General features: G+C 51.1%; 50 protein-coding genes (1 of these 50 running past the window's edge). 24 read left to right on the top strand and 26 right to left on the bottom strand.

Translation table 11 applies throughout. The features are described 5' to 3' along the window. Window positions 1–860: the 3' portion of an ABC-F family ATP-binding cassette domain-containing protein gene (locus ACY0JR_RS13755; RefSeq protein WP_462634676.1), read on the top strand. Its footprint begins 787 nt before the window's first position; only the last 860 of its 1647 coding nucleotides appear in the window; its start codon lies beyond the left edge, outside the window; its stop codon occupies window positions 858–860. A 169-nt stretch (window positions 861–1029) separates the two neighbouring features. On the opposite strand, the gene ACY0JR_RS13750 is transcribed toward ACY0JR_RS13755, so the two are convergent. After that, window positions 1030–4335, bottom strand: coding sequence for a VPS10 domain-containing protein (locus ACY0JR_RS13750; protein WP_462634675.1), 3306 nt, complete (start codon window positions 4333–4335; stop codon window positions 1030–1032). Window positions 4336–4604: 269 nt separating this feature from the next. Between ACY0JR_RS13750 and ACY0JR_RS13745 the strand changes: the two genes are divergently transcribed. The 5 genes from ACY0JR_RS13745 (at window position 4605) to ACY0JR_RS13725 (ending at window position 9333) form a co-directional block, all read left to right on the top strand. Further along, window positions 4605–5600 carry a DUF1028 domain-containing protein gene (locus ACY0JR_RS13745; protein ID WP_462634674.1) on the top strand — a complete coding sequence of 332 codons (996 nt, stop codon included), beginning with the start codon at window positions 4605–4607 and terminating at the stop codon, window positions 5598–5600. Between the two features lie 109 nt (window positions 5601–5709). After that, entirely contained in the window at window positions 5710–7095 is a 1386-nt protein-coding gene (locus ACY0JR_RS13740) for a M28 family peptidase (protein ID WP_462634673.1), read from the top strand. A gap of 223 nt (window positions 7096–7318) precedes the next feature. Further along, a complete protein-coding gene (locus ACY0JR_RS13735; RefSeq protein WP_462634672.1) occupies window positions 7319–7918 on the top strand; it encodes a hypothetical protein in 600 nt (199 codons plus the stop codon). Between the two features lie 74 nt (window positions 7919–7992). Next, window positions 7993–9012 (top strand): glycosyltransferase family 9 protein, encoded by a 1020-nt coding sequence (locus tag ACY0JR_RS13730; RefSeq protein ID WP_462634671.1) that lies wholly within the window; start codon window positions 7993–7995, stop codon window positions 9010–9012. A gap of 75 nt (window positions 9013–9087) precedes the next feature. After that, entirely contained in the window at window positions 9088–9333 is a 246-nt protein-coding gene (locus tag ACY0JR_RS13725; protein ID WP_462634670.1) for a glutaredoxin family protein, read from the top strand. A gap of 591 nt (window positions 9334–9924) precedes the next feature. On the opposite strand, the gene serS is transcribed toward ACY0JR_RS13725, so the two are convergent. Further along, entirely contained in the window at window positions 9925–11202 is a 1278-nt protein-coding gene (serS, locus tag ACY0JR_RS13720) for a serine--tRNA ligase (protein ID WP_462634669.1), read from the bottom strand. 278 nt (window positions 11203–11480) lie between these two features. On the opposite strand from serS, the gene rho reads away from it, so the two are divergent. Both rho and ACY0JR_RS13710 read left to right on the top strand, forming a co-directional pair. Then, window positions 11481–13469 carry a transcription termination factor Rho gene (rho, locus tag ACY0JR_RS13715; protein ID WP_462634668.1) on the top strand — a complete coding sequence of 663 codons (1989 nt, stop codon included), beginning with the start codon at window positions 11481–11483 and terminating at the stop codon, window positions 13467–13469. Between the two features lie 173 nt (window positions 13470–13642). After that, window positions 13643–14455 carry a hypothetical protein gene (locus ACY0JR_RS13710; RefSeq protein ID WP_462634667.1) on the top strand — a complete coding sequence of 271 codons (813 nt, stop codon included), beginning with the start codon at window positions 13643–13645 and terminating at the stop codon, window positions 14453–14455. Window positions 14456–14585: 130 nt separating this feature from the next. Here ACY0JR_RS13710 and ACY0JR_RS13705 read toward each other — a convergent pair whose 3' ends face one another. The 4 genes from ACY0JR_RS13705 to ACY0JR_RS13690 form a co-directional block, all read right to left on the bottom strand. Further along, window positions 14586–15197, bottom strand: a complete 612-nt coding sequence (locus tag ACY0JR_RS13705; protein WP_462634666.1) for a hypothetical protein — start codon at window positions 15195–15197, stop codon at window positions 14586–14588. Window positions 15198–15256: 59 nt separating this feature from the next. After that, entirely contained in the window at window positions 15257–16138 is an 882-nt protein-coding gene (locus ACY0JR_RS13700) for a UbiA family prenyltransferase (protein WP_462634665.1), read from the bottom strand. Between the two features lie 9 nt (window positions 16139–16147). Beyond that, window positions 16148–16930: a class I SAM-dependent methyltransferase gene (locus ACY0JR_RS13695; protein WP_462634664.1), complete on the bottom strand. Its 783-nt coding sequence runs from the start codon at window positions 16928–16930 to the stop codon at window positions 16148–16150. A 167-nt stretch (window positions 16931–17097) separates the two neighbouring features. Continuing rightward, window positions 17098–17523 (bottom strand): lipocalin family protein, encoded by a 426-nt coding sequence (locus ACY0JR_RS13690; protein WP_462634663.1) that lies wholly within the window; start codon window positions 17521–17523, stop codon window positions 17098–17100. Between the two features lie 184 nt (window positions 17524–17707). On the opposite strand from ACY0JR_RS13690, the gene ACY0JR_RS13685 reads away from it, so the two are divergent. After that, on the top strand, window positions 17708–18010 hold the full coding sequence (locus ACY0JR_RS13685; RefSeq protein ID WP_462634662.1) for a LysM peptidoglycan-binding domain-containing protein: 303 nt from the start codon (window positions 17708–17710) through the stop codon (window positions 18008–18010). Between the two features lie 691 nt (window positions 18011–18701). Here ACY0JR_RS13685 and ACY0JR_RS13680 read toward each other — a convergent pair. The 4 genes from ACY0JR_RS13680 to ACY0JR_RS13665 form a co-directional block, all read right to left on the bottom strand. Next, entirely contained in the window at window positions 18702–18965 is a 264-nt protein-coding gene (locus tag ACY0JR_RS13680) for a GNAT family N-acetyltransferase (RefSeq protein ID WP_462634661.1), read from the bottom strand. A gap of 170 nt (window positions 18966–19135) precedes the next feature. Continuing rightward, the gene (acs, locus tag ACY0JR_RS13675; protein ID WP_462634660.1) at window positions 19136–21034 is read right to left on the bottom strand and encodes an acetate--CoA ligase; all 1899 of its coding nucleotides are present in this window, start codon (window positions 21032–21034) and stop codon (window positions 19136–19138) included. A gap of 711 nt (window positions 21035–21745) precedes the next feature. Beyond that, complete coding sequence (locus ACY0JR_RS13670; protein ID WP_462634659.1) at window positions 21746–23314, bottom strand: sodium:solute symporter family transporter; 1569 nt, start codon at window positions 23312–23314, stop codon at window positions 21746–21748. 37 nt (window positions 23315–23351) lie between these two features. Beyond that, entirely contained in the window at window positions 23352–23660 is a 309-nt protein-coding gene (locus tag ACY0JR_RS13665) for a DUF485 domain-containing protein (protein WP_462634658.1), read from the bottom strand. 187 nt (window positions 23661–23847) lie between these two features. Here ACY0JR_RS13665 and ACY0JR_RS13660 point away from each other — a divergent pair, with 187 nt between their 5' ends. Next, entirely contained in the window at window positions 23848–24459 is a 612-nt protein-coding gene (locus tag ACY0JR_RS13660; protein WP_462634657.1) for a ribonuclease HII, read from the top strand. A gap of 557 nt (window positions 24460–25016) precedes the next feature. On the opposite strand, the gene ACY0JR_RS13655 is transcribed toward ACY0JR_RS13660, so the two are convergent. Next, on the bottom strand, window positions 25017–25460 hold the full coding sequence (locus tag ACY0JR_RS13655; protein WP_462634656.1) for a response regulator: 444 nt from the start codon (window positions 25458–25460) through the stop codon (window positions 25017–25019). 44 nt (window positions 25461–25504) lie between these two features. Then, the gene (locus ACY0JR_RS13650) at window positions 25505–26998 is read right to left on the bottom strand and encodes a sensor histidine kinase (RefSeq protein ID WP_462634655.1); all 1494 of its coding nucleotides are present in this window, start codon (window positions 26996–26998) and stop codon (window positions 25505–25507) included. 379 nt (window positions 26999–27377) lie between these two features. On the opposite strand from ACY0JR_RS13650, the gene gcvT reads away from it, so the two are divergent. Beyond that, complete coding sequence (gcvT, locus tag ACY0JR_RS13645; RefSeq protein ID WP_462634654.1) at window positions 27378–28472, top strand: glycine cleavage system aminomethyltransferase GcvT; 1095 nt, start codon at window positions 27378–27380, stop codon at window positions 28470–28472. 167 nt (window positions 28473–28639) lie between these two features. Continuing rightward, window positions 28640–29347, top strand: coding sequence for a 2-phosphosulfolactate phosphatase (locus ACY0JR_RS13640; protein ID WP_462634653.1), 708 nt, complete (start codon window positions 28640–28642; stop codon window positions 29345–29347). Between the two features lie 307 nt (window positions 29348–29654). On the opposite strand, the gene ACY0JR_RS13635 is transcribed toward ACY0JR_RS13640, so the two are convergent. Genes ACY0JR_RS13635 through dtd form a run of 3 tightly spaced genes read right to left on the bottom strand, consistent with a single transcriptional unit; the run spans window position 29655 to window position 31563 of the window. Further along, the gene (locus ACY0JR_RS13635; RefSeq protein ID WP_462634652.1) at window positions 29655–29981 is read right to left on the bottom strand and encodes a nucleotide pyrophosphohydrolase; all 327 of its coding nucleotides are present in this window, start codon (window positions 29979–29981) and stop codon (window positions 29655–29657) included. Between the two features lie 10 nt (window positions 29982–29991). After that, complete coding sequence (locus ACY0JR_RS13630; protein ID WP_462634651.1) at window positions 29992–31065, bottom strand: acyltransferase family protein; 1074 nt, start codon at window positions 31063–31065, stop codon at window positions 29992–29994. Window positions 31066–31110: 45 nt separating this feature from the next. Next, window positions 31111–31563, bottom strand: coding sequence for a D-aminoacyl-tRNA deacylase (gene dtd, locus ACY0JR_RS13625; RefSeq protein WP_462634650.1), 453 nt, complete (start codon window positions 31561–31563; stop codon window positions 31111–31113). 227 nt (window positions 31564–31790) lie between these two features. Here dtd and ACY0JR_RS13620 point away from each other — a divergent pair, with 227 nt between their 5' ends. Further along, complete coding sequence (locus ACY0JR_RS13620; protein WP_462634649.1) at window positions 31791–34493, top strand: hypothetical protein; 2703 nt, start codon at window positions 31791–31793, stop codon at window positions 34491–34493. A 278-nt stretch (window positions 34494–34771) separates the two neighbouring features. Continuing rightward, window positions 34772–35365: a YceI family protein gene (locus ACY0JR_RS13615; RefSeq protein WP_462634648.1), complete on the top strand. Its 594-nt coding sequence runs from the start codon at window positions 34772–34774 to the stop codon at window positions 35363–35365. A gap of 915 nt (window positions 35366–36280) precedes the next feature. Here the strand turns inward: ACY0JR_RS13615 and corA are convergent. Both corA and ACY0JR_RS13605 read right to left on the bottom strand, forming a co-directional pair. Next, entirely contained in the window at window positions 36281–37420 is a 1140-nt protein-coding gene (gene corA, locus ACY0JR_RS13610) for a magnesium/cobalt transporter CorA (protein WP_462634647.1), read from the bottom strand. Window positions 37421–37556: 136 nt separating this feature from the next. Then, window positions 37557–38150 (bottom strand): IMPACT family protein, encoded by a 594-nt coding sequence (locus tag ACY0JR_RS13605; RefSeq protein ID WP_462634646.1) that lies wholly within the window; start codon window positions 38148–38150, stop codon window positions 37557–37559. Here ACY0JR_RS13605 and ACY0JR_RS13600 point away from each other — a divergent pair. From ACY0JR_RS13600 to ACY0JR_RS13580, 5 genes are all read left to right on the top strand, one after another. Continuing rightward, window positions 38149–38352 (top strand): hypothetical protein, encoded by a 204-nt coding sequence (locus tag ACY0JR_RS13600; protein ID WP_462634645.1) that lies wholly within the window; start codon window positions 38149–38151, stop codon window positions 38350–38352. The two genes, ACY0JR_RS13605 and ACY0JR_RS13600, sit on opposite strands and share 2 nt — an antisense overlap. 182 nt (window positions 38353–38534) lie before the next feature. Continuing rightward, on the top strand, window positions 38535–39455 hold the full coding sequence (locus ACY0JR_RS13595; protein ID WP_462634644.1) for a GNAT family N-acetyltransferase: 921 nt from the start codon (window positions 38535–38537) through the stop codon (window positions 39453–39455). 21 nt (window positions 39456–39476) lie between these two features. Beyond that, complete coding sequence (locus tag ACY0JR_RS13590) at window positions 39477–40583, top strand: DegT/DnrJ/EryC1/StrS family aminotransferase (protein ID WP_462634643.1); 1107 nt, start codon at window positions 39477–39479, stop codon at window positions 40581–40583. A gap of 120 nt (window positions 40584–40703) precedes the next feature. After that, window positions 40704–41981, top strand: a complete 1278-nt coding sequence (locus tag ACY0JR_RS13585) for an MATE family efflux transporter (protein ID WP_462634642.1) — start codon at window positions 40704–40706, stop codon at window positions 41979–41981. Further along, window positions 41978–42946 carry a glycosyltransferase family 2 protein gene (locus ACY0JR_RS13580; protein ID WP_462634641.1) on the top strand — a complete coding sequence of 323 codons (969 nt, stop codon included), beginning with the start codon at window positions 41978–41980 and terminating at the stop codon, window positions 42944–42946. The genes ACY0JR_RS13585 and ACY0JR_RS13580 overlap by 4 nt, the downstream gene beginning before the upstream one ends. On the opposite strand, the gene ACY0JR_RS13575 is transcribed toward ACY0JR_RS13580, so the two are convergent. Together ACY0JR_RS13575 and ACY0JR_RS13570 are read right to left on the bottom strand one after the other, a co-directional pair. Beyond that, window positions 42870–44333, bottom strand: a complete 1464-nt coding sequence (locus ACY0JR_RS13575) for a N,N-dimethylformamidase beta subunit family domain-containing protein (RefSeq protein ID WP_462634640.1) — start codon at window positions 44331–44333, stop codon at window positions 42870–42872. The two genes, ACY0JR_RS13580 and ACY0JR_RS13575, sit on opposite strands and share 77 nt — an antisense overlap. Next, a complete protein-coding gene (locus ACY0JR_RS13570; protein ID WP_462634639.1) occupies window positions 44320–45114 on the bottom strand; it encodes a class I SAM-dependent methyltransferase in 795 nt (264 codons plus the stop codon). Before ACY0JR_RS13570 ends, ACY0JR_RS13575 begins: the two co-directional genes overlap by 14 nt. Window positions 45115–45298: 184 nt before the next feature. On the opposite strand from ACY0JR_RS13570, the gene ACY0JR_RS13565 reads away from it, so the two are divergent. Then, the gene (locus ACY0JR_RS13565; RefSeq protein ID WP_462634638.1) at window positions 45299–46282 is read left to right on the top strand and encodes an acyl-ACP desaturase; all 984 of its coding nucleotides are present in this window, start codon (window positions 45299–45301) and stop codon (window positions 46280–46282) included. Between the two features lie 138 nt (window positions 46283–46420). Here the strand turns inward: ACY0JR_RS13565 and ACY0JR_RS13560 are convergent, their stop codons facing one another. Then, on the bottom strand, window positions 46421–46711 hold the full coding sequence (locus ACY0JR_RS13560; protein WP_462634637.1) for a DUF427 domain-containing protein: 291 nt from the start codon (window positions 46709–46711) through the stop codon (window positions 46421–46423). 273 nt (window positions 46712–46984) lie between these two features. Between ACY0JR_RS13560 and ACY0JR_RS13555 the strand changes: the two genes are divergently transcribed. Continuing rightward, window positions 46985–48085: a vWA domain-containing protein gene (locus ACY0JR_RS13555; RefSeq protein WP_462634636.1), complete on the top strand. Its 1101-nt coding sequence runs from the start codon at window positions 46985–46987 to the stop codon at window positions 48083–48085. Window positions 48086–48134: 49 nt separating this feature from the next. Here the strand turns inward: ACY0JR_RS13555 and ACY0JR_RS13550 are convergent, their stop codons facing one another. Continuing rightward, complete coding sequence (locus ACY0JR_RS13550; protein ID WP_462634635.1) at window positions 48135–48314, bottom strand: hypothetical protein; 180 nt, start codon at window positions 48312–48314, stop codon at window positions 48135–48137. Window positions 48315–48648: 334 nt separating this feature from the next. Between ACY0JR_RS13550 and ACY0JR_RS13545 the strand changes: the two genes are divergently transcribed. Together ACY0JR_RS13545 and ACY0JR_RS13540 are read left to right on the top strand one after the other, a co-directional pair. Next, complete coding sequence (locus ACY0JR_RS13545) at window positions 48649–50190, top strand: sigma 54-interacting transcriptional regulator (protein WP_462634634.1); 1542 nt, start codon at window positions 48649–48651, stop codon at window positions 50188–50190. A 194-nt stretch (window positions 50191–50384) separates the two neighbouring features. After that, window positions 50385–51143, top strand: coding sequence for a ZIP family metal transporter (locus tag ACY0JR_RS13540; RefSeq protein WP_462634633.1), 759 nt, complete (start codon window positions 50385–50387; stop codon window positions 51141–51143). A gap of 109 nt (window positions 51144–51252) precedes the next feature. Here the strand turns inward: ACY0JR_RS13540 and ACY0JR_RS13535 are convergent, their stop codons facing one another. The 5 genes from ACY0JR_RS13535 to ACY0JR_RS13515 form a co-directional block, all read right to left on the bottom strand. Beyond that, on the bottom strand, window positions 51253–51711 hold the full coding sequence (locus ACY0JR_RS13535) for a peptidylprolyl isomerase (protein ID WP_462634632.1): 459 nt from the start codon (window positions 51709–51711) through the stop codon (window positions 51253–51255). A 197-nt stretch (window positions 51712–51908) separates the two neighbouring features. Further along, window positions 51909–52832, bottom strand: coding sequence for a ribosome small subunit-dependent GTPase A (gene rsgA, locus ACY0JR_RS13530; RefSeq protein ID WP_462634631.1), 924 nt, complete (start codon window positions 52830–52832; stop codon window positions 51909–51911). After that, window positions 52829–54085 (bottom strand): 3-deoxy-D-manno-octulosonic acid transferase, encoded by a 1257-nt coding sequence (locus ACY0JR_RS13525; RefSeq protein WP_462634630.1) that lies wholly within the window; start codon window positions 54083–54085, stop codon window positions 52829–52831. The genes rsgA and ACY0JR_RS13525 overlap by 4 nt, the downstream gene beginning before the upstream one ends. 250 nt (window positions 54086–54335) lie before the next feature. After that, window positions 54336–54965, bottom strand: a complete 630-nt coding sequence (locus tag ACY0JR_RS13520) for a peroxiredoxin (protein WP_462634629.1) — start codon at window positions 54963–54965, stop codon at window positions 54336–54338. Window positions 54966–55225: 260 nt separating this feature from the next. After that, window positions 55226–56503, bottom strand: coding sequence for an aspartate kinase (locus tag ACY0JR_RS13515; protein WP_462634628.1), 1278 nt, complete (start codon window positions 56501–56503; stop codon window positions 55226–55228). Between the two features lie 122 nt (window positions 56504–56625). On the opposite strand from ACY0JR_RS13515, the gene fbp reads away from it, so the two are divergent. Continuing rightward, window positions 56626–57657, top strand: a complete 1032-nt coding sequence (fbp, locus tag ACY0JR_RS13510) for a class 1 fructose-bisphosphatase (RefSeq protein WP_462634627.1) — start codon at window positions 56626–56628, stop codon at window positions 57655–57657. Window positions 57658–57671 lie beyond the last annotated feature (14 nt).

Here is a 57671-nt window from a genome sequence, read left to right as displayed (position 1 = left end):
TTGACGACCAGCAGAAAGAGATTGCGGACATACAGGCGTTTATTGACCGTTTCAAGGGGACCTACTCCAAAACGCTTCAGGTGCAGTCACGCGTGAAGATGCTGGAGAAGATTGAAATTATTCAGGTAGATGAAGTAGATACCTCGGCGCTGAACCTTAAATTCCCACCTGCCCCTCGTTCCGGTAACTACCCCGTGATAGTGGAGGAACTCACCAAAAAGTACGGTGACCACACCGTGTTCAAAGATGCGTCTTTGACCATTGAGCGCGGCCAGAAAGTAGCCTTTGTAGGCAAGAACGGTGAGGGTAAGTCCACGCTCATCAAAGCCATTATGGGCGAGATTGACTACGACGGAAAACTCCAACTGGGGCATAACTCCATGATTGGGTACTTCGCGCAGAACCAGGCTTCGCTGTTAGACGAGGAATTGACCGTGTTCCAGACCATAGACCAGATTGCCGTAGGCGACATGCGCACCCGCATCAAAGACATTCTGGGGGCCTTCATGTTCAGCGGCGACACCGTAGAGAAGAAAGTGAAAATGCTCTCAGGCGGGGAGAAAACCCGTCTGGCCATGATCAAACTGCTGCTGCAACCGGTGAACTTGCTTATTCTGGATGAGCCTACCAACCACCTAGACATCAAAACCAAGGACATCCTGAAAGACGCCCTCAAAGCCTTTGACGGAACGCTCATCCTGGTTTCCCACGACCGTGACTTCCTAGACGGCCTGGCCGAAAAAGTATTCGAGTTCGGGAACAAACGCATCAGAGAGCACTTTGAAGATATCAACGGCTTCTTGCGCAACAAAAAGATGGAGAACCTGCGCGAGATTGAGCGTAAGGTAGTTGCCAGCTAAGTTCTGCTTTGAATAGATATCAAAACTCCCCATCTGCCAATTGGCGGATGGGGAGTTTTGTTTTTTCAATGCTGTAGCGGCGTTACGGTGTAACGCCGCTACAGCATTGAAAAGCCCCGATGCACGTACTGCATCGGGGCTTTTTAAACTCAATTTTCTGAAAGTAGCCTTAAAGCACCACCTTGTTTTTGTCGTCTTTAAACACACTCAACGCGGCAGACTGCACTTTCTGGCGGAATCCTGCCCAGGAGGTGGAGAAGAAGGAATTTATCTTGCCAACGGCTTCCTGCGTGAGTGTTTCAGCCTGTTCAACCAGTTGCGTCTCTGTTTGTGTAACGGGTTCTGAACGGCCAGAGACGTACGAGCGGGCTTCCTGCAGTTTGGAAAGGGCAGTGAGTTGGTTCAGACGGCCGTAGCCTTGGCGGGAAAGCTGCTGGCCTTGAATCATTTCCCGATAGGTTTTGATGGAATCCTGCATGGCTTTGGTGCTGCGCTGCAAGTCGGCTTTCTCTTTGCCGCTGGCCAGTTTCAGTTGGGCATTGATGGCTTCGGTGGCATCAGACGCTTCCTGCAGGCGGTCTAAGACTTGGGTTAATTGCTGGGTGTTTTGGTTTAAACGCTCCTGAAGCGCCCGTCGGGCAATCACGTTCCCTTGCTGGAATGGAAAACGTGGGTCTGGTTTTACGGTCACAAACGTGGAGTCTTTGCTTCCGGCGTACTGTAAAACCAGTTTATAAGTGCCCGGTAACACAGGACCTCCGGCTGGTTCACCGCCGCCACGTTGACCTCGGTTACCACCACCGCTACCACCGCTGCTGGGCTGGCGAACGCCACGCTCGGTTAGGTTCCAGGTCATCCGCTGGAAACCAAGGGTAGAATCCGGAAGTTGGCGCAAAGTTCTAATCAGTTTATTCTGGGCATCAAACACCCGCAATTGCAAAGAGTCTGCTTTTACGCGGGCAACCGCCGGAACTGCAGCCGTGTCTCGGGCCGGTAAAGAAGTAGCCATTCTTTCACCTGTTTCTTTGTTTACTTCCGTGGCGGGCTTTTTCTTTTTAGGAGCAGGCTTCTTGCCAGAAACTGGGGCTGGAGTGGAGGCTTTGGGTTTCTGGTAATAAGTGATGGTAGCTCCTGTAGGCTTATTAGCGGCTTGGTACAGGTTATCAGCTTCAGAGCCGTAGCCAGGTGCTGGGGCATAGGATGCAAGGTACGCCTCAGATGGTTCAAACACTGCCAAAGGTTTTTGCAGAGCTTTGCCACCGTTGGAAGCCAACTGGCGCAACGGCCTAATGTTATCCAGTACGTACACGGCACGGCCGAATGTGGCTATTACTAAGTCCGCCTCGCGTTCCTGAATGGCCAAATCCAACACCGGAACGGAAGGCAAGCCTTGCGTCCATTGCGTCCAGTCTTTGCCCTCGTTGATGCTCACCCAGAGACCATGCTCGGTACCGGTGAACATCAGGTTGGGCTGAACAGGGTCTTGCAGAAAAGAGTGGGAGTAACCCCGTACTTTCTTGCTATCCACCAGTCTGGTCCAGGTTTTTCCGAAATCAGTGGTGCGGTACACATAGGCGCTGAAATCTTTCCCGAAGCGGTAATGGTTGGCCACTACGAAGGCTTCACCCGCCCGATGACGAGAAGCGGTAATCTGCGGAATCCAGGCCTCGGCAGGCAAGCCGGGCAGGCGGTCGCGCAGGTTTGTCCAGGTCTTTCCGCCATCGCGGGTGAGTTGCACGTGTCCGTCATCGGTTCCTACCCAGATGACGCCTTTCTCCAGCGTACTGGGCGCAATGGTGAGGATGGTGTTGTGGTTCTCGGCGGAGGTGATGTCTAAGCTTAACCCGCCGCTTTCCATTTGTTTCTGCTGGGCTGGGTTGTTACGAGTCAAATCAGGCGAAATGGTATTCCAAGTCAGGCCTTTGTCTGCAGATTGGTGCAGAAACTGGCTCGCGTAGAAGATGCAGCCTTTGTTGAACGGGTCCAGCGCAATGGCCGCGTTCCAGTTGAAACGCAGTTTCGTTTTAAGGTCCGGCGACGTAGGTTTCGCAATGTAGGAGTTTCCAGTTTCTTTGTCGTAGCGGGCCAAACTTCCACCTTGTGACATGGCATAGCCAAAGCGGGCATCTTCGGGATCTGGCACTACGTCAAAGCCATCGCCGCCCTGTACGGTTTGCCAGTAGTAATTGCGAAGGCCGCCGCGGGTGAAGGTGTATGCCGGACCAGTCCAGGAGCCGTTGTCCTGCAAGCCGCCGTACACATTGTAGGGAACTTGGTTGTCTACGTTGATGTGATAGAACTGTCCAAAGGGAAGCGCCTCCGGGAAGCTCCAGGTTTTACCACGATCCCGGCTGATGGCCAAGCCGCCATCGTTTCCGTCAATTATCAGATTCGGGTTTTCCGGGTGAATCCAGAAGGCCTGGTGATCGGCGTGTACCGCATCCATGGAGGCCGTTACGTTGAAGGTTTTGCCGCCGTCTTCACTCACCGCTACCGGCTGGTACAGCATGTAAATGCGGTTCTCGTTCTTGGGATCCACGTAGATTTCGTTGAAGTAGAACGCGCGGTTGGTCACGATGGACGGATCTTCGGTGACCTTAGTCCATTTCTCGCCACCATCGTCTGAGCGGTACAGGCCGTTTTTGGTCGCTTCAACCAAGGCATAAATTCGATTGGGCATGCTACGGCTCTGCGCTAATCCTAACCGCCCAAAATCTCCGGCCGGAAGTCCATCAGCCGCGCCTTTCTTGCGCCAAGTCTTGCCTCCGTCATACGTGATGTAGAGCCCTGAGCCGGGACCACCAGAGGTGAAATCCCAGCCGGTGCGGCGGTGTTCCCACATGGCTACTACTAATTTGTTAGGGTTGCTAGCATCCATGAACATCTCGGCCACGCCCGATTTCTCATTGGTGAACAACACGCGTTCCCAGCTCTGCCCGCCATTGGTGGTTTTGTACAAGCCTCGCTCCGGGTGCTCACCAAAAGGCAACCCGATCACGCCCGCGTACACCACGTCTGGATTGGTGGGGTCAATGGCGATGCGGTGGATGTTGAAGGTCTTGTCCAGCCCCATGTGTTTCCAGGTGCGGCCGCCGTCAATGCTTTTATAAATGCCGTTGCCCATATTCACCGAGTTGCGCGGATTTCCCTCACCGGTTCCTACCCACACTACGCTGGGGTTGCTCTGCTGCACCGCAATAGCGCCAATGTTGATATTGGGCTGCTCGTCGAAAACAGGGGAGAAGGTAGTGCCGCCGTTCTCGCTTTTCCAGACGCCACCCGAGGCCGCGCCCACGTACATGATGTCTGGGTTGCTCACTACGGCGTCAATGGCGGTCACCCGGCCACTCATCACGCCGGGGCCAATGCTTCGGGCTTTCATTTGGTTGAACTGCGTCATGGGCAGCATTTGCGCCTGCGCTTGCCCCAAAGCCAGCAAAGACAGACAGAAGAGCTTGGGTAGATGTTTAATCATAGGAGAGGTGGGTTGTATGCGAATGTTCGTTTGTTTCCTAAATGTAAGCAGGAAACGGCAGCTTTGGAAGCCTGAAAATTGGAGGCTTGTTTTTGCCTTGTTTTGCCTAAATCTGCCCTTTAACCCGTCGGACAATGGAAACGAACATCGTGTAAGATTTTTCTTCAGGAGACAGGGCAAACTAATGTTCGTCCTGTGCAACCAGGCAAAATGTAAATCCACAGTTGAATTTCTGTATCTTACACATCCATTTACTTAGAAAGTACTTCATGAAAAAGCTTCTTATTCTGTTAGGGCTTGGCGCTTTGTTCGTTACCCGTCCGGCGGCGGCGCAGGTCTATAAACCACAGGAGCCCTTGGCCCATACCTATTCCATTGTGGCCCGGGACCCTAAAACCGGCGAAATGGCCGTGGCCGTGCAAAGCCATTGGTTTTCGGTGGGGACATCGGTGAGTTGGGGCGAGGCCGGCGTTGGCGTGGTGGCTACTCAATCGTTTACCAATAAATCCTTCGGGCTGCGCGGATTGGCACTGATGAAGCAGGGGAAAACGGCGGAGGAAACGTTGAAAATTTTGCTTTCCAACGACCCTGGTCGTGAGGTGCGCCAGGTGGCAATTCTGGATGCCAAAGGCGGAGTAGCCACGCACACCGGTAAAAAGTGCGTTACCTACGCCGGGCACATCACAGGCAAAAACTTCTCGGTGCAAGCCAACATGATGCTGAACGAGAGCGTGTGGCCTGCCATGGCGAAGGCGTTCGAACAGAATGCCCACCTGCCTTTGGCCGAGCGGATGCTGGACGTGTTAGACGCCGCCGAGGCCCAGGGCGGAGACATCCGGGGGAAGCAATCTGCCGCTTTGCTGGTGGTGCCGGGTAAAAGCAACAAAAAGCCATGGGACGAGCGCTCAGTTGACTTACGCGTAGATGATCACGAGGTGCCTTTGCAGGAACTTCGTCGTTTACTCACCGTGCAACGCGCCTACGAGCACATGAACAACGGAGACCTGGCCGTTGAGAAAAACGACATGGCCTTGGCCATGAAAGAATACAGTGCCGCCGAACGCCTCCAACCCGACAACCTGGAGATGCAATATTGGCACGGCATTACGCTAGCGAACACCGGCAAAGTAGACGAGGCCATCAAAATTCTGGAACCTGTTTTCAAAGCCGATAAGAACTGGCGAACCCTCACCGAACGCCTCCCGCCGGTAGGTTTGTTGACCGTTTCTGCTGCAGATTTGAAAAGAATCCTCGGAACGAAATAACAGATTTCTCCCGCAAAACTACTGCTGAAATCTCAGCGCATTATTTCAATTCTGAGCTGTGGGTTGTAACTCGCAGCTCAGAAAAACACCAACCCTACAAACAACCCACATGCTTCGCACCCTTAAACGAATTACCCTGGCGGCTGCTCTCAGTCTCCCCTTGGCAGCTAGTGCCCAGAACCAGGACTCCCTGCACATCCGCAAGATTTATGACATGGCGCTTACCCAAGGGCAGGGCTATGAACAACTGCGTTACCTCACCAGCCATATTGGGGCCCGGTTAAGCGGTTCTCCACAGGCGGCCGCTGCCGTGGAATGGGCCCGGCAAGAGATGAATAAAATGGGACTGGACCGCGTGTATCTACAGGAAGTAATGGTGCCGCATTGGGTACGGGGCGAGAAAGAATACGCCGCCATCGTGAACTCTAAAATTACCCCCACCCGCGAAGTGAACGTACTGGCTTTGGGAGGCTCAGTTGCTACTCCGGCCAACGGACTCACCGCCGAGGTGCTGGAAGTAAACGGCCTGGATGAACTGAAGAAATTGGGCAAGCGGAAAGTACAAGGAAAAATTGTGTTCTTCAACAGAGGTTTCGACCAAACCTTAATCAACACCAGCCGAGCCTATGGTGGTGCCGTAGACCAACGTTCCAGCGGACCCTCAGAAGCGGGGCGCTTAGGGGCAGTGGGCGTAGTGGTACGTTCCATGGCCTCCAACAATGATGATTTTCCGCACACCGGAGGCTTACGCTATGCCGAAGATGCCCCCAAGATTCCGGCCGTAGCCATCAGCACCAAAGGTGCTGATTTATTGAGCAAATTGCTGAAAGAAGACGAAAAACTGCAATTCCACCTGCGCATGAACCCGCAGTGGTTGCCAGATGTGCTCAGCTACAACGTGATTGGCGAAATCAAAGGCTCTGAGAAACCAGAGGAGATTATTGTAGTGGGCGGTCACCTGGACAGTTGGGATATTGGCGAAGGGGCACACGATGACGGTACCGGTTGCGTGCAGTCCATGGAAGTGCTGCGTTTGATGCGGTCCATGGGCTACAAACCCAAGCGCACCATTAGAGCGGTGCTGTACATGAACGAGGAGAACGGCACGCGGGGCGGAACCAAATACGCTGAAATCGCCAAAAAGCAGGGCGAGAAACACATTGCCGCCATTGAGTCAGATGCCGGGGGATTCACGCCGCGCGGCTTCGGGATTGCTACAACTACCGAGGCCGCCTACCAGAAAGCCTTCGCTTGGAAACCACTGCTGGCCCCGTACGGCCTCCACGACATTGACCGCAACGGAGGCGGCGCCGATATAGGCCCGCTGAAAGATGACCGGGTGGCCCTCATCGGTTTCCGACCAGACTCCCAGCGCTACTTTGACATCCACCACACCGCCAACGACACCTTTGACAAAGTAAACCGCCGCGAACTGGAATTAGGCGGCGCGTCTATGGCCGCGTTGGTGTATTTGTTGGACAAGTACGGGTTGTAGGTATTGTATCCTCACTTTTGTCATCTTAGTAAGACTTTGTAGGCGAACTAGTAACGCGTTGTCTTAAAAGCAATTACCGTTCGCTCTCTAGAGCCTTTTAGAATGAGAGGACGTGGCTACTGAATTGAGTATTTGATGGAACGCCTGCAGTGGGAGCTGCATTTGATTTAATTTTTAGGAAAATTAAATCAAATTGTCATCCTAGATTCTGATTGCATAAACAATGAATATCGTACGCAGAATTTCTCTCCTATTATCCTTTATACTTCTTGGCTCCCAGGCTTTTCCTTGTGGCTGCCCCATGCTTGATTTGGAAAACTGGACACCATTGGTGAAGAAGTACATTCATAAGTCCGAAATAATTTTCATTGGTGAGGTGGTGGAGTCGGATGAAAATGGGTTTTCGATTAGGGTAATTGATGTTTTTAAAGGTGATGTCAAACCTGATGTAATATTATCAGGCAGAAATTATAATTGTACAATCTTTTTTAAAGGCTTGAATATCTTTTATGGTCATATTTATGATAAAACATTAGGTTATGATCAATGCGGAGGTTTATCCAGGAGCCTTTATAATCTTTCAACTACACCTCCGATTCTACATTCTCTCGATAATGGTAAATTGGATGAAAGGAAAATATTGGAAGATGAGAGGCTACGGATTAGAAACTGGGTCAATGAATACGCTCTTTTAAACGCTTACCGCAACAACCATAAAAAAGTAGTAGAGCCTCAAACCACCAAGTCAGACTATCTTTCATACCTTGCAGTGGTGCTTTCGTTGGTTGCTGTTTTGGTGGCCTTTGCAAGAAAACAGCGTTAGAACAGGAGTCCTACCTTCCGCAGGAAATCTGCTCTACAAGCCGTATCTTTGCCGATGGTATAAACGGTGATTCCTTGAAAAAAATCCTCATCATCCGGTTCTCGTCTATTGGTGATATAGTGCTTACTACACCGGTCATTCGGTGCGTGAAGCAGCAGGTGCCGGGGGCGGAAGTACATTTCTGCACGAAGGCCGCTTTCCGTAATATCATTGCCAGCAACCCGTACGTGGACAAGGTATTTTGCTTGGAAAACTCCCTGAAAGACCTCCTCGCGCAGCTTAAAGCCGAGAACTATGATTTGGTGTTGGACCTGCACAACAACCTGCGTACCCGTATCTTGAAGACCCGCTTAGGGCGGCCCAGCCGAAGCTTTGATAAACTGAATTACCGCAAGTGGCTGTTGGTTAAATTCAAGATGAACCGCATGCCTGACGTGCACATCGTGGACCGTTACCTGGCTACTGCAGCCTCCTTAGGGGTAAAAAATGATGGGCAAGGTTTAGACTATTTCATACCAGAAAAAGACGAAGTAGACCTGTCCACTTTGCCAGCATCGCACCAGAACGGCTACTATGCCATCGCCATCGGAGCCCAGCATTACACCAAACGGCTCCCGATTGACCGTCTCATTGAACTCTGCGATAAGATAAACGGACCCATCATTTTACTGGGCGGAAAAGAAGACACAGAGGTAGGAAAGATGATAGAGATGTACTTTACGTCAGAGCCTTACAAAGGGCAAATTCCTTTCAATCCGACTGAAAGAACCATTATCTACAACGCCTGCGGGAAATACAACCTGAATGGTTCTGCCTCCCTGGTGCGACAAGCCCGGGCGGTATTTAGCCATGATACCGGTCTGATGCACATTGCCGCCGCCTTCCAGAAGAAGATCTACAGCATTTGGGGGAACACCGTGCCCGCCTTCGGGATGTACCCGTACACAGAGGATTATGAGGTACTGGAAGTGAAGAACCTGTATTGCCGTCCTTGCTCTAAAATTGGCTATTCTAAATGCCCGGAGCGCCACTTCCGGTGCATGCGCGAAATCCAGTTCGATTTCCAGTTACCCGTAGTGGAGCAGCCTGTTTAATTCGTTTGGAACTGCACCGCTTTTAGCCAGTTTTCGGGAAAAGACGTAGAAAACGGCAAACTAACTATTGATGTTATGGCTGCCAAACCCATTCTCTACGGTGCCGATTGGTGCAAGAAAACCATCGCCATTCAAGACTACTTCAAAACGCATGACGTGGCTTACGACTACATCAACGTAGAGCAAAGCGACGAAGCCATGCAAGCCATCCAAGACATGAACCGCGGCAAAGTCCGTTTCCCCATGGTAGTGGTAGGCGAGCAGGCGCCCATGAAAAATCCCTCCCCGGAAGAGTTGGATGCTGCGCTGGCGGAAGGATAGTAGCGCTTTGGGATTTTGGCAGATGCTGGCTAAATGGTCCTTGTGGAAATCTCCTTTGGGGCTACTGTCCCACGGAAGTTGCAAACTTCCGGTCATGGTAGGTCCAAGTCACAGACTTGAACCATGTTTACTAGTTGGAATGCGTGTGATCTGCCCGTGTAAACATCCCCCTTCGCCCCCTTCAAAGGGGGATTCTCCGCTTTAGAAAGGGCTTCTCACGCTTTGCTACCATCACATTCTGCTACTTTCCCCTTTCCAGTCTTTCCCGAGCGCGCCTCGCTTTAGGCCCTAGATAGACGTTCATTAAGAGCAACAGACTTCACAGGCCGAAAGGGCAGTGAGCGAGGGGGAAGACGGGGCCTCGCGGCCGTGAGCGCACGGAGGGAAACCATGCAACAACCCAGCATAAGGGCCTCGCATCCACCCACCGGCACGCCAGCGACAGGCAAAATGCGTGCACAAAAAGAAGCAGATTAACCAAGCCAAGAACAACACCTACAAAGTCCACAGAAAAAAAGCGTTTGCAGCCCGTTTATCCAAAACAAGCCACAAACGCTTTAAAGCAATAATCTCAAAGAGAAGAACTTTCCTTTACTTGGTAATCATCTCAAACCCAAGATAAGCATGCAACGCCTTCGGTAAGCGAATACCTTCTGGTGTCTGGTTGTTCTCTAGCAACGCCGCCACAATTCGCGGCAAGGCCAAAGCACTTCCGTTCAACGTATGCAGCAATTGCGGTTTTCCACCCTCCGTGCGCTGGCGCAGTTTCAGGCGGTTGGCTTGGTAGGTTTCAAAGTTAGAGACAGAACTTACTTCCAGCCATCGGCCCTGGGCCGCAGAGTATACTTCCATATCATAGGTGAGGGCCGAGGTGAAGCCCATGTCGCCGCCGCAGAGACGGAGCACGCGGTAGGGTAACTCCAATTTTTGCAACAAGCTTTGGATGTATTGACTCATCTCTTCCAGCGCCTGGTAGGATTTTTCCGGGGCCTGAATCTGCACAATTTCTACTTTGTCAAACTGGTGCAGGCGGTTCAAACCACGCACATCGGCACCCCAGGAACCGGCTTCCCTTCTGAAACAGGGCGTGTAGCCTACGTTTTTGATGGGCAATTTGCCTTCAGCAATGATCTCGTCGCGGTAGAGGTTGGTGATGGGCACCTCGGCGGTAGGGATCAGGTAGAGGTTGTCGGCGGTGGCGTGGTACATCTGGCCTTCTTTGTCGGGGAGCTGGCCGGTGCCGTAGCCCGAAGCCTCGTTCACCACAATGGGCGGCTGCACTTCGGTGTAACCGGCTTTCATGGCCTCGTCTAAGAAGAAGTTGATGAGGGCACGCTGCAAGCGGGCACCCTGGCCTTTGTACACGGGAAATCCGGCTCCGGCAATCTTAATGCCTAGTTCAAAGTCAATGATGTCATACTGCTTGATGAGTTCCCAGTGCGGTTGGGCGTTTTCTGGAAGTTGCGGAATAGCACCGTGTTCCAGCACCACTTCATTGTCTTCAGAAGAACGGCCGGCGGGTACGCTGCTATGCGGAATGTTGGGCAGTTTGTAAAGTCCCTGCTGCAAGGCTTGCTCCAGTTGCTGTACTTCCTCGTCCAGGGCTTTGGTGCGGAGCTTGAGTTCAGCGGTTTCCGTTTTGAGGGCTTCGGCCTGCTCTTTCTGGCCGCTTTTCATGAGGCCGCCAATTTCCTTGGCCAGGGAGTTGGCTCGGCCTAAGAGTTCGTCGCGCTCAGTTTGCAGGGAGCGGCGTTTCTGGTCCAGGTCCAACAATGCCTGCACTTCCTGGGCGGCGTTAGGAAAGTTTCTTTTCTGCAAGCCAGCAAGAACAAGATCGGTTTGCTCGCGTAAAACGGGTATCTGTAACATGGTGCGTCTGGTTATCTGTACGCAAAAATAGAATATTTTGGATAGGCTGCGGCAACAGGTGGATTTTTATGAAAATTTGTGTAACTTTATATATTAATTTTCTCGTATTGCTTGTAAAATAGAACAAGGCTGTCTAACATTGCGAGACATTTTCTGAACGACCGTCATCCGGGTTCTCCATTACTTCTTACACACCATTATTTCCTGTTTTAATCCGTCTGCTTGTTGCGCTCTGCAACCGCTATGCATTTAAACCGAATAGCTAATTAATTCAATTTATGTACAACATTGACGAGTTGAAAGATTCTCTTCTTTCAGAACTCAAAGAGATTGCTGAGAACCTCGGCGTCACGAACTTTAAGAAGCTCAGCAAACAGGACCTGATCTACAAAATCCTGGATCAGCAAGCCGTTACCCCCCTTGAGAACCTCCCCAAAAAATATAAAAAAACATCTAAGAAGGCAGACGAACAAACTGATGCCGCAGTAGCGGTAGAAGACATTCCTGTGCCTGAACCTGTGGTAGACAGCGCACCTGTTGCCCTGCCAGCTCCGGTACCGGAAGCACCAGTGCCAGTTGCCTCAGAAGATGCCCCGGCTCCGGCTCGCCGCCCGGCCAGAACTGCTCCGGCAGAGCGCCCGGTGCGCGCAGAACGTGCCCCGGCCACGGTGCGGGAAGACCGGTTGCACGCACCACAGGCCCTACGGCCCGATATCCGCGAAGCGCGGGAATTATCCCGTACCGAAGGAAGAGAGCCCCAGCCGCGTGAGAACCGCCCCGAGCCCCGCGAAAACCGTCCGCAGCCGCGTGAGAACCAGCCGCGCGAGCCCCGCGAACAACGGGAGCCCAGAGAGCAGCGGGAACTTGCCCCACGCGTGCCGCGCGAGGCCAGAGAGCAACGCGAACCAAGAGAATTCCAAAACCGGGAGCCACGGGAAAATACCACCCGCGAACCTAGAGAGATTACCAGGGAGCCACGGGAAAACGCCCCAAGAGAACCAAGAGAGCAGCGCGAGCCAAGGGAAAATACGCCCCGCGAGCCGCGCGATAACAATAACAATCCCAACTGGCAGAACCGCCGCGAGCCCAACCAGCAGAACCAATCCAGACCGCAACAGCAGAATAACGCTAACAGCGCCAATTACCGCGAGTTTGACGGCGTAATTGCGAACGAAGGCGTTTTGGAATTGATGCAGGACGGCTACGGCTTCCTGCGTTCTGCGCATTACCATTACCTGGCCAGCCCAGATGATATCTATGTGTCGCCGTCGCAGATTAAATTGTTTGGTCTGAAAACCGGCGACAGCGTAAAAGGAACCGTGCGGGCACCTAAAGAAGGCGAGAAGTATTTCGCGTTGCTGAAGGTAGATTCCGTAAACGGCCGTACTACTGAGGAAATCAGAGACCGGATTCCTTTCCAGCATTTAACGCCTCTTTTTCCGGAAGAGCGCCTAAAACTGACTACCCGTTCCAGCCAATACTCTACCCGCATTATGGACCTGTTCGCCCCTATAGGGAAAGGACAGCGTGGTTTGATTGTGGCCCAGCCGAAAACCGGTAAAACAGTCTTGCTGAAGGAAATCGCGAATGCCATCACTGAAAACCACCCCGAGGTGTACCTCATGATCCTGTTGATTGATGAGCGCCCAGAGGAGGTAACTGATATGGCCCGCAGCGTAAAAGCCGAGGTAATTGCCTCTACCTTTGACGAGCAAGCTGAGCGCCACGTGAAAATCTCTAGCATTGTGTTGGACAAAGCGAAGCGGATGGTAGAGTGCGGCCACGATGTGGTAATTCTACTAGATTCTATCACTCGTTTGGCACGCGCCTATAACACCGTAGTGCCGTCTTCCGGTAAAATCCTATCTGGTGGGGTGGATGCCAATGCGTTACACAAACCTAAACGTTTCTTCGGGGCGGCCCGTAACGTGGAGAACGGTGGTTCTTTGACCATCATCGCCACAGCCTTGATTGACACGGGTTCTAAAATGGACGAGGTAATCTTTGAAGAATTCAAAGGAACTGGTAACATGGAACTCCAACTGGACCGCAAGCTTGCCAACAAGCGGGTGTACCCAGCCATCGACGTTCCGGCCTCCGGTACCCGCCGCGAAGACCTGCTCATGGACCGCGACGAACTCAGCCGTGTTTGGATTCTGCGCAAATTCATGTCTGACATGAACTCAGTAGAGGCCATGGAATTCTTGAAAGACCGCATGAAAGGCACCAAAGACAACGACGAGTTCCTGATTTCCATGAACAGCTAAGAAATAGATTTGATATTTTGAGCAAAGAACAAAAGCCAGCCTTACAAGCTGGCTTTTGTTCTTTTAAAGAGTTTCCGTTCAAGGCTTCATTTTGAAGAAGAGGCCACAAACGAAAGGGATGGGGTAGAAGTGGTGAATTTCTGTATCTTGCTTTCTGAGTTAAGAACAATTCAATGCTAAGAATTCTGATTGCGTTTGTTTGTATTGCCGTGTTTTTTTCCTGCGGAGATGACAACCCCACCATTGATTACAAAGCGCCAATTGACCGCAGCCCAGTAACCGACGATAGAATCAAAGACACTACCAAGATTTTAGTTTCTGAGCTTCCCATAAGGTTTGACAGCACAGACATGCTGTTGTTTGCAGTAGGCTTGGTTGATTTAGAAGAGAGAGGCGGTTACAGCAAATATGGTTCTGGCTCTTACCGCGATACAGAGATTGCCGCCAGCTATTTTGACAGTGATAAGCTGACCGGAAACTTTATAAACATCGTTTTCCAAGATAAGAGCGGCCAAGAACGTAAATTAACGGATAAGAAAGTGCTAATCAGAAGAGTTGATTTTTTACGGGATATCTTCATTAGCACAAAGCAAGGATATCTACTTTATTCCGTTTCTGACTTGGATTCAGATCAAGACAAAGAACTCAGTCATTCAGATGTGGAGGCGCTTTACATCAGCAAAATTGATGGCACTGGCTTCCAGAAACTGACAAAGGGACTGCATGAATTCTATGACTGGAGTTTGATAAAAGGCGAAAATAAAGTCTATTTCCGGACTTTAGAAGACAAAAACAAGGACGGGGAGTTTACTAACAAAGACAAATTTCATTACTACTTCCTTGATTTCGCAAATGAGAATTACACTCTAACGGAATACAATCCCGTAAAAATCTTCCAAGAGAAGTACGGTCACATAGAAAGGCCCCGCAAATTTAGTTCTGCGGGGCTCTTCTGTTTTCTGCCGTTTTCAGTAAATGGGCCTTAAAATGGCTATTCGCATAGACGCTGGCAGGTGCTCCGGACGCTACGAGGTCTTTTGAGCAGACGGTATAGCGTTGGCAAACAGAAACTCCCCTCCTGATTCAGGAGGGGAGCCCGCAGGGCGGGGTGGTCAGTTACCCGCCAAATCTTCCGTACCGCACTGCTTTCTTCTGGGCAGGGTCATAGACCAGTAACCGGCCGTCTTCTTTGCCTAGGAGATATTTAAACCCGATGGCGTTTGGATTGGCTTGAATTCGTTTCCAGGTGGCTTCATTCACAAAAGAAGTCTGCACGGGAGCGTTAGGCGCAATGGCCGGAGAGACAAAATCAGCGGGTTGCACAAAATCATCCATGCGTTTAAGGATGTAGGCTTCGCGCTCAGATGCCGTCACGGTGGGCGTTTCCATTTCGTAGACCATGCTGGCCTCTAAATCTGCGGCCGTGAAATTTTCTTGATAGATTACCTGGCCTTTCTGGGTAGTGATGGTGAATTCTACCTTCCCCTTGGTAACGGAGTCACCGAGGAGCACCAACCGGAAGTAATCGGGTTGGTGCGTAGAGGAAAAGGCGTGGGTTCTCTGCACAATATGCTGTACCTGGGTGCTTCCGTTTTGGGAGGTAGTCCGGGTAGTGGTGACCGTCCCATCTGATTGGTCCTGGGTTGTAGTGGTGGTGGTGTCGTCTTGGGTAGAAGAGTGGCAACTGAACAGAAAAAGCAAGAGTGCCGCCAAGTATGTTTTAGACATGATTTCAGGAAAATAGGCCGAAAATGTAGTACGTGTGGCTAAGCGCTTAGTTCGCAGTCTTAACTGTTCCAGAGCTGCCAGAGCAAAATCAGTCCGAACGAGAAGCTCATGCTCAGGGAAGAGACTTTGTTCATGCGCATGGTGTTCTCGTAATTGGCCGCAGCCGAATTGCGCTTCACCTGTAAAAGCCATTGACTGAAAACCAGCAATACCGGGCCCGTGCCCACCAGGAAAAAGAGACTGTGCCAGTTTTCGCCGCGCCGCGAGTAGGTGTAAAAGAGGAGGGCGGTGGCTATGAGCAGACTACCCGCCGCAAACAGGAACGTGCCCCACAAGCCTAGTTTTAAACTCAACGTCTCATCGCCGCGCCGGGAATCTTCCTCATGCTGGTACACTTGCGTAAGCGGATAAGATCCGCACAGAAACAGAGAACTCACCAAGGCCAGCAACAGATTATTGGTGCTGAGAATGACTTCATCGGCTACGCCGACGCCTTTCTGCACCATGACAAAAGTAAACGCACCCTGAAACACAATTACCACCACCGTGCTCAGAATAGGGTATTTCTTCAGCCGGATGCCTTCATAGCTGTACGCCTTAGAGACCAGCAGATACAGCAACACCATGACCGCAAAAGGCCAGGAAAGCAGCGCCGAGAACAGCACCGCCAGCACATCAAACGCCAGCACCAGCCAGTAAAGCGATTGGGTGACTTTAGGCGGATGTTTGAGCCCCCCGATGCTGCCTTCGTCCCGGTCATAATAGGAATTGTAGCCGTTGCTGGCGGGATACATCAGGAGATGCAGAATCAGAAACACTGCAACTGCTTTCCAGAGAGATACCTCCGGCTCGGCGCTCAGGGCGAACCAGTAAATAGGCATCAGAAACAAGGAAAACGGAATGCGAAGCAAGCGCCAGGCATCGGACCAGGAGGAGTTCATGGTTGCAGTTTACGAAGGATATCCTAATAAGTACAACACGCCGGTGCCGCTCCAGTGCTTCGCCCGACCAATGTGCCAGGTATAATGCGGCGCATTCAGGGTAGAAACCATCTTTTCCAGGTGTTCTGGTGTGTACAGACGCAGCAAGGAAACAGTGCCGTCCCAGACCGTTCCCAGCGGAATCAAAGGAATAATATAGGTAAAGAATAGCCTACTCCAGGTGAAGGGCCTAATGAAAGGCGTAATCAAGAGAATGAGCCACGGAAAAACGAACCAGACCAAGAGTAATTCATGCCAGCGTTTGCCGGCCCCTTCAAACACACCAATGCCCTGGTTCTGGCGCACGGCATCGGCTAGAATGGCAGTAGCAGTTTCTGGCCGAAAATGGTGAAACGCCGAGAAAACCGTCCGGAAACCTGGTAAGTCATCTGGTACTTCGGTGGCATCTACGGGTTGGCGCTCAAAGTGCAGGGCACCGTTGCTCTTTTCAGACAGGAATTGGTACGCCTCCAGGTTGGGGTATTTATCGGTGAGGGTGATGGTGATTTTATGGCCCGCCTGTTTTTCCAGTTTTTGCCAAATCTGCTGTATGCCGCCACCTGCCCCAGAGCAAAGGTCTACCAAATCCGTTTGCTGCGTATGCGCCAGCGCTTTTTGCAGCAGCGGAACCACGGGTTTGTATATGCCCAGCGCCGTAATCAGGAACCGAAGCACATCCATCATGCCTTGCCGCACCACATGCGGGAACCAAGCCTGGTCTTCTAGTTCAAACAGATGCAGCCGGAATTTCATGTAGTGGGTAACGGAAGGAAGCGTGGTGGAGATTTAAGTCAATGAAACGTTTTCGGAAATTCAGGTGCAAACCACCATGGTTTTATATTGAACCGAATACGCCCAGCAGGCAAAAAAGAACCCACCCAAATAGACTTGAGTGGGTTTGCTTTTCAGGTGAGGTACGTTTAATCAGCTTTCAAGGTAAGCGTTGAGCCGTCTGGAGCCTGTAGTTTCATGTCATCGTCGTCAAGTTCAACCACGGTGAAGTTCTCGCTCACGTTGTTGTTGGCATAGGTCAAGCTTAGGGTCTTATTAGGCGCGCTGTACATCCAAGTACCGTTCGCCGACTCGCTTGCGGAGGTCTGGGTAAAGTTTCCGTTCGCGAAGAATTGGATTTGTTCCTGTTTCTCTTCTGAGGTCAGCTTGTCTTTGTCGCCGGAGGCGGTGGTTTCTTTGCTAGCTTTCCAGATTTTGCTGTTGGTGCCGGAAATCATCTGTGAGTTGCCGCCGTCTTCAGACTTTTTATTACAGCTGATAGTGAAAGCGCTAAGCCACACCAGGCAGGCAAGTGTGAACAAACGAGTAGCCGGAAATGCAATTTTCATTTTCATAGTTTTAGGTTTTGGTCAGGTATCTACGTAGTCGCCGCGGGCAAATACGGTTTTTCATACGTGGGTTTTTACGCACAGTTCTATTAAAATAAACAAACTTATCTAAGAAGGGCGCGTAGAAATTAGCCTGTATGCCAGTTGCATACTTTGATTGAAATTTGACTACTCATTAAAAAATACAACTATGGGATTATTTGATTTTCTAAAGAAAGGGGAGGAGAAGCCGGTGCAGAAACCAGTGGCGGCCCAACCTGTAGCCAAACCCGCTGCCGCTCCGGTGCAACCCGTTGCTCCCCAGCCCGCCGCCGCTCCGCAACCCGCTTTTGACACTTATACCGTGAAAGGCGGAGATTCTCTCTCTAAAATTGCCAAGAACTTTTACGGCGATGCTCAGCAATGGCACAAGATTCACCAGGCCAACCTTGACAAAATCAAGAACCCTGACCTTATTGAAGTGGGTTGGCAACTGAAGATTCCGAAGGCGTAAGACATTAGGTTTGTTTGTAGAAGAAAGAGTCTGGATGTATGTCTGGGCTCTTTTTCTTTTTATGAGTTTGTTTTACTTCTGCTGTTCCGCCTCTTTAGAAGGGTAGGGATTTGCTTGATGTGACTTCTTGTAAGGCGTTGGCTTAAATGATGGGCGTGTTCAAGATAGGTTGGTGCACGCATTTTGCCTGTTGCTGGCGTGGCGGGTGGTTGATGCGGTGCCCTTATGCTGGGTTGTTGCATGGTTTCCCTCCGTGCGCTCACGGCCGCGAGGCCCCGTCTTCCCCTCGCGCACTGCCCTTTCGGCCTGAAGTTGTCCTTTGCGCTTAGCTAAAGCCTTTCCAGGGCCAAAAGCGAGGCGCGCTCAGGAAAGACTGGAAAGGGGAAAGTAGCAGATGGACTTCTGTCTCTAAAGCAGAGACTCCCCCTTTGAAGGGGGCGAAGGGGGATGTGTACACCTGCCGGTCACACGCATTCCCATTAGAAAACATGGTTCAAGTCTGTGACTTGGACCTACCATGACCGGAAGTTTGAAACTTCCGTGAGGTGAGGGCCACAAAATGAGGCGAGAGCTACAAAAAATGATTCTTCCAAAGAGAAATCGGGGCTATTTCCCAGAAAGTACCCCTAAAACAGGAATGGCAGGCTACGGGCCTGCCATTCCTGTTAAGGTTCAACCTCCATCAAATGCCTTATTGCGGGTGTCGTTCCAGGTAACTGGCTACGGCTTGGCAGGTGGCACGTACTTCCAGGCCTTTGGAGGCGGCGTAGTCTAGGCCGTGTTTGATGAGTTGGTCGGCGTAGCCTTTGCCGCGGTGTTCGGCTTCAATGAAGGTGTGCTGGAAATCAATGGTTTCTTCGTCTGGAAGCGCATAGGCTAGTTCGCCGATATCTTCGTTTTCCAGCAGGGCGGTAAACTGCTGGGCATCCTGGTCATGTTCAAAGTGTAAGTTCATGGTGTAGTAAGTTAGAGACACAAAGGCTGTTGGAAAGAAAGCCCGTTCTACTCCTTACTTATCCTTGCTTAAAAGGTTGATTCTGCTTTTGCTTGAGAGTCGATTTAGAAGTTGTTTTCCGTCTACACATCAGAAAAAAGGGAAGCAGGTATTGCAAAGAAAAAAGGGGCCTATAAGGCCCCTTGAATAATTTCGTCTACAATAGGTGGGTCTAACAGAGTGCTGGTGTCGCCCAGGTTAGAAGTATCGCCTTCGGCCACTTTGCGCAGAATGCGGCGCATGATTTTCCCGGACCGGGTTTTCGGCAGGCCGCTCACAATCTGGATTTTATCGGGCTTCGCGATTTTACCAATCTGGTCTACCACGGTCTCAATGACCTCGGCCCGAAGTTTATCTGCCGTGTCTGGGGCTTCTTCGCCGCACACCACAAACGCATAGATGCCTTGGCCTTTCACGTCATGCGGATAGCCTACTACAGCACTCTCCACAATGTATTTGTTCTGGTTAATGGCATTCTCAATTTCGGCGGTGCCGAAGCGGTGCCCCGATACGTTAATCACGTCATCTACACGGCCAATGATGCGCCACAGTCCGTTCTCATCGCGTTTAGCCCCGTCTCCGGTGAAATATAAACCTTTGTACGTGCTGAAGTAGCTTTGACGGCACCGCTCATGGTCGCCGTAGGTGGTCCTGATGATGCCGGGCCACGGGAACTTCATGCATAGATACCCTTCCTGCTCGTTTTCGGTGATTTCGTTTCCGCTCTGGTCTACCAGTAGCGGCTGAATACCCGGCAGCGCGAAACCGGCGTGGCTTGGTTTCATGGGCGTAACTCCGGCCAACGAAGTCAGCATAATGCCGCCCGTCTCGGTTTGCCACCAGGTGTCTACCACCGGGCAACGGGTTTTACCCACGTGGGTGTGGTACCAGTGCCAGGCTTCCTCGTTGATAGGTTCGCCCACTGAGCCCAGCACTTTGAGGGAATCAAGGCTATAGGAAAGCACGTGGTCCAGACCGGCTCCCATGAGTGACCGGATGGCCGTAGGCGCGGTATAGAAAATGTTTACCCCGAATTTGTCAATAACCTGCCAGAAACGGCCCGGGTCTGGAAAGGTGGGCACGCCTTCAAACATCAAGGACGTAGCGCCCGAAAGCAGCGGACCGTACAGTAAATACGAGTGGCCGGTAATCCAGCCAACATCGGCAGTACACCAGTAAATGTCGCTCTCCTCGTACTGAAACACGTTCCGGAAGGTATAGTCGGTGTAGACCATGTAGCCGCCGCAGGTGTGCACAACGCCTTTAGGAGTACCGGTAGAGCCCGAGGTGTAGAGAATAAAGAGCATATCCTCGGCGTCCATCTCCTCGGCGGGGCAGTGTTTGTCTACGTGCTGAAGTTCCTCATGGTACCAGACATCACGGCCTTCCACCATGTTCACGGCCCAGCTCACACGCTCTACCACTACCACTTTCTCTACGCTGGGGCAGGTTTCCAGCGCCTCGTCTACTACCCGTTTCACGGGAATTTGCTTCGGGCCACGGTTCAGGCCGTCTGACGTCAGTACCACTTTGGCTTGGGCATCATTGATACGGTCGGCCATGGCAGTGTGGGAGAATCCGGCGAAAATCACCGAATGTACGGCCCCAATGCGGGCGCAGGCCAGTACACTGAACGCCAACTCAGGAATCATGGGCATATAAATGCACACGCGGTCGCCTTTCTGCACGCCGTTGCGCTTGAGGATGTTCGCCATCTGGCAGACTTTCTCGTGCAGTTCGCGGTAGGTGAAGCGTATGTAGCGTTCTTTGGGGTCGTTGGGTTCCCAGATGAGGGCCAGTTTGTTTCCGCGTTTCTCCAGGTGACGGTCCAGGCAGTTCTCAGTGATGTTGAGCTTGCCATTCACGAACCATTTCACGTCTGGCTCTTCAAAATTCCAGTCCAGTACCTTGTCCCACTTTTTGCGCCAGGTGAATGTCTCGGCAATGCCAGCCCAAAATTCTTCGGGCTGTTCCACGCTTTTCTGGTAAGTTTCCTGGTACTCTTCAAAAGATTTTATGCGGTAATCCATGTTTGTCTGTTGGTTCGGTTTGTGGGCATAAATATAGAAGTTCTGCCGAAGCAGCCAAGAATTGAAGGGAGGTATTCCGTTTTCAACGGGTTTTTGGGAATGTAGGTGGTAAATGGTGGGTTGATTTTAGTGCATGCCTTTTGCCTGTTGCTGGCGTAGCGGCGGGTGGATGCGGGGCCCTTATGCTTTGTTGTTGCATGGCTGCCCTCCGTGCGCTCACGGCCGCGAGGCCCCGTCTTCCCCTCTCGCACTGCCCTTTCGGCCTGAGAAGTCTCTTGTTCTTAGTTTAGCCATTCCAGGGCCAAAAGCGAGGCGCGCTCGGGAAAGACTGGAATTGGAAAAGTAGCGTGATGTTGATAGAAGAACATCTGTACTTCTGCCCTCTAAAGCAGAGATTCCCCCTTTGAAGGGGGCGAAGGGGGATGTTTACACAAGCAGATCACACGCATTGCCTTCTCCCCTGGACATGGTTCAAGTCTGTTACTTGGACCTAAAATGCCCGGAAGTTTGCAACTTCCGTGAGGAGAAAGCCTCACACACGTTTGCTGATCAACAGTTTAGGATGAAATAAAAGGGTTCTGTCTCCCCACTGCAATACCGCCCACTCCAAAGACCTCGCAGTGTCTTCCAGACCTGCGAGTGTCTACACCACCCCGCGTTCTGGGGCCGTTTTCTGAAAAACAGCCTCAGAACGCTTGCGGCGAGTTGCGGTTATTCCGCGCCTACGCCCAGGTACGTGCGAAGTTTTTCGGACTCAAACTTAAGTGCAGCCGAAGACTCTGGCTTGAGGAGTGAAACCACTATTCCCATCAGAAACGCTCCTGACATAGAAACCAAGGCGGGGTTCTTCAGCGGAAATATGGCCTCGTCATAGCCCATGATGTCTACCATAATGGTGGGGCTCAGGACAATTAAAACCAGGGAAAGGAACGCACCGGTGGCGATGCTCCAGACGGCACCTTTGGTGGTGAAACGCTTCCAGATAATGGACATGAGCAGGGCTGGGAAGTTGGCGCTGGCGGCAATAGAGAAGGCCAGACCTACCATGAAGGCTACGTTTTGTCCTTTGAACACCAAACCCAGCACAATAGAAAGAATACCCAAGGCTACGGTGGCGCGCCGGGCTACTTTCATTTCGCCTTTCTCATTGGAAACGCCGTTTTTGAACACGTGTACGTACAGATCATGCGAGATGCTGGAAGCGCCAGACAAGGTCAAGCCGGCTACTACGGCCAGAATGGTGGCGAAGGCTACGGCCGCAATGAAGCCCAGAAACGCGGTTCCGCCGGTTTGTTCGGCCAGGAGCAACGCCGCCATGTTTCCGCCTTTGTCAATGGCTTCAATGCTAGGTTTGCCTACCAAGGCCATGGCCGAGAACCCGATCAAAAACGTGAGTAAATAGAAATACCCGATGAACCCAGTGGCCACAAACACCGATTTACGGGCGGCTTTGGCATCTGGCACGGTGTAGAAACGCATAAGAATGTGCGGCAGTCCGGCCGTGCCCAGCATAAGCGCCAGACCCAACGAAAGCGCATCAAATGGATTGGTGATATAGCCGCCCGGTGCCAGCATTTCCTGACCATATTGGGTGCTTACGGCTTCTAATAAATAAGAAGGTCTGAAATCAAACTTAGCAAGAGAAAGTAACACGAGGACGGTAGCTCCACTGAGTAACAAAACTGCTTTGATAATCTGCACCCAGGTGGTGGCAATCATGCCGCCGAAAAGTACATACAGGGTCATCACACAACCTACTACTACTACCGCAATCTCATAATCAAGCCCAAACAGAGTTTTAATCAGGCCACCGGCCCCTACCATCTGGGCAATCAAATAGAACGCGATGGTCAACAAGGAACCAACGGAAGAGACAATCCGGATGGGGCGTTGGCGCAGCCGGAAGGCCACCACATCGGCGAAGGTGTATTTGCCCAGGTTGCGGAGCGGTTCGGCAATTAGGAACATGATGAGCGGCCAACCTACTAGAAACCCGATGGAATAAATAAGTCCGTCGTAGCCTTTAGTGGCCACCATACCGGCAATACCCAGGAAAGAGGCGGCACTCATGTAATCGCCCGCCAGGGCCAGACCATTTTGGAAGCCCGAGATGTTTCGGCCTGCCGCGTAAAACTCAGAACCAGTTTTGGTTTTCTTGGCGGCCCAGTACGTGATATAAAGTGTTACGGCCACAAACAGGAAAAACATGCCCATAGAAACCGGGTTGGCCGTGCCCAAGGTAGAGGTGCTGGGAGTGGCCTGTAATAGTAGAGACAACATAGTGTTGAAGAAGGTCTTGGGTGAGAGAGAAGGGAAACTAGGAGATTTTGTTTTTCAGGTTCTGGACCGAAGTATCATAGTCGCTGTTGGCCCAGAATACATAAATGCCGGTAAGAATCCAGGCGAACAGAATGATGCCCAGCCCCACCGGAATGGCCAGCGTGGTGTATTCCCCAATCTTGGTTGCCAAGACCTGTTTGTTAAACGCCACCACCAGCAGAAACCCGAAGTACACGACCAACATGGTAAAGGTGAGCACCAGCGAGACCGACCAGCGTTTTTTGACCAGTTTTTTGAATTCGGGGCTTTCTAAGATGTGATGGGGTTTCTGGGTGTTCGGGTCCATGTTTTGTTTGTAGTTTGAAGTGGTTAGTAGCGGTACAGAAAGAAGGCCGAAAGCCTTCTCTGTCTTTCAGTTTCTTTGAAACAGATTGCTCAATTTAATGAGATATATCTAATAAGGACTATACATTCAGAGAATTATTTACCTTCTTTGCCTGTTTTGTAGTGAGAATTGATAAAAGAAGTAAGAAATGCTCCTCGCAAATCATAGCGGAAAAAGGCTGGAAGTAGGGTTGGATGAAGCCGGGCGCGGCTGCCTGGCGGGGCCGGTAGTGGCCGGGGCCGTGGTGATGCCCCCAGATTACTTTCACCCGCTGCTTACAGATTCCAAACTATTAAGTGCCAAACAGCGCGAGCACCTGCGCGAAGAAATCTGCCGCGAAGCCCTACATTGGGCCGTAGCCGAGGTGAGTCCCGAGGAGATTGACGAGATCAATATCCTGAACGCTTCTTTTCTGGCCATGCACCGCGCTATAGACCTCTTGAACATTTCGCCGGAGTATTTGCTAGTAGACGGCAACCGGTTTACGCCCTACAAAGACGTGCCGCACGCCTGCATGGTCAAAGGCGACAGCCGTTTCTTTCACATTGCCGCCGCCTCCGTCTTGGCCAAAACGCACCGGGATGAGTTGATGTGTGCCCTCGCCCTCGCTCATCCGCAGTACAGATGGGAACAGAACGCCGGGTACCCCACCAAAGTACACAGAAATGCCATCAGAGAACATGGCGTCTCGCCGCACCACAGAATGACCTTCAAGTTACTACCCGAGACGGAGACAACAGTGCTGGAAAAGACTATTTAACGTGAACTCAGGAATTCCCACGCATTTCGTCCCCCTTTGAAGGGGGTAGGGCTGTTAAGTTCTAAAAATTGATATGGTTCAAGTTTTCAACTTGGACCTAAAATGAGCTGAAGTTTGCAACTTCAGTGAGGCGTTAGCCTCAAACTCTGCAAGAAAGGCAATAGACTTTACCGCAGTTTAAGCCTCCAATGTAGAACTTAACGGCCCTACCCCTTTGAAGGGGGCGGAGGGGATGTTTACCCGTGCTGTGCAGGTGTTTTGAATAGTTGCTTTGAACGTTCTAGTTTTATAGTTCGTGATTTTACTTGTCTAATCTGCTTCGTCATCCCCCTACCCCCTTCAAAGGGGGACGAAATGCGTGCAGAACATTTTATAAGAGAATTCATGGAATCAGAATGGATTCTCTCTGCTGTTTTAATTCCTGAGTTCACGTTATATGAAAGTTCCGCTGAGAAAAAAGAATTGGACGTAGATAAAAAAGCCGGGAGGCGTTTGGGAACTGTTTTATCAAAAACAGCCCCCAAACGCCTCCCGGCTTTTAACAGGTTATGTAAATGTTACTGCGGTTTTAATTTAAGCAAGTCCAGGAAAAGGCTGAAGCTGTCTAAACTGGAAGCGCCGTCATTAAAGGTGTCAAAAGTGAGGGGTTTCACAATATAGCCGCTTACCTGTAGGTTCTGGGCGGCGTGGCGGTCAGAGTCTTCGTTGGAGGTAGTCATAATGAACACGCTCAGGTGGGAGAGGAAGGGGTCTTGGCGAAGTTCTTCCAGAAATTCAATCCCGTTCATCTTGGGCATGTTAATGTCCAATAGAATGATGTTGGGCAAGGGATTTAACTTGGGTGTACCAGGCTCGCCGCGCAGCATAGCCAGGGCCTCGCGTCCGTTTTTGGCTTTGTGGAGCGGCACCATCACCTTGATTTTCCGCAACTCGCGCTCTACGCTCATAGCATCAAGATAATCATCTTCCACTAACAAAATACTAGTCTGCGAATCACTCATAGTTCGGGTTGTAAAAAGTAGTAAACGTCAAATATAGGAGGTAATCAGGCTTCCACCAAAGTAAGAATGGGCCAGGTGAACGTGAAAGCAGAGCCTTTGCCCACGGTGGAAGACACTCTGATGGTGCCGCCGCGGCGCTCAATAATCTTCTTCACAATGGCCAAACCCACCCCCGTACTCTCTACGGCATCGCGCTCCTGTAAGGTTTGGAAAAGCACGAAGATGCGGTCATGGTACTCTTCCTCAATGCCCGGGCCATCATCTATCACCGAGAATTCATACTGGTCTTCCAACTGTTGGTAGGCAATGGTCACGCTGCCCGAGGTAGAGTGGTGGTACTTGATGGCATTGCTGAGAAGATTGGAGAAAACCTGCTGCAATTCTACCTTGGCGCCCTCTACCACAGGCAACCGTTCCGGAATATGGATTTTGAATTCCGCCGGCGGATTAACCATGTCAATGACCTCAAAAATAAGCGCCTGCACGTCTACCATGCCTTCTTCCAGATTAGAACGGCCAATGCGGGCCAGGGCCAGAATGCCGTTAATGAGGTTTTCCATGCGGTGCACGCGTATGCGCATCATCATGAGGTACTCCTGAATGTGGGCCGGAAGCTCTTTGCCCATGTCTTCCTCCACCCAGCGCGAGGCGTTCTCAATCCCGCGCAAAGGGGCTTTCAGGTCATGCGACACCACGTAGGCGAATTGGTCCAGCTCCTTGTTCTTGCTGTCCAGCTCGGTGAACGTGCTGTCAATGGTGGCGGCCATGCGGTTCAGGGAATCGGTGAGGCGGGTGAGTTCGTCGTTGGCATCGTCCTCAATCTGGGTTTTGTATTCGCCGTGCGAAATCTTGTCTGCCAGGTTCACCATTTTCATGATGCGCCTAGAAATGAGGCGCGTAATGTAATACGCCCAGCCCAAACCCAGCAACACTGAGAGCACCGTTAATGTGGTAGAGATGCGGCGGGTGTCTGAGATACTTTCTTCCAGTCGGGAGTTGCGTTCCCCGCGCACCTTGTATTCAATGCTGTTGAAGTCCTTGAAGTAGATGCGCATCTGGTCGGTCATGCGTTTTCCTTCTTCGGCCAGAACCAGAAAACCATGGTCCAGCGCGTGAATGCCGCGCGTGGGAATTCCCTTGGCGTTTTCCTTTTTCTTCTCGGCAATCAGCAGCTCGGCAAATTCGGTGCGCCATTTGTCATGCATTTCCTCAATGACTTTGATGCGGCGCAGCTGGTCGGGCTTTTCCTGCATGTACTCCTTGAGTAAGTTGAACTGGCTGGGCAGCAACGGCTCCGCCGAATAATATGGCGCCAGAAAGGTCTCGTTGCCGGTGAGCAGAAAGCCCCGCATGCCGGTTTCCATGTCAATCAGGTTCCGTTGCAGGGAGGCCGAGGTGCGGGTAATGTTCTGGGAGTCGGTCACGAACTTGGAGTTGGAGATCACGTCCTCAGACAACTGGTAGTTGACAATAGCCACTGAGGTGAACAGCAGCGAGATAAGCACAAAGCCGGCAAAAAGCTTGGTTGAAAGATTCATGTCACATGCGCTAGGAGAGATGGCCCCACCTCCCGGAATAAACAAAGAAAGCCCCAGATGTTCCTTTTCAGAAAAACCGGTTTTTACAAAAGTAGATGTTTTGTGGTACTTCTGGCGGCTTAGATTTTGCGGGCAGCCCTATCTTGCAGACACGTTTCAGTAGGCCTTTCAGGAAAGCAGCCTGGAAACGGTCTTTGTAACTACTCTTCCTGGACCTTTCTGGTTCAGCAGCGTTTTTCGGCTTCTTTTCCGGAAAACCCCGTAAAAACAGAGCCGTATCGGTTTTCGACAAAGCCGAAGTGCCGGGAAGAAGGTTTAGAAACCCGCTCTAATTTCCTACTTTTGCCTTTCTTAACCCAGCTTCTAAAATCACACCTATATGGAATTGAAGAAAATAGCCCTCAATGATGTGCACGAAGCACTGGGCGCGAAAATGGTGCCTTTTGCCGGTTACAACATGCCCGTACGCTACAGTTCAGATCTGGACGAGCACCACACCGTGCGCAAGGCCGTGGGTATTTTTGACGTGTCGCACATGGGTGAGTTTCTGGTGACGGGACCAAATGCCCTGGACCTGATTCAGCGCGTGACCACCAATGACGCGGCTAAACTGACGCCCGGCAAAATCCAATATTCCTGCCTGCCCAACCAGGAAGGCGGTATTGTGGATGACCTGTTGGTTTATTGCCTGGCTCCCGAGGAATACATGCTGGTTGTGAATGCCTCTAACATAGAAAAAGACTGGAACTGGATCAGCCAGTTCAATACTAATGGCGCCGAGCTGAAGAATATCTCAGATGAAATGTCCCTGTTTGCCGTGCAGGGTCCCAAAGCTGTAGAAGCGCTGCAGTCTTTGACGCCCGTTGACCTGAAGAACATGGTGTACTACACCTTTGACAAAGGCACCTTTGCGGGTCAGCCAGACGTGATCATCTCGGCCACCGGCTATACCGGTGCGGGCGGATTTGAGATCTATGTACCCAACGAGAGCGCCAAAGAGGTGTTTGAGCAAATCATGCAGGCCGGAGCCGAGTTCGGGATTAAGCCCATTGGTTTGGGTGCACGCGATACCCTGCGCCTGGAAATGGGTTACTGCCTCTACGGCAACGACATCACTGACACTACTTCGCCGCTGGAGGCCGGTCTGGGCTGGATCACCAAATTCAACAAAGACTTCACCAACGCCCAGGCGCTGAAAGCACAGAAAGAGCAAGGCGTGCGCCGTAAACTCATTGGCTTCGAGATGATGGAACAGGGTATTCCGCGCAGCCACTACGAGATTGTGAACGCAGAAGGCGCGACCATTGGCGAAGTAACCTCCGGCACCATGTCCCCTTCTTTGGGCAAAGGGGTAGGTTTGGGCTACCTGCAAAACGAATACACCGCCCCCGGCACCGAGGTTTTCATCAAAGTACGCAACAAGCAACTCAAAGCCCAGGTAGTAAAACTGCCGTTCTACAAACCAACCGTTTAAAGGAGTTCTGAGTCTTGAGTCCAGAGTCCTGAGTTGGAAATGTAATTCATTTCGGCTCAAGGCCCAGAACCTTTGTTTGGCGTTTAGGAGCTGCTTTATGAAAAGCAGCCCCTAAACGCCAAATTTTTTAACCCAACTCAGGACTCAGAACTCAGAACTCTTATAAAATGCCTTCCATAGACGTTTGCTTCAGCCCAGAGCTGTTGCCCCTGTATAATTTAACCGGCAAAATTGCCGTAGCCGTAGATGTGTTGCGCGCCACTTCCAGCATGGTCACCGCGTTGGCTAACGGCATTACCCACATTGCCCCCGTGAGCGAACTGGAAGCCTGCCTGGCCTACCGCGACCTTGGCTATTTGGTAGCCGCCGAGCGCGATGGCGTTAAGGCCGAAGGCTTTGACTTGGGCAATTCGCCGTTACACTACTTAGAGGAAGACCACACCGGGCGGTTGCTGGCCATTACCACCACCAATGGCACCCAGGCCATCCGGCTTTCCCGTGCCGCAGATGAAGTGCTGGTGGGCGCTTTCCTCAACGTAGGTGCCGTGGCCGACTATCTGCGCCAAGCCGGAAAAGACGTGGTAGTGGTCTGCGCGGGCTGGAAAGGTATGTTCAACCTGGAAGACACGCTGTTCGCCGGGGCCTTGGCAGAACGCCTGGAAGGTGACTTCGAACTGAACCATGACGCCACGTTGGCCGCCTACCACCTTTACCAAACCGCCAAGCCAGACATGCTGGGCTTCCTTTCCAAGTCCTCACACGTGCAGAGATTGGAGCGCCTCCATATCTTAAAAGACATTGAATTCTGCTTGCAGGAAGATACCTACACCGTAGTACCCGTTCTGAAAGAAGATTTCCTGGTTCCGGCGGAATAAGGCGGTACTTCTAAGGGAATTAAAGAAAACTCGTTTCCAGTACGTTTTTCTAAAACATGCCAGAAACGGGTTTTCTTTTGCAGCTCACCGAATCCCTCGCTCGCGTCCCGCGAGTGTGAGCTACTTGCGGCGTCCCGCCGCTAAAGAGTAAAGATTAGCAAATTCCCCTAACTCGGCCAGAGGCCGATGGTAGCCCACACTCGCGGGACGCGAGCGAGAGGAAAAACCCTTCGTTTAGCGGCTGTTTATTACAAAACAGCCGCTAAACGAAGGGTTTTTCTATTAGCAACGCTACCGCATAGCAGAGCTACCGCAGCTTGGGATTGTTCTGGTGGCGGTCTTTGTCGCGGGAGGTGCGTTTCTCCATGCCTTTCGCGAAGGCCTCGGTTAAATTAACGCCCGTCTGATTCGCTAGGGCGATGAGCACAAACAGCACATCGGCCATTTCTGCCCCTAAATCTACCTCTTCATCACTTTTCTTGAACGACTGTTCGCCGTATCGCCGCGCGATGATGCGGGCCACTTCGCCCACTTCCTCGGTGAGAATGGCCAGGTTGGTCAGTTCAGAGAAATACCGAACGCCTACGTCTTTGATCCAGGTATCTACGGTTTGTTGTGCTTCTTCTAAGGTCATGTTCTGGTTGTTAATTGTTGAAAGGTTTATTCACCTTTATGAAACGCTTCTCTATAAAAGTAAAGGTTAGGTAGCTGGCTACTAATGTAACAGTCAAGCCGCTGAGAAAAACCAAAATTGGGTTTACATCTCCTGTCAAAAGCCTATTGAAGTACAAAGTATAGCGTAAAATTGGCTGATGCAGGAGGTAGAAAGAGAAGCTTATCTCTCCTAGAATAACTAGCAATTTATACGTCAGAAATTTAGATAGAAGTCCCTTCTGGTGGTAAAAAGCATACAAAAGTAGGCAAACAGGTAACCAATAATAAAGACTGTATCTGTATGTCAGATTAACTTCTTTGTGCAGCCCTAAAAACAAAACGAAACAAAGAATTGCCAAAGCTTCACAGAAAGTGGCAGGAATAACAGATTGGGGATATTTATGAGTGGTAAACTTTATGAATTGATACAGTAGAATACCAAGGTAGAAGTCCAGAAATCTGGTAAGAGGGTTGATGGAAAAAAAAAAGTGGTGCTGGTGAATTGGTATGAGCCAAAACAGAGTAAGAAGCAGCACAGCAGCGAGAGTACTCTGTAGAAGCAGTGATTTTATATTTCTTCCAAGGAATATTTTATAGACAACAGGAAATAAAAGATAGAAAAATGCTTCATTGGATAGGCTCCAAGAGGTTTTGTTAAAGGAGAAGAATACTTTCTCTACTGGTATAAAGCTATGAAACAATGCAAGGTTAAGTCCTAAACTTCCAAACCAAAGAAATGGTTGTTGAGCAAAAAGCCTATAGGTTAAGGGTAAGGCTACCAACAAGGCTATCAAATGCATGGGGTAGATTCTTGCAGCCCTCTTCTGCCAAAAGTTTTTTACCACCTTTTGGCTCAGTTTTTCAGAAAAGGATTTGTCATACGTATGGCTCAGAATGAGGCCACTGAGAACATAAAAGAAACTAACTCCTATAAACCCCTCCTTAAAAAATGAATTATACAAGTAGGACAGGGTGGTACCGCCATAGTAATGAAGGAAATCGGAATGGGACAAGAAAACCATCAAGGCAAAAAAGAAACGCAGAGAGGTAAGAGGTTTGATCATAGCCAAGTGAACCTAACACTTTAGGAGTTGCAGATTTTTCAGGATTTACTCTCTGTTCTGCGAATCAATGGTGATGGTGACGGGGCCGTCGTTGATGAGGGCCACTTTCATATCTGCTCCGAAGATGCCGGTAGGGACGGGTTTGCCTAGTTCCTGCTCCAGTAAGTGGTGAAACTGTTCGTAGTGCGGGATGGCCACGGCAGGTGGGGCAGCATTGATGTAGGAGGGACGGTTGCCCTTCTTGGTGAGGGCATACAGCGTAAACTGACTGATGAGCAGGATGCCGCCGTTCACGTCCTGTACGCTTAGGTTCATCTTGTCCTCATTATCAGAGAAAATGCGAAGTTGGGCAATTTTCTTGGCCGTCCAGGAAAGGTCTTCGGGGGTGTCAGAAACGGTGAAGCCAGCCAGAACCAAAAGGCCTTGCTCAATTCGTCCGGTAACGGTTCCTGCAATGGTAACAGATGCCTGAGACACCCGCTGAATCACGATGCGCATATTCTGAAATAGTTTGCTTTGGATGCCATTGGTTTAAGTGAGTTTTCTCAAAAAAGAGCAAAAAACCATTCATTCCTTCTCTCAATCACTCAATCATTCCATCCTAAAACGCCAAGTTAAAAAGAAAACCCGCAGCCCGCGCCGCAAACCGCACATTCATCAAACTTATAAGGCGGCGACGCGGAAGCGGTGTTTTTTCTTTATTTTTGTGTCCCTAACCTGCAAGGATGTCGAAAAAGGCGATTTATTGGCTGTGTGGTGTGGTGCTGCTAGTGGCACTGGGCTACTATGGGTATTCAAAATGGACGGCAGCCCGCGAAAAGGTGAGTCTCTGGACCCTGGTGCCCGATGATGCCGTTTTTGTGGTGGAAACCAACAACGCACCACGATTCCTGGACCATCTGCAGGAAACCGACATGTGGGCCACCATCTCCCGTATGCCCTTCGTGCTGCGCCTGGAAGACCCCTTGGCCTTGCTGGACAGCCTTTCTGGCGGGCAAAAGCCACTTCGTAATTTCCTCACCAATAAGAATGTACTGGTATCCATGCACGTACTGGGCCGTACAGAAAGTGAGATGATTTATTATGTGCCCGTCAATACCGTGGCCCAGCACCGCTACATCAGAACGTTGGTAGAGAACCTGGGCAAATCTGGCGTGTACCGGCAGGAAGTTCGGGATTACCAGGGCTTCCAGATCACTGACATCATTCACCGCGACAACGACAACAACCTTTCGTATTTCAGTTACCATAACAATCTGGTCATCAGCCCTAACTCGGTGCTGGTGGAAGAGGTGATTAGGAAGATAAACCGGGGGCAATTGGAGTCGCCGGCCAAAGACTACGAGAACACCAATTACCTGAGCCAGAATGATGTGTACGCCAACGTCTTCATCAACTACCGGCACGTGCCTGATTTATTGGGCGTTTTCCTTAAGAAAGAGCTGCTGGAAGACGTGGAACTGCTCAGCAGTCTTTGCCGCAACAGCATGCTGGAACTCAAGCTGGAAAACAACCGACTGTTTTTGAACGGTTTCTCCAATCCCGAGACGGTAGAAGGATCTCTCTACAACAGAATTCAGGGACATGAAGCCAAGGCGTTCAACCTGCGCGAGGTGTTGCCGGTACGGGCGGCCATTGTGCTGCACATGGGCCTGAACAAAATGAATTCCCTGCGGGGGAATCCCGGCAAGCCGGATGGCTCTTTCCTGGATTCTTTGTCTGGTTCTTTTGCGGGTGAGTTGGGGCTTTGTTACCTGGAAGCCTATGACACCAAAACCAATCCCGAGAAAGTGCTGTTTGCGCAGTCTGCTAACCCGCTTTTCACGCAGGAAATGCTGAACCGCCTGCAACCTGGCCAGACCGTGGGCACCGTGGAGAAGCACGGCACGCACACCATTCGGTTACTCACCGCCAAGGAACTGCCGCAGCAACTGTTCGGGGAGGTTTTCAAGGGCTTTGAGCAAACCTATTACACCACCCTGCAGAACTACATTCTGTTTACCGATGATGTAGCCACCATGCGGTCACTGCTTACCGAAGTAGAGGAAGGGAAAGTCTGGAGCAAGTCTGAGGCCCTGGAGCCTTTCCTCAACCAATCTCAGCAGAAAGACAACCTAGGCCTGTTTGTGAATACGAGCCATGCCTGGAACCTACTGTTGCGTTCCATGAGTCCGCAGAAACAGGGCAGCCTGCTCAGCAACAGCACCATTGTCAAGAAATTCAACTATTTCGGGGTGCAGTTCAGTGCCCAGGATAAACAATACTACACCAGTTTCCTGCTTCGGCACCAGGAAGAATCACGGGTAAAAGCGGTGCTGGCGAACCAGGGCATCAGGCAGGAAGAAACCTTTGACTTCAAGAGCCGGCTTATTTCCGCGCCCTTCCAGACGCAGTTTGAGGTAGACAACAGCGCTGAAGTAGTGGTGCAGGACTCGGCGCTGGTTTTGTACGGAATTGGCACTGAACGCGGCCGCCGTAACTGGAGCGACACGCTTTCAGGAAGGGTGATGGGTCCTGTGCTTCAGTTTCCGTTTGGCGCAGACAAGCGCCCCAAATATTTCTTCGCCACCACCAACAGCCTGCATTGCATTGACAAGAACGGTGAAGAGGAAGAGAACTTTCCCTTCACACTGGGAGATTCCATCAGGCTGCAGCGCCTGACTTTGTTTGACTATGACAAAACCGGTGACTACCGGCTGGCTGCCGATGATAACTTAGGCAATCTTTTCATTCTGGACATGCAGGGAAACCTACAGCCCGGTTTTAATCCCATGCGCCTGGACGGCCGTCTGGCGGCCCCGCCTCAGCACGTGAAAGTGAATGGCCGCAATGTGGTGCTGGCCGTGCTGGAGAACGGGTACATTCACGCCTTCGGGACGCAGGGCGAGCCGTATCCGGGTTTTCCCATTAATCTCAACGCCAACATCCGGTCAGGACTTTTTTCTAAAGTGGGCATTTCTTTCCGGCGTTCGCTTTTCACCACCGTGACCCAGGATGGCCAGGTCATCACGTTTGATTTAACCGGCGAGATAGTCAAGCGCGAGCAGCTTTTGCGCCCAGACCGCCGCAGTACATTCAAAATGGTACCCGAAGCAGGAGGGAAGTCCTTTATCATTGCTCGCTCAGACCCGGGCCGGGTGGCCTTGTTCGCCCAAGACGGGAAACTCCTGCTAGACCGCCGCTTTGTGACCGCATCGGCTAAAGAAGTGCAGTACTATCATTTCGGCGGAGACCGCAAGCTCTACGTGATCTGGGAAACCGGTCCGCGCAAAGCGTACTTATTTGACGTGCAGGCCCAACCCTTGGGAGAAAGCGCCATCAACAGCAGCTACCCACCCACCGTGCGCTACAACGAGGTGCAAAACCAATACACCATTTTCACTACCTACAACAAGCTCCTGCAGAAAACAGTGGTGCAAGGCCGCTAGACCCTTGACTTTTAGGAATAGGCGAGACTTGGTAATAGAGCTGTTTTACAGAAAACGGCCTGAAAGCTGTGGGTTCTCCAATTCCTCACAGGTTTGAAAACCACTGGCACCCTTTGTCACAAGACTCAAGTATCGTGACAAAGGGTGATACGAGTCTCCAGACTCGCCGGAAACCACCGACACTCAAATACAGAACAGGAAAATAATTTAATTAAATTGTATGTATATACATAAGTTGTTTATACATTTGCCTTACCAAAACAGTAAATCAAAAAGAAATGAAACTAAGAAACACCGTATTGGCCGCGCTGGTGGCGCTGGTAACATTCGCTTTCGCGGGAAAAGGCGTAGAGTACAAAGTTGTGAAAAACCAGTCTAAGGTTAGCTGGAAAGGCACCAAAGTAACTGGTGAGCACGCGGGTATGATCAACATAGCTGATGGTAAATTCAGCAGCGATGGCAAGAACATCTTGGGCGGTTCTTTTGACATTGACATGAACTCCATCACTTGCACAGACATCACCGATGCCAAAATGAACGGCAACCTGGTAGGTCACCTGAAGTCTGATGATTTCTTCGGGACGGCGAAATACCCGAAAGCTACCCTGGTAATCACGAAAGTGGCTCCTACCAAAACCAAAGGCCAGTACCTGGTGAACGGTGACCTGACCATCAAAGGCATCAAAAACCCGGTTCAGTTCCCGGCTACCATCAGCCACGCGGGAAACCAGATCAAAGCCAAAGCCAACATCAAAGTAGACAGAACCAAATATGACATCAAATACGGTTCAGGTTCTTTCTTTGACAACCTAGGCGACAAAGCCATCAGCAACGAGTTTGATTTGAACGTTGATTTAGTGGCTCAGAAATAAGCTACTTTCAGGAAAATACCTTTTAAGCAAAACGGCTATGCTCCACAAGGGCATAGCCGTTTTTTTTTGTGCATGGGGTTTGCCTGTTGCTGGCGTGGTGATGCGGTGCGCTGCTTTCGCCGTTGTTGGTGTTATCACCAACAACCTGAATGGCTGTCCTTCTAGCAAGTAGCTCTGGTTTACGCAGTTTGCTGTTCCCTTGGCTTAGCGGCTTTTTGCGTGGATGCAAGTGCTGGGTAGTTTCATCGTTGACGGTAAGCGCTCACGGCCGCGAGGCCCCGTCTTCCCCTCGCGCACTGCCCTTTCGGCCTGCCTTGTCCATTGCGCTTAGTTTTGCCATTCCAAGGCCAAAAGCGAGGCGCGCTCAGGGAAGACTGGAACAGGAGAAAGTAGCGGAAGACGTTATCAGGTATCGTAGAGACCAGGCACAGCCTTGTCTCTAGTACGCATTGCTTCCAATGGTTTACAGATTTTACCTTACTTTAGCCCTCTAAAAGCAGATACTCCCCCTTTGAAGGTAGGGCCGTTAAGTTCTACCCTTTAAAGCCTTCATAAGGTGAAGCCCATTACCATTCTTGCACAGTTTGAGGCTATCGCCTCACTGAAGTTGCAAACTTCAGCTCATTTTAGGTCCAAGTTGCAAACTTGAACCAGCTATATTTTTAGAACTTAACGGCCCTGCCCCTATGAAGGGGGCGAAGGGGGCAGTTTACACCTGCCGGTCATACGCTTTACCATCTACTGAAAAAGAGTATTTCCCTCCTAGGAGGGGAGGGGTGGGTTCTAACACGCCTTTGTTTCCTTCAAAGCACCCCCAATCGTTTCAACAATGGCACTAACGTGAACTTCTGTGTAAAGCGTTTTCGGGCTTATTTTCTGATTTCAGGTCGAATACAAACTTAATCTGTGGGTGATTTACTGATTGGTAAGCCAGCCTTTTCGGTAAAAATAGTAGATCATGCCCGCTACTATGACTCCCATAATGCCCAGTAAAGTAACGTAGCCGTAGGGTTGGTACAACTCAGGCATGTTCAGGTAATTGATGCCTCCTTCGGGATTTTCGCGGGAGAAGTTCATGCCGTAAAGCCCCACTATGAAGCTCAAGGGAATGAAAATGGTGGAGATGATGGTGAGCACTTTCATGACTTCGTTCATGCGGTTGCTCACGTTGGACAGGTACAGGTCTGTGAGGCTGCTGGTAATCTCTTTGTAGTTGTCTACCAGGTCCATGAGCTGGATGGCGTGGTCGTAAATGTCTTTGAAGTAGATTTTGAGTTCGTTGGGGATGAGGTGATCATCCATGCGCATAATTTCATTGATCTTGTCTCGCTCTGGCCACACAATACGGCGTATTTTCACCACTTCCCGCTTAAGATCCAGAATCTGGCTCAAGAGCTTTTTGCTGGGGTTCTCAAAAAGGCAGTCTTCCAGTTCCTCGGCGTACTCGCCCAACTGCGCCATGGCCGGGAAATAGTGATCTAGCACCACATCCAGAATGGCGTAGGCCACATACATCACAGATTTCTTCCGGATGGACCCCTTCCCAACCCTGATGCGTTCCCGCAGCGGGTCCAGGCAGTCTTCGTAATCGCTCTGGAACGTGATGACATAATTGGAACCGGTGAAAAGGGAGAGCTGGTCATCGTCTATCTTGTGTTCTGGCGTGAACGTGATCATGCGGGACACAATGAACAGGCGGTTCTGGTCTTCCTCCACTTTGGGCCGCTGGTAATCATTGATCACATCTTCCATCTGCAAGGGGTGAATCTGGAAATCTGCCATGATGCGCTCCAGCATGGGAACGCTGCCATAGCCTCTAATGTCAATCCAGTGGCGGGCCGAGGCCGGGGCCTGGTGAAAGGCCTGCATTAGGGCATCATAGTCAGAGAATTCCCGCGCTTCATGCGTGTGTTCGTTAAAAGACACCAAAAATAGCCGTGGCGTGAGGGCTTGCGCCGAAACCGTTAAGGAGCCGGGTTTCTGGCCCACGCTTCTTTCCAAGATGCTTTTGGTAGGCTGTTTCTGGGGCTTTTTAGAAGTCGGAAGTATGCGCATGTGGGTTCTGGACGATGGGTGTGAGACGCGTTTCAGCTGGTAAGTTGGACTTGATACGTAAACCGGAAAGGGAGGGATAAACCTGCTTATGGGCTGCTTTTCTTAAAACAGCCCGAAAAGGGGGAAGCTTTTGTTTTCAGGGGAGAAGGGTTCCGCCGCCTTTTTGGAGCAGACCTTCCACTTGCGCCACCAGACTCATCCGGACTTGTACCTTTAAGCGGCAATCCAGTTGGAAATCCTGCTCCCGTACAGGCAGGTCCAGGTCTTTCACCACCTTCATGATCTCGTTCATCCGTTCGTACCCAAACTGCACCGTGATAAGCGCCATTTCATGCTCTTCCACCACCTCCGCCTGCTCCAAGGCCTCGGCCGTAGCGGTTTTGTAGGCATGGATCAGACCACCTACCCCCAGTTTCACGCCCCCAAAATACCTGATCACGACCACCAACACATTGCTCAGCCCCAAAGATCTGATCTGCCCCAGAATAGGATCTCCGGCCGAGTGATTGGGTTCGCCGTCATCGTTGGCGCGGTACGTGGCTTTGTTGGCTCCCAGCAGGTAAGCGTAGCAATGGTGGCGGGCGTCAAAGAACTCCTTGCGAAGGGCCTGCAGAACGTCCTTTATCTCTTCCTCGGTACGCACCGGGTAGGCCTTGGCGATGAACTTACTGCCTTTCTCTTTGTACAAACCCTCCACGGGCGCGGCTATGGTGCGGTAGGTGTCCTCCATGGAAAGCAAAAGTACGAAACGAATCAGAATAGAAGGCTTGCTGGTTTATGGCTGGTTTGAGGGAAAGGAGTTGAAAGACCTGATGGCAGAAAAAGCCCGACCTGAAAAAAGAGAGAACTCGCGAAAAGAACCACTGGCATATACGTTTATTCAATTCAGGGTATTGATGAAAGGAACAGACTACTTCCGTTATGAAACATAGGCAATCCTGTTCCTCTTCTAAACCTTATGGGTAAACGGTGTATATTTGCCAGCCAATGAATGTGCCTGCATGAAACTGCCCCACTTGCTTGAGTTTAAGACAATAGGTGAATCTAGTGAGGGGCTCTTGGTTTCTACCTATCAGGAACAACGGCTTTCAATTGAATTAAACAGAGTTTTATAGTGGAGGTGGTAAAATATACACCTGAGCATGAAATGCGATGGGAGGCTTTTATTCTGAAGGCCAAGAACGGGCATTTCATGTTCAGCAGACGTTATTTGCAGTACCACGGAGACCGTTTTCAAGATGAATCGCTTCTGTTCTTTAAGAAGCAGGTGTTAGTAGCAGTTTTACCGGCGCATCAAGCAGAGGAATCATTAATTAGTCATGACGGGTTAACCTTTGGCGGATTGTTAATGGAGCCTAAATTATCGTTGGCAGACGTAAGGAGTATCTTTGCTGTGCTGGGCGCTTACATGAAGGCGAAAGGATACAGAAAGCTGCAGTATAGGCCGGTACCGGCGTGTTACCATGTAATTCCCACTTGTGAGGATTTGAGTGTTTTACACCAGTTGGGGGCGGTGCCGGTACGCCGAGATGTCATTTCAGTCATTGATCTTGCTTCTGCACAACCTCCTTATAGTCCATCGGTACGTTGGGCAATAAACCGGGCCAAAAGAATGGGGATGGTTGTGAAAAGGAATGAAGAGTATGGCCCTTTCATGGAAGTACTGACGTCTCTTTTGAAGTTGAAATACCAGGCATCGCCGGTGCATTCGCTTGAGGAAGTAACTTGGTTGGTAAGCCATTTCCCAGAGAACATACAACTACAAGAAATCTACCTGGAAGGGGAGTTGCTGGGAGGCATCCTGCTTTATATAACGGAGCAAGTGGTACATACCCAATATACCGCCATGACCGCCGCCGGTAAAAAGTACCGTGCGTTACCTTATCTGGTGCATTCGCTTGTGCAGGAGTTTAAAGACAAAAAGCGGTTCTTTAGCTTAGGTACCTCCCGGGACAATGAAACCCTGTATAAGTTTAAGGAAAGCTTGGGTGCACGGGCAATGCTACAGGAACAATTCGTGCTAGAGATTGCTTAATACTGCCTATCATATTTGCTGATGAAAGTTCCATTCTTTGAATTTCGTGATTTTCCGGCCGGGCTCCAGCAGCGAATAGAAGATGTTTTGTTGACCGAACTTCGGAAAAACCAACTCATCTTAGGACCAGCAGTTACCACCTTTGAGCAGGAGTTTGGGCAATTTTTGGGCGGTGGGGAAGTAATTGGGGTAGGAAACGGATATGATGCCCTGGTGATAAGTCTGCGTGCGTTGGGGGTAGGCCCTGGGCATGAAGTAATTGTACCCGCCAATGGCTACATTGCTACCATCAATGCCGTGCAGCAGGTGGGGGCCAGGCCCGTGTTTGTAGAACCTGATGGCTTATCTTACAATATAACCGCGGAGACTGTTTTGCCGGTAATCACCCTGCGAACCAAGGCGGTTCTGCCCATCCATCTATATGGCCAAAGCTGTGAAATAGATGGACTGCTGGCTCTTTGTCGTGCCCATAATCTGGAACTCGTAGAGGATTTCGCGCAAGCGCAAGGTGCCCTGTATAAAGGAAGGCCGGTAGGCACGTTTGGGAAAGTAAATGCCACCAGTTTCTACCCCACCAAAAACCTGGGTGCCGTTGGCGATGGCGGCGCAGTCGTGACCCAAGATGCAAGGATGGCCAATTGGGTTCGGCAATACCATAACTATGGACAGTCCAGGCGGTATGAGTATGCGCAGGCAGGCGTAAATTCAAGACTAGACTCTCTTCAGGCCGCGGTATTGTCAGTGAAGCTTTCCTGTCTGGAGGCCCTGAATACAGAGCGGAAACGGCTGGCGGCTGCCTATCATCAGGCATTGGCCGGCGTAGGAGATCTTTGTTTGCCTGCGGTGTCTTCTATTCACACAGACCACATTTATCACCTGTATGTAGTCAGGACCAGCCGCCGAGATGCTTTGCAGGAGTTTCTCGAAAAGAAGGGCATAAAGACGTTGGTGCATTACCCGGTGCCGCCGCATGTGCAACCCGCCTACCAGCACTTGGGCTACCGCCCAGGAGATTTCCCCCTTACTGAGGAACTCGCCAATACCAGCATGAGTCTGCCTCTTTTCCCTGGCATGACCACGCAGGAGCAAGCCTACGTCATAGAAAAGATCCGGCATTTCTTCGGCTGAAAGCCAGCCTGCTTCTTCCGTTGCTTTTGCGCTGTTTTCTGGAAAGGAGCCTGAAACCGGATAGCGCGAGCCAGCCGAGTGAGTTACACCAGAAGCCGTAAATTCTTCGTAGTTTGCACCATGGCGCGAAAGCAGCACTTGCGGCAATTTTTGGGGAATTCAGTTTGGTCGGGCCTTTCTACGGTTGCCAGGGCGGGCGGTGCGCTTGTGATTAACAAGTTATTTGCTGTGTACTACGGGCCGCATGGCATCACGTTGCTGGCCCATTTCCAGAACCTGATTGCCTTGTTGACCACGCTTCCCAATAGCGGCATCAATGTAGGGTTGATCCGGCATTTAGCCCAGCACGAGGTAAAGAGCCGGGCCTACGGTTCTTATTTCTGGGTCGGACTTTTTCTCAATGCCCTCACCTTTCTGGGTGGCGTGGGTGCCCTGCTTTTATTTCCTTCCTTTTTTCTGGAGCGCTTCAGTGAAGAACTTCTGCCCCAGCAAAGCGGCTTTTACTTGTGGGTATTGCCCTTTTTGTTTGTGTTGCTCTTGCTGCAGTTGTTTTGGCTGGCGGTGTTGTTGGCCCGGCAGGCATTGCGACCTTACGTGTTTATAGGCTTGTTTACCAGTTTTATCAGTATTCTGGTTACGTGGTGGGCTGTAGGACGGGTAGAAATTTCCCAGGCGCTTGTGCTGTTTTTAACCGGACAAAGTGTGAGTGGCGTGGTAGGGTTAAGCGTGGTGCTTTATAAAGGATTGGTACCGAAGTGGCAACAGAAGTTGGAGCCAGGGGTTTTCAAAGACTTAGGAAAATTTCTGGTCATGGCGCTCTCTACGTTGGTGGGGGCTAAACTGGTAGACTTTGTGGTGCGTGAAATGGCCATCCAGGAGTTCTCCCTACTAGAGACAGGGCTCTGGCAGTCAGTGGCTAAAATCTCAGACAGTTACACCATGGTGTACATCTCCGTACTGGGAATGGTGTATTACCCCAGAATAGCAGCGCTGCTCCCCCAGCCCGAGGCGCTTCGGGAGTATGTGAGAAGCGTGTTTTTCCTGTTGGTACCCGCCGTTGGGGCAGGGCTCCTGTTCTTTTGGTGGCAGCGGGATTTTTTCATCAAACTTCTGTTCCATCAAGAGTTTCTGGCCGCCCGTGACCTGATGGACTACCAGTTACTGGGAGATTTCCTGAAAATGACCGCGTGGGTACTCTCGTATATTGTTACCGTACAGGCGCGCGTAAAATTGTACATGCTCACGCAACTGGGGTCAGGGGTTGTCTATGTGGCGCTGGTGGCGTGGCTGATGCCGTTACTGGGCGTAGAGGGTTTACCCGTGGCACACATGCTTCGTTACGGTCTATATTTGGTGTTTCATCTGTATTTGTTCCGTTCCTATCTTTTTTCCAAATGAACGCACCGCTGGTTTCTGTTATCTGCCTTTGCTACAACCACGCCGCTTTCCTGCGCGAGGCCCTGGACTCTGTCTTGGCGCAAACGTATCCTAACCTGGAAGTGCTGGTGGTAGATGACCTGAGTACAGATGCAAGTGTAGAAATCATACAGGCGTATGTGGAGCAGTTTCCGCAAATCAGGTTTATTCGGCATAGCCGGAATGTGGGCAATTGCGCTTCTTTCAATGAGGCCCTGCAACTGAGCCAAGGAGAATTCATCATTGATTTTGCCACCGATGACGTGCTGCACCCCGAGCGGGTGGCCCGCCAAGTAGCGGCCTTCCAGCAACTGCCTGCTTCCTACGGAGTAGTCTACACAGATGCCGAACTGATAGACGAACAATCTGCTTCCCTGGGCTTTTTCTATTCACGGTCAGCGGCAGGATATTTAGCTCCTTTCCCCGCCCAGGGCGATGTATTTACGGACGTTTTAGGCCGCTATTTTATTTGTCCGCCCACCATGATGATACGCCGGCAGGTGCTGGAGGAACTGCACGGCTATGACCCCGAACTGGCCTATGAAGACTTTGATTTCTGGGTGAGGTCGGCGCGTAACTGGCAGTATCACTTCCTGGACCAGCCCTTGTGCAAACGCCGGATACATGCGAATTCACTTTCCAGAAAAGTGTACCAGAAAGGAGACAAGCAGTTAGCGTCCACTATAAAAATCATCCAGAAGGCGCAAAGATTGATTAAAACTCCGGAAGAAAAAGAGGCCTTACGCACCAGAATAAAGTATGAGGCGCGGCACGCCTACCTGACCGCTAATTACTCGGAAGCTAGCCAACTTTTACAACTGTTGGAAGAAGAGCAGGGTATGACCACTACCTGCAAAATTCTTCAGGTGCTTACGAAGAAGCAGGTGCCGTTGCAGTTCCTGAGAAGTTGGTACCACCGGTGGAAGTACGGAGGTACTTCTGCATAAAATTCTGGATCAAGCGCGTGAAAACCTGGTCTGTACCCAAGCCGGAGCCACTTTGAATGGAGCCGGTGTTCAAGACGGCATGTTCCATAGAAAACTCGGTGTAGGTTATCTCTCCGCCGCCCGCGCCGTTCCAGGCAGCGTCTTCTTCTTTGTACATTGTTCCTGCATCAGCGGATGTTTTGTTTAATCCCTTTGCCAGCACAATGGTCTGGGCAGGAGTGCTCCAGGTTGTTTTATCCGTCTCATCGCCGCAAATAGGTAAATCATCTAGCCCTTTTTCTCCGAAGAAATCTCCTTTTTTGACGCGGGTACCCTTAAAAAGCCAATGGTCGGGATGAAGGACTTGGTACAGGGCATAGGTGCCCATGCCGGGTTCGGTGAATTGGGAGCCTAAAAGCTGGGCCTCCATATGCGAGGTGTGCCGCCAGAGGCAGCCTCTTTTTGCTTCGTTTTTGAAAAAAGAGCCGTTTTTCCGGCATTCTAACTGCGTAAAATTGTGGTGCCAGCGTACCTGCCAGTACACCTGATTTCCGCCCAAGGCGACTAAGGATTTGCGCTGTTGAAACACTAGGTTTCTTAATGCGGCATACATTTTCTCCGAGAAATACTCGGCGTGATAGGCGAGTACCAGCACCTGATAGTTTTTGAAAAGCTCAGGTTGGGCTTCCAGATAATAATCTGGGTAAAGGTCTGCACTGTGGTGCCGGGAAAACCAATGGTAAATGTTGGCCTCAATCCGGAGGTTATGCTGTAAGGGATTGGTACACGAATACGTGAGGGCGGTGTTGGGGCGCAGGGCAGAGACGAAGGGGGCATAACCTTCGCCCAGCGCATTCCGGTAGAAAGACTGGCCGCCGTAGGCATTGTACGCCAGCCAGGTGGTAACCGGGGCCAGAACGGCCACCTTGGAGGCGGGAGCAGCCGTGCCTACCAGAAAATGAATCTCGGAAGAACCTTCTACCGTTGGGTTCGTCAATACAGCGCGGTAATAGCCGGGGGCAGCGGTCAAAGGCAACGGGAACTGCCAGCCAATAGACCAGTGGCAACCGTCCTGCGCTTCCTGCATGGTTTCCTGCTGTGGCAATTGGTCAAATACGTGCTGGGTTAGTTCCTGCCACTCATTGTCTGCCACGTAATGCTGCAAACGAAGGGTGTTCTGCGGGAAATCGGCCTTTAGATGGAACGGGACGGTTTCGCCGGGCCTGTAGAAAAGCTTGTCTGTGTACCCTTCCAGCGGTTGTGGCACCATGTCTGGGGTAACCACGTCCATGGGCAGAGAGGGCTTCGGCCGTAATCGCCAGGCAAAGTGCTTTAGAGGGCCAACAGTTTTCAGCAGCAGGGAAGTAACCACAGGCAAAAATCGGCTTGGCCGTCTACTGAGTTTCATGCGCCAGCAGTGTGGAGACAAAGATGCGTTCGCCCTGGCCAAGTCCTAATCTGGCTTGTTGTTCTGGCGCGCGCGAAAGGGCGTATTCCACCTCTTTTACATAAAACCCCTGCGAAACCACCCGCTGGGCGAAATCCTGGCCGTAGTTTCTGAACCGGTCGGCTTGGCCGTAGGCCTGTGCCCGTTGTTGGGGCGTGACGGCGGTAGGAACTTCCAGCGTTTTTTCCTGGGGGTGCAGACGGGCCTGCAATAAAAGCTGGCCATTCGGCCGAAGGACGCGCCGCAGTTCCTGCAGGGCTTGTTTATCTTGGGGCACGTGGGCCAGCACGTGGGAACAAAGAATCAGGTCAAAAGAGGCCGAGGCGTAGGGCAGCGCCTGCAGGTCTACGTGGTCCATGGCGACCGGCGAGGTCAGGTCGGCGCTGCGGTAGGTTAAGTTTGGGAGGTTTTTAAGGCGTTTTTGTAAAATCGGCTCCGGCGCCATGTGTAGCACATGCAAGGGCCGTTCCTCTATTTTCACTTGCTCCTGCAGGTATAGCCACAGCAGGCGGTGGCGCTCTACGGTGTGGCAGCGGGGGCAAAGAGCCTGTGGCCGGCGCTCACTCCCGAAGGGCAGGAACGTTCTGAAAGAACCTTCGCACAAGGGGCAAAAGACCTTGTCGCCCAGGTACAGCCAGGCCCTGGAAAGCCAGAAGAGCTTTCGCAAAGAAAGCCGGGCGTGGGCCGGAAGCATCTTCTTTAACAGCGGCAAAGGCATAAAGGCGGGTAAGGGATTATTCAAAGATAAATAAAACCCCTTGTTTTACCAGCCCGTGATAAATACTGACACCCTGCACGAGAGTTTTACGTATGTAAAGACTTGGAAAGGTGGTGTTGGAAAAGCTGTAAAACGCAAGTCTTCCGCTGGGTACCCAAGCATTCTGCTTAAATTGTGATATATTTGTTCTTCCATATCTAAAGAATTTATGATTAATAATGTCTTAGCCACCCGTTCAGAGGTGATGATATATGTGGAGAAGTTCCTGGATACGGCCCTGCCGGAGTTCCTGAAGTCTGTGGAAGATAGCTGGCAGCCCGCAGATTTTCTGCCCGACACTAGAATGGACTCCTTCTTTGACGAAGTCCGTGAGTTGAAAGAGCGCGCCCGGGAGCTTTCCTATGACCTGCTTGCGGTCTTGATTGGCGATACCATCACCGAGGAGGCCCTGCCTACCTATGAGAGCTGGATCATGAACATCAAGGAAGTGAACATGAATCCTGACAGTTCCTGGATGAAATGGAACCGCGGCTGGACTTCGGAAGAAAACCGCCATGGCGATTTGCTTAACCGTTACCTCTACCTTTCCGGCCGCATTGACATGCGCCAGATGGAAGCGTCTACCCAATACCTCATTGCCGACGGCATGGATATCCAAACCGATGATGACCCGTACCGCAGCTTCGTGTACACCTCGTTCCAGGAAACGGCCACCAACGTATCGCACCGCCGCGTGGGGGCTTTGGCTAAACAAGCCGGTGAAACCACGCTGTCGCGGATTTGTAACTACATTGCCGCCGATGAAGGACGCCACGCTAAGGCGTACAAAACCTTCGTGAAGAAAATCTTTGAGGTAGACCCGTCAGAAATGATGCTGGCCTTTGAAGACATGATGCGCAAGAAGATTGTGATGCCCGCTCATTACCTGCGCGAACTGGGTATTGACCAGGGCCAGACCTTCGGACACTTCACAGATGCCGCCCAACGTATTGGTGTGTACACCTCATCAGACTACGTGGAAATCATGGAGACGCTTATCAGAGAGTGGAAAATCTCCAGCATGACCGGTCTGAACGAAGCCGGTGAAAAGGCCCGCGATTACTTGATGGCCCTGCCTAACCGCCTGCGCCGCGTGGCAGACCGTTTGCGCGTTCCAGAACTGCAGTACAAGTTCAAATGGATTGACAACTAAGAGAGCAAAGCCGTTTTCGGCTTGTTTTTCCTAAAATAGAACACAAACGCCCTTCAGACATCTGAAGGGCGTTTGTGTTTCCAAGCACCATCTATAAACTATGAAACAACCGTAATTGCCAGAAGAGAAAAGGTTACGTTAGTTTTTGCCTACTACCTGAACGCCTTTCCAGAAGGCAATGAAACCCTCAATTTCTTTGGCGGTTTCCTCCTGCGGTTTGGGGTAGGTCCAGGCGGCATCTGGGTTTTCGAAATGGCCCACCTGCACTGAAAAATACGAGGCTTCTCCTTTGCGGGAGCAGACAGAATGCCGGTTGCTGGGCTTGAAGAACTCCCAACGTAGCGAAGAAGGCGGAAAATAATAGTTTCCGTCTACCTCAATAGTGGTGTCACTTTCCGCAAGAACCGTATTTTTCCAGATAGCGCGCATAGTTTAAATAGGATTATGTTGATGAATACATAGGACTTATTTCTGTTATTTACTCCTTTTAAGAGAGAAGGTTACCTTTCACAAGAACATTTCCGTTTACACGTTGTTAGTAAATAGAGACAAGAGAGAGGATGTAAGACCCAAGAACTTTTCAATTTCCGCCTTCGGCTAGCCTATTGCCCTGGGTTGGATATGGTATAGAAAAGCATAGTGCCTGGCAGGTAAGTCCTGTGTCTTCCGTCTAGTATCTTGTGCCTCGTAAAGAAGAAATGTATGGCAGCCGGATATAGATTTACTGATTATGTGCCGGAGGAACCCAAGGACAAGAGCTTTGAATCTTTGCTCCAGATTTTCCTCCAATTGATTACCCTCACTGCCGGTGATGTGGCCGAAGCCATGTCCTGGATGAGTGAACTGGACAAACGCTACAACCTCACCGACGATTCCTATGGCTTGGGCGATTTCTTTGAAGACCTCAAGAAAAACGGGTACATAGATGATAAAGGCCCAGACGGGCAGTTCAAACTACAGGCCAAGGGCGAGCAGAAAATAAGGAAAAGTGCGCTGGAAGAAATCTTCGGGAAACTGAAGCGCGGCGGCCGCGGAAACCACACCACGCCTAAAACCGGCATTGGCGACGAAGCCTCGGCTGATCGCCGCGAGTTCCGCTTTGGTGATGCGCCCGAGCAGATTGAACTCACTGAGTCTATCCGCAACGCGCAGATTCAGCACGGCATCGCCGATGATTTCTTTCTCACCGAGCAAGACCTGGAGGTAACCGAGCGCGAGCACAAAACGCAGACCAGCACCGTGCTCATGATTGACATTTCGCACTCCATGATTCTGTACGGTGAAGACCGTATTACGCCCGCCAAGAAAGTAGCCATGGCCCTGGCCGAACTGGTCAAAATCAAGTACCCCAAAGATAACCTGGATATTATTGTGTTCGGGAACGATGCCTGGCAAATTACGGTGAAAGACCTGCCGTACCTCATGGTGGGGCCGTACCACACTAACACCGTAGCCGGACTGGAACTGGCCATGGACCTGCTGCGCAGGAGAAAAACCAGCAACAAGCAGATCTTCATGATTACAGACGGGAAACCCACCTGTCTCAAAGAAGGGCTGAAATACTACAAGAATAGTTTCGGGTTGGACCGGAAAGTGGTGAACAAGACGCTGAACCTGGCGGCACAGTGCCGTAGGCTGGGCATTCCCATCACCACGTTCATGATCGCCTCAGATCCGTACCTGCAGCAGTTTGTGGAAGAATTTACCCAGGTGAACAACGGGCAGGCATACTACAGCAGCCTCAAAGGTCTGGGAGATCTGGTGTTCCGGGACTACGGGCGAAACAAGAAAAAACGGATGTAGCCTGATGAGTGTTTAGCGGCTGTTTTATGGTAAATGGGTTAAAAACGTATCAACGCTGGCCTTTTTTGATATCCCGCCGGCGTAACTCATTTCCCCAGATACCTAGTGCCAAGGCTACGCTAAACAACGTGTAAAAGATAGGTCGGTCAATCACCTGAGAAATCCGTAAGACAGCGCTTATCACCGCTAGGGCTGAGCCCGCAAAGTAGATGAAAGAAGATTTTTTCATGTGGGTTCTGTAGGGCGAAGGGAGTTTTTCGTTTCGGGTTTATTTTAAGGATTTAAGCCAGAAACGAACAACTACAAATCTAATTTTTTACGACGGAAGAAGTGAGAATAAAGGCTCAACATGCCTCCGGCGAAGACAAGACCTAAGGCAAGGTAGACGTTGTAGTCCTTCGTCAGAATCATGAAAAGACCCGCAAACGTAACCAAACGAGCCAGTATGGGCAACAAGGAAGAGAGTGACAAAGGACGCATCTGGTTTTTGCTTGATAGAGATTACTTCAACAATATACGTACTTCAAGAGACATTATCCCAATTATAACTGTAAACTAAGCACATGCTTTATACCGATATACCTGCAGAGCAACTGCAAAAAATCAAGACCCTGGGCCAACTGAAGGCCGCCGGCTATGAGCCGCGAAGCGTGAAAGAAGAACTGCGCGCCAACCTTATCAAAAAGCTAAGCAGCGGCGAGGAAGTGTTCCCCGGCATTTACGGCTACGAAGAAACTGTGATTCCAGACCTGCAACGCGCTATCCTGAGTCGCCACCACATTAACCTACTGGGCTTACGCGGACAAGCCAAAACCCGTATTGCACGACTGTTGGTGCAACTGCTGGACGAGTACATTCCCGTAGTAGCTGGTTCCGAACTGAATGACGATCCTCTGCAGCCGCTCTCCCGCTATGCATTGGACCAAATTGCGCACCACGGCGATGATACTCCCGTAAGCTGGCTTCACCGTGACGAACGCTACACCGAGAAACTGGCCACGCCAGACGTATCGGTGGCAGACTTAATCGGTGACGCCGATCCAATCAAAGCGGCCACGTTGAAACTGCCGTACTCAGATGAGCGCGTGATTCACTTCGGGTTAATCCCGAGGGCGCACCGCGGCATTTTCGTGATCAATGAGCTGCCAGATTTGCAGGCCCGTATTCAGGTTTCCCTGTTCAACATTCTGCAGGAAGGCGACATCCAGATCAGAGGTTTCAAGATCAGACTTCCGCTGGACATTCAGTTTGTGTTCACCGCCAACCCAGAGGATTACACCAACCGGGGTTCTATAGTGACGCCGCTCAAAGACCGCATTGACTCCCAGATCATCACGCACTATCCTAAGAGCATTGAGATTGGGAAAAGCATCACCAAGCAGGAGGCGCGTATTACCACTGCCCAGCAAGAACGTGTGAAAGGCCATGAACTCATCCATGACCTGGTAGAGCAGATTGCCTTTGAAGCCCGCGAGAGCGAGTACGTAGATGCCAAAAGCGGAGTCTCGGCCCGTCTCACCATCTCGGCGTATGAAAGTGTGGTGAGTGCCGCCGAAAGACGCGTGCTCATCAATGGAGAAACTTCTACCCACGTGCGTATCGCAGATTTTCTGGCGGCGGTTCCGGCGGTAACCGGCAAAGTGGAATTGGTGTACGAAGGCGAGCAGGAAGGAGCCGGGGGCGTGGCTTACCGGTTAATGGGCAAAGCCATTAGAACGCAGTTTCTGCATTACTTCCCAGACCCAGACAAGTTCAAGAAGCAGAAAGAGAAAGACCCGTACAAGAAAGTGACCGCCTGGTTCTCAGATGGCCACACCCTGGACCTGCTCAATGATGCGTCAGACGCCGAGTACAAACGCGAACTGAACCAAGTGCCCGGTCTTTCTGACGTGGTGACCAAGTTCCAGCCCACCCCCAAGAACGAAGCCGAGCATCTGTTCTGGATGGAGTTCTGTCTGCACGGCCTAGCTGAATACAGTCTGATTTCCCGCAACCGCCTCACGGCCGGTCTCCAGTTCAAAGACCTGCTCAGCAGCATGTTCTCCGGCGGCGGCTTCTCCCTCAGCGAAGAAGAGGACGACGATGACGACAATGACCGTTATTAAGCTGTTTCCCTAAAAGCAGGCTTTAAACCCAAGTTTACCAAAGCGCCGAAGCATTTTTTGCTTCGGCGCTTTGTTTTTGGTTGAGTACTAATGCTGCTTCCGCTCTCTTCTTTTCAACCATCCTTTTCCTGGCGCGTAGGAAGCAAAGCCCTGCTCTACAAAAGTGAGGAGGCTACCTATTAACTATAGATAACATGCTACCAATCTGGTTACAGGCAACTTTATGGGGATTACTGGGCGGCGCGGCCTTGCTCATTGGCGCAGGCATTGGGTATTATGTGAAGGTCTCGGCAAAGGTTGCTTCCAGTGTCATGGCTTTTGGGGCGGGGGTTCTGATCTCTGCCTTGGCCTTTGATTTGATGGACGAAGCCTATGAACAGGGTGGTTTCGGGGCGACGGCTATTGGGTTCCTGAGCGGGGCCCTGGTGTACACGGCGGCGAATTGGCTGCTGAAGAAACAGGGCGCGCACCACCGGAAACGTTCTGGCGAGCAGCAAGTCTCTGAGGCCGAAGATGAGGGCAGCGGTTTAGCTTTGGCCATTGGCGCGTTGATTGACGGCATTCCCGAGTCCATTGCCATTGGTATCAGTATGATCTCAGGGAGTAAAGTGAGTTTTGCGGTAGTGGCCGCGGTGTTCCTGTCTAACGTGCCCGAAGGGCTGTCCAGCGCGGTAGGCATGAAGAAAGCCAATCGGTCTAAAGCCTACATCTTTGGCGTATGGGGCGCCATCGCGCTTATATCTGGGGTGGCGGCACTGCTGGGCTACACAGTGTTCAGCGGACTTTCCCCTACCATTATTGCCGCTACTACGGCCTTGGCTGCCGGGGCTATTCTGGCCATGATTTCGGACACCATGATTCCCGAGGCCGTAGAAGTAACCCATGACCTCACCGGCCTCATCACCGTACTGGGTTTCCTGACGGCTTTTGTGTTAAGCCACGTGGGTGCCTAAACTCCGGGCCACGTTTTAAAGCAGTTTATACAAAAATAGCCGGAAAACGTGCGTCTTCCGGCTATTCTATGGAACGGGATACTACAGGAAAATTTCCTGTCTCTCCAGCTTACGCCTCGTTTACTACAATCTTCTGGATTCTGTCACCAGCTTTGATGGTGTCAATTACGTCCAGGCCTTCCACTACTTTCCCGAAGCACGTGTGGTTGCGGTCCAGGTGGGCGGTGTTGTTACGGCTGTGGCAGATGAAGAACTGTGAACCACCAGTGTTGCGGCCGGCGTGCGCCATAGACAACACACCACGGTCGTGGTACTGGTTTTCGCCGGATAGCTCACAGTCAATTTTGTAGCCGGGTCCGCCGGTGCCGGGCATGCCTTTCGCGCCTTCGCGGGAGTTAGGGCAACCACCCTGAATCACGAAGTCTGGCAATACGCGGTGAAACGTAAGGCCGTCATAGAAACCTTCTTTGGCCAGTTTGGTGAAGTTCTCAACAGTTTTAGGAGCGTCTTTCTCGTAGAACTCTACTTTCATGACACCCTTTTGGGTATGGATTTCTGCGGTTTTCATCTTTTAATGTGCTAATGAGTGAATGTGCTAACGTGCTACTGAAACAGAAAGAACCTGAAGAATGGTTCTAACAAGCCCTTCCGTCTATTTACAAAGGTACAAATTTTACGGCTACCGCTGAAGCAGCCCAACTACCGTATCAAGCCTGTTTTCCTTAAATCGGACTCAGAATTCAAGACTCAGAACTCAGGACTCTTCTAACGGTGCGAATCCTCGTCCTGCAGCAAACTCAGATAACTTTCATAACGCGGCAGGGCGATTTTGCCTTTTTTAACCGCTTCCTGTACGGCGCAGCCCGGCTCATTGAGGTGCACACAGTTGTGGAAACGGCATTTGTTCAGGCGCGCGCGCATTTCAGGAAAATAGTGGGCAATTTCTTCGCGCTTCATCTCTACCACGCCCAATTCTTTGATGCCGGGCGTATCAATAAGGAAAGTGCCGGTTCCTACTTCAAACATCTCGGCGAAGGTGGTGGTGTGCACGCCTTTGTCTGAGAACGCCGAAATCTCGGAGGTTTTGATGTCCAGATCAGGGACTAGGGCGTTCACCAGGGTGCTTTTGCCTACCCCGGAGTGACCGGTGAAAAGGGAGACTTTCTCCGCCAGCAATTCCTGCACCTGAGGCAGACCTTCGCCCGTATGGGCAGAAAGCGGATAGCAGGGATAACCAATCTGGCGGTAGAGTTGCATGACCTGGTTCATGTAGCCCAGCGCTTCCTCGTCATACAAATCCAGTTTGTTGAACAGGAGAATGGCCGGAATCTGATAGGCCTCGGCGGTGACCAGAAAGCGGTCAATAAACCCGAAGGAAGTGCGCGGCGAAACCAAGGTCACCACCAGAAACGCCTGGTCCAGGTTGGAGGCCACTATGTGGGCGTGGTGGGCCTTGTGGGTAGACTTCCGGATGATGTAGTTGCGCCGAGGTTTGATTTCAGTGATGACGCCCTGCTGCTCGCCTCCCTCGGGTTCCAGGGTTACTTCATCGCCCACGGCGAGGGGATTGCTCACCTTTAATCCTTTGTTTTTGAATTTTCCCCGCAGGCGGCATTTGTACAGCAAACCATCTGCGTGGTCGCGCACCAAATACCAAGAACCCGTCGATTTTACTACTGTGCCTGTCATACCTGCCGCGAAGGTAACCAATATTCCAACGAAGTTAAGATACGGTCTGTGGCTCCTGCCTGTTTTTGCAGATATGTCTGGGTGGCTGCCCTGATTTTTTCGCGCGAAGCAGGATGCTGGTGTAGGGCTTCAAACTTGGCGCTCAGTTCCTGAGTGGATTGTACGCTGAAGGCAATGCCCGCTTCCACTAAATCTATGGCTTCCTGAAACTTGGCGTATTTTGGCCCGAAGAAAATGGGTGGTCCGAAGGCGGCTGGTTCTAACGTGTTGTGCAGCCCTTTCCCGAAGGCACCACCCACGTACGCGTAATCACTGTACTGGTACAAACTGGACAGCATGCCAATATTGTCAATGAGCAGAATACGGGCCGAGGCAACGGTAGCCGCATCAGCCTGCGAAAACCGGATGGTCTGGCCAGGGAACTGTGCTTCTAACTCGCCTAACTCTTTGTCTTTGATTTCATGCGGCGCAATAATGAATTTGAGGGAAGGCAATTGTTCCTTGATGAAGGGGAGGAGTACTTGCATGTCCTCTGGCCAACTACTGCCAATCACCATCACGGGCGACATTCCTTTGAAAGCCTGAGCCAGGGGAATGGGCGCGGCGTTTTTGGCCGTTTGCAACACCCGGTCTACGCGCGTGTCACCGGCGGTACTTACGTTGGTGAAATCAATGCTGGCCAGCAGCTCAGCCGATGCTTCGTTTTGGGTATAAATATGCGTGAAACGCGCCAGAATACGCCGGTAAAATCCGCCGTTCTTCTGGAAATAAATCTGATTGGGCCTAAAAATGGCCGAAACCGAAAATAGTGGAATTTGCTTTTGGTGCAGGGCTTTGGTGTAGTGGTGCCAGAACTCATACTTCACAAAAACCGCGAACGCAGGCTTCACCAAAGAGACAAATTGCTGGGCATTCTGGGTGGTGTCTAGCGGCAGGTAAAAAATAAAATCAGCCCCGGCGTAGTTCTTTCGGACTTCATACCCCGAGGGCGAGAAGAACGTGAGGACAATCTTGTAGTCGGGGAATCTTTGCTTGAAGGCTTCTATCAGCGGGCGGCCCTGTTCAAACTCGCCTAAGCTGGCGCAGTGAAACCACGCTACGGGGGCGGTGTTGTGTTGCAGTTTCTGGGCTATTTCCTTGAAAACCTCCTTGCGGCCGTCTACCCATTTTGCCGCCTTCGGGCTGAAAGGAGCAGCCAGTCTCACGCCCAAGCCATAGGCCCGCACACCAACTTCGTATAGAATCTTTGACATTCCTTAAATAGGGTTATTGAGTACTGAATGGGAACTAGCCGCAACCGTTTTGGGGCTGTTTTAAGCCATCTGCAAGGTAAAGATACTGCGGAATTCTATGGCAGGCACAGCCAGAAGGACTTAACTGGCCTTTCTGCTGCCAAGACAGACGTTTTAAGCCCTTTTTCAGGAAAGAAGCCTGTAAACAGCGCAATAAAAAAGCTCCCGTTTAGAGCGGGAGCTTTTTCAAAATCAGTTTAAAAAGAGGAGACTAGCGGGTAGCCAGGTAAGAAGAAACGCCTTCGTGAGAAGCTTCCATGCCTTCTTTGCCTTCTGACCAGTTGGCTGGGCAAACTTCGCCTTTTTCTTCGAAGTACTGCAGGGCGTCTACCATGCGTAGGGCTTCGTCAATGCTACGGCCAAGCGGCATGTCATTTACTACCTGGTGGCGTACAATGCCTTGTTTGTCTATCAGGAACAGACCGCGGTAAGCCACTGGCTCACCCACAAAAATCAGTTCACCTTCTTCGTTGTAGTCATAGTGACCAGCCAACACATCAAAGTTAGAAGAGATGGTTTTCGTAGCATCGGCTACCAACGGGTACGTAACGCCTTCAATGCCGCCTTTTTCACGTGGCGTGTTCAACCAGGCCCAGTGTGACTGGTGCGTGTCGGTTGAGCAACCTACCACGGCTACGCCTTTACGGGTGAATTCTTCTAAACGGTCCTGAAACGCGATGATCTCAGTGGGGCATACAAACGTGAAGTCCATTGGGTAGAAGTAGAACACTACGTGTTGCTTGCCAATGTACTGGTCTAACGAAAAATCCTCTTCAAACTCTAAGTCTACTACCGCGGTAGCTTTGAAAGATGGTGCTTTTTTACCTACTAATACTGCCATGTGATGGGTACTGTTAAATGGTTCTGTGGTGTGTTGCTGCGCCGAAGCCAAAATAACTCCGTCGCTTTTGCGGGTGCAAAGGTACGGCGCTACCGTTTACCCTGCAAAAAAGATAGAAAGTGAGTGCGTAAACTTTATGGATACTTCGGTTTCTTTAGGGATAGTGCAGCCGGTCTGAAAATGCTCCAACGGGTCTTGTCTGCGAGGAAAACCTTACCAGCCGCTTTAAGGCCGGTTTATCTAAAACAGCCTTAAAGCGGCTAAAGCGGAAAAGTGCCCGTAGGCCGACAAACGAACTGGTACGTGAGGCGGCTGCGTTGCTCCAGCAGAATCTCTTTGCCCTGGGTTAGTTTTTCCAGGCTGGGCTGGTCATAATTCTTGATGGTGAACAGATGCAGCGGCTCATTATACAGAATCACGAATTCCTGCGCCAGTTCTGCTTTCAAAGCCTCCACCCGCTGCGCATCGGCGTCAATACAGGTAGAAAAGGAAATGGCGGAGTTCTGCATCAAGTTGATTTTAAGCCGATGTTTGCTCAAGGCCTGAAAAATGGAACTGAGGTGCTGCTCAGAGATAAACCCGAAATCTTTAGTATGGAAGGAGAGCAGGCATTGGTTCTGTTTCAGGATAAAAGAAGGCGCGATGCGCTCATGCTGGCAGTTCCAGATCACAGTGCCGGGCTGGTCTGGGTGCAGAAATGATTTCACGTGCAGCGGAATGCAGCGTTTGGCTAGCGGCTGTACCGTTTTGGGATGGATGACCGAAGCCCCGTAAAACGCCATTTCAATGGCTTCCTGGTAGGCAATCTCCTCGTACCGGATGGTTTCCTGGAACAACTTGGGGTCGGCGTTGAGCAGGCCGGGCACATCTTTCCAAATGGTGAGCGACTCGGCTTGCAGGCAGTAGGCGAAAATGGCCGCACTGAAATCAGAGCCTTCACGGCCCAGGGTAGTAGTGGCGCCGTCTGCCGTGCGGCCAATAAAGCCTTGCGTAATGATGGGCTTCTCTTCCAGTAAGGCGGGAAGGTGCTGCTGTATCTGTTGTTCGGTGAAGTCCCAATCCAGGCGCGCTTCGCGCCAGGTAGCATCGGTGCGCAGGTAGTCGCGGCAGTCCAGCCAATAGTTTGAAAAGCCCTTACTTTCCAGAAAATGGTGCAGAATGAGGCTGGAGAGCAGTTCGCCCACGCTAATGATTTGGTCGTATTGCTGGTCAAAGTCAGCAGGAGTTACGGTCCTAAGGGTGTTTTCTAAAAAATCGAACTGATTCTGCACGGTAGCGTGTACCGGGTGCTTAGGATTTGGAAACAGTTCCTGCGCAATTTGCTGGTGGTATTGCCGGGTTTCCTGTAGGGCTTCGGCGTAGTGTTCGCCCTGAAAGGCAAGATGATAGACTTTCTCCAGCGCATTGGTGGTCTTGCCCATGGCTGAGACCACTACCACTAGTTTCTCCGTAGACGGTTGTCTGGTAAGAATGTGAAGTACGTTTTCAAAAGCATCGGCATTCTTTACTGATGCTCCTCCAAATTTATAAACTAGCATTTAATATCAGTTATTTTGAAATGGTGTTAAACGGGTGCTTTCTATTGTCAAGTTTATTGTTAATTTTGTAATTATATAAGTAAGCTATCATTCTTTATCTGATCACTTCTTAACCTACTCCTATGACACATCAAGAGAACCTGGCGCTTCCGGTTGGCACTACCCTAGACAGATTCATCATGCGGAAACAAGAGGATTTCCCGTATGCCACCGGTGAACTCTCTCAATTACTCCGCGACATTGCCTTGGCGGCAAAAATAGTAAACCGCGCCATTAACCACGCGGGCCTGACAGATATAGGAGGAGCGTACGGCAAACAGAACGTGCAGGGAGAAGACCAGCAGAAATTAGATGTGGTGGCCAACATCCGGTTCATACGGGCTTTGCGCAACGGGGGCGAGGTTTGCGCCATCATCTCTGAGGAAGAAGAGGAGGTCATCCATACGGGCAACAACAAAGGCAAATACATTGTGGCCATTGACCCACTAGATGGTTCGTCTAACATTGACGTGAACGTGTCCATTGGCACTATCTTCTCCATTTACCGCCGTATTTCCGAAATCGGCACAGAAGCCACCATGGAAGACTTTTTCCAGAAAGGCACCGAGCAGGTAGCCGCTGGTTACGTGATTTATGGCTCCAGCACCATGTTGGTGTACACCACCGGCAACGGCGTGAACGGCTTCACCTATGAAACTTCGCTAGGCGAGTTCTTTTTGTCGCACCCTAACATCACTACGCCACAGAACGGCAATATATACTCTGTAAATGAAGGCGGCTTTAACCACTTCCCAGAGAGTATCAAAGATTACGTAGAGCTTTGCCGCGTGCGGAACTACGCCGCCCGTTACATCGGCTCTCTAGTGGCAGATTTCCACCGGAATTTATTGAAAGGCGGTATCTACATGTATCCTAATACCTTGAAATCGCCGGGCGGCAAACTGCGGCTGTTGTATGAGTGCAATGCGCTGGCTTTTCTGGTGGAACAGGCCGGCGGAAAAGCTTCTGACGGACGCAACCGCATTCTGGAGATTCAGCCTTCTGAACTGCACCAGCGCTGTACTTTCTACATTGGCTCTAAGGACATGGTGAACGAGGTGGAAAACTTACTGGTTGGCCGAGAAAGACGCGTGCGGGCTACGGAGCTCGTTTAAGCGTTTTACCCTTG

The sequence above is a fragment of the Rufibacter sp. JT3400010 genome, from assembly GCF_054956755.1.
The sequence above is the reverse complement of the archived record's forward strand: the minus strand, read 5'-3'. Positions and strand labels throughout refer to the sequence as shown.

What these genes read in the sequence shown, in the direction of transcription:
- ACY0JR_RS13740 (WP_462634673.1), top strand. Translation starts at nt 5,710, where the DNA reads ATGCTTCGCACCCTTAAACGAATTACCCTGGCGGCTGCTCTCAGTCTC.
- ACY0JR_RS13540 (WP_462634633.1), top strand. Translation starts at nt 50,385, where the DNA reads ATGCTACCAATCTGGTTACAGGCAACTTTATGGGGATTACTGGGCGGC.
- ACY0JR_RS13710 (WP_462634667.1), top strand. Translation starts at nt 13,643, where the DNA reads ATGCTAAGAATTCTGATTGCGTTTGTTTGTATTGCCGTGTTTTTTTCC.
- ACY0JR_RS13515 (WP_462634628.1), bottom strand. Translation starts at nt 56,503, where the DNA reads ATGCTAGTTTATAAATTTGGAGGAGCATCAGTAAAGAATGCCGATGCT.
- rho (WP_462634668.1), top strand. Translation starts at nt 11,481, where the DNA reads ATGTACAACATTGACGAGTTGAAAGATTCTCTTCTTTCAGAACTCAAA.
- ACY0JR_RS13620 (WP_462634649.1), top strand. Translation starts at nt 31,791, where the DNA reads ATGTCGAAAAAGGCGATTTATTGGCTGTGTGGTGTGGTGCTGCTAGTG.
- ACY0JR_RS13630 (WP_462634651.1), bottom strand. Translation starts at nt 31,065, where the DNA reads ATGATCAAACCTCTTACCTCTCTGCGTTTCTTTTTTGCCTTGATGGTT.
- ACY0JR_RS13665 (WP_462634658.1), bottom strand. Translation starts at nt 23,660, where the DNA reads ATGGACCCGAACACCCAGAAACCCCATCACATCTTAGAAAGCCCCGAA.
- ACY0JR_RS13555 (WP_462634636.1), top strand. Translation starts at nt 46,985, where the DNA reads ATGGCAGCCGGATATAGATTTACTGATTATGTGCCGGAGGAACCCAAG.
- ACY0JR_RS13520 (WP_462634629.1), bottom strand. Translation starts at nt 54,965, where the DNA reads ATGGCAGTATTAGTAGGTAAAAAAGCACCATCTTTCAAAGCTACCGCG.
- ACY0JR_RS13685 (WP_462634662.1), top strand. Translation starts at nt 17,708, where the DNA reads ATGGGATTATTTGATTTTCTAAAGAAAGGGGAGGAGAAGCCGGTGCAG.
- ACY0JR_RS13545 (WP_462634634.1), top strand. Translation starts at nt 48,649, where the DNA reads ATGCTTTATACCGATATACCTGCAGAGCAACTGCAAAAAATCAAGACC.
- acs (WP_462634660.1), bottom strand. Translation starts at nt 21,034, where the DNA reads ATGGATTACCGCATAAAATCTTTTGAAGAGTACCAGGAAACTTACCAG.
- ACY0JR_RS13635 (WP_462634652.1), bottom strand. Translation starts at nt 29,981, where the DNA reads ATGACCTTAGAAGAAGCACAACAAACCGTAGATACCTGGATCAAAGAC.
- ACY0JR_RS13725 (WP_462634670.1), top strand. Translation starts at nt 9,088, where the DNA reads ATGGCTGCCAAACCCATTCTCTACGGTGCCGATTGGTGCAAGAAAACC.
- ACY0JR_RS13690 (WP_462634663.1), bottom strand. Translation starts at nt 17,523, where the DNA reads ATGAAAATGAAAATTGCATTTCCGGCTACTCGTTTGTTCACACTTGCC.
- ACY0JR_RS13660 (WP_462634657.1), top strand. Translation starts at nt 23,848, where the DNA reads ATGCTCCTCGCAAATCATAGCGGAAAAAGGCTGGAAGTAGGGTTGGAT.
- ACY0JR_RS13600 (WP_462634645.1), top strand. Translation starts at nt 38,149, where the DNA reads ATGGAAAGCAAAAGTACGAAACGAATCAGAATAGAAGGCTTGCTGGTT.
- ACY0JR_RS13585 (WP_462634642.1), top strand. Translation starts at nt 40,704, where the DNA reads ATGGCGCGAAAGCAGCACTTGCGGCAATTTTTGGGGAATTCAGTTTGG.
- ACY0JR_RS13535 (WP_462634632.1), bottom strand. Translation starts at nt 51,711, where the DNA reads ATGAAAACCGCAGAAATCCATACCCAAAAGGGTGTCATGAAAGTAGAG.
- serS (WP_462634669.1), bottom strand. Translation starts at nt 11,202, where the DNA reads ATGTTACAGATACCCGTTTTACGCGAGCAAACCGATCTTGTTCTTGCT.
- ACY0JR_RS13735 (WP_462634672.1), top strand. Translation starts at nt 7,319, where the DNA reads ATGAATATCGTACGCAGAATTTCTCTCCTATTATCCTTTATACTTCTT.
- rsgA (WP_462634631.1), bottom strand. Translation starts at nt 52,832, where the DNA reads ATGACAGGCACAGTAGTAAAATCGACGGGTTCTTGGTATTTGGTGCGC.
- ACY0JR_RS13680 (WP_462634661.1), bottom strand. Translation starts at nt 18,965, where the DNA reads ATGAACTTACACTTTGAACATGACCAGGATGCCCAGCAGTTTACCGCC.
- ACY0JR_RS13615 (WP_462634648.1), top strand. Translation starts at nt 34,772, where the DNA reads ATGAAACTAAGAAACACCGTATTGGCCGCGCTGGTGGCGCTGGTAACA.
- ACY0JR_RS13550 (WP_462634635.1), bottom strand. Translation starts at nt 48,314, where the DNA reads ATGAAAAAATCTTCTTTCATCTACTTTGCGGGCTCAGCCCTAGCGGTG.
- ACY0JR_RS13605 (WP_462634646.1), bottom strand. Translation starts at nt 38,150, where the DNA reads ATGGAGGACACCTACCGCACCATAGCCGCGCCCGTGGAGGGTTTGTAC.
- fbp (WP_462634627.1), top strand. Translation starts at nt 56,626, where the DNA reads ATGACACATCAAGAGAACCTGGCGCTTCCGGTTGGCACTACCCTAGAC.
- ACY0JR_RS13670 (WP_462634659.1), bottom strand. Translation starts at nt 23,314, where the DNA reads ATGTTGTCTCTACTATTACAGGCCACTCCCAGCACCTCTACCTTGGGC.
- corA (WP_462634647.1), bottom strand. Translation starts at nt 37,420, where the DNA reads ATGCGCATACTTCCGACTTCTAAAAAGCCCCAGAAACAGCCTACCAAA.
- ACY0JR_RS13655 (WP_462634656.1), bottom strand. Translation starts at nt 25,460, where the DNA reads ATGAGTGATTCGCAGACTAGTATTTTGTTAGTGGAAGATGATTATCTT.
- ACY0JR_RS13575 (WP_462634640.1), bottom strand. Translation starts at nt 44,333, where the DNA reads ATGAAACTCAGTAGACGGCCAAGCCGATTTTTGCCTGTGGTTACTTCC.
- ACY0JR_RS13650 (WP_462634655.1), bottom strand. Translation starts at nt 26,998, where the DNA reads ATGAATCTTTCAACCAAGCTTTTTGCCGGCTTTGTGCTTATCTCGCTG.
- ACY0JR_RS13565 (WP_462634638.1), top strand. Translation starts at nt 45,299, where the DNA reads ATGATTAATAATGTCTTAGCCACCCGTTCAGAGGTGATGATATATGTG.
- ACY0JR_RS13750 (WP_462634675.1), bottom strand. Translation starts at nt 4,335, where the DNA reads ATGATTAAACATCTACCCAAGCTCTTCTGTCTGTCTTTGCTGGCTTTG.
- ACY0JR_RS13705 (WP_462634666.1), bottom strand. Translation starts at nt 15,197, where the DNA reads ATGTCTAAAACATACTTGGCGGCACTCTTGCTTTTTCTGTTCAGTTGC.
- ACY0JR_RS13580 (WP_462634641.1), top strand. Translation starts at nt 41,978, where the DNA reads ATGAACGCACCGCTGGTTTCTGTTATCTGCCTTTGCTACAACCACGCC.
- ACY0JR_RS13560 (WP_462634637.1), bottom strand. Translation starts at nt 46,711, where the DNA reads ATGCGCGCTATCTGGAAAAATACGGTTCTTGCGGAAAGTGACACCACT.
- gcvT (WP_462634654.1), top strand. Translation starts at nt 27,378, where the DNA reads ATGGAATTGAAGAAAATAGCCCTCAATGATGTGCACGAAGCACTGGGC.
- dtd (WP_462634650.1), bottom strand. Translation starts at nt 31,563, where the DNA reads ATGCGCATCGTGATTCAGCGGGTGTCTCAGGCATCTGTTACCATTGCA.
- ACY0JR_RS13590 (WP_462634643.1), top strand. Translation starts at nt 39,477, where the DNA reads ATGAAAGTTCCATTCTTTGAATTTCGTGATTTTCCGGCCGGGCTCCAG.
- ACY0JR_RS13525 (WP_462634630.1), bottom strand. Translation starts at nt 54,085, where the DNA reads ATGTCAAAGATTCTATACGAAGTTGGTGTGCGGGCCTATGGCTTGGGC.
- ACY0JR_RS13745 (WP_462634674.1), top strand. Translation starts at nt 4,605, where the DNA reads ATGAAAAAGCTTCTTATTCTGTTAGGGCTTGGCGCTTTGTTCGTTACC.
- ACY0JR_RS13700 (WP_462634665.1), bottom strand. Translation starts at nt 16,138, where the DNA reads ATGAACTCCTCCTGGTCCGATGCCTGGCGCTTGCTTCGCATTCCGTTT.
- ACY0JR_RS13695 (WP_462634664.1), bottom strand. Translation starts at nt 16,930, where the DNA reads ATGAAATTCCGGCTGCATCTGTTTGAACTAGAAGACCAGGCTTGGTTC.
- ACY0JR_RS13640 (WP_462634653.1), top strand. Translation starts at nt 28,640, where the DNA reads ATGCCTTCCATAGACGTTTGCTTCAGCCCAGAGCTGTTGCCCCTGTAT.